This is a genomic window from Ensifer sp. ENS07 (assembly GCF_014852185.1).
Classification (GTDB): domain Bacteria; phylum Pseudomonadota; class Alphaproteobacteria; order Rhizobiales; family Rhizobiaceae; genus Ensifer; species Ensifer adhaerens.
In genome coordinates, this window is the sequence record NZ_JACVBE010000015.1 from 56,096 (window position 1) to 111,766 (window position 55,671).

Genomic DNA, 55,671 nt, shown 5'->3' on the forward strand with positions numbered 1-55,671 from the left:
GGTGCGATGTCGAACAGGCCGGGCACGCATTGCAGCGCGGTCGAGCGCGCAGCGTCCCATGTCTCGAAGATTTCGTCGCCCCAAGCCTTCTTGCCGCCCTTGCCGTTCGAAACTGCAATGATGAAGCCGTGGCGGACACCTCGTCCCAAGTGGTCGACGTCGGTGAATTCGAAATGTCTCATACGGTTTCCTTTCCGAGAGGCTGATAGCTGTCGGGGATTTCTTCGAAGCGCCGATCGGCGCCGACAAACTGGAATTTTACGGAGCCGACCATCCCGCACATGGGCTGGCGGCGAATCTTCTTGGCGATGACGAACGTCGCCTCGCGGGCATAGTCGCGGTAGACGACGAGGCCGGCGTCGGCTTTGTTGCGCCAGTGCGCACTGCCGGCGAGGTCGTAAAGGTTCGGCACCGGGTCTTTGCCGTCTTCCGTGGCCTTGAGCTTCGTAGGGTGGATCACCATCCAGACCGTGCAATCGTGCAGCTTGCCGAAGCGCTTGCACTTCGAGATGAGCTGCGACACGAACTCGGTCTCGGTCTGCTTGTCAGGCCGGGAAGCCTCGATCTCGTTGTAGGGGTCGAAGACGATGTTCCGGACGCCGTGCCGAATGACGGCGGCGCGCGCCCGCTCAAGAAGCCAGTCGATCGAGGGCGTGTGCTCGATCGTGCCGAGCAGAAACACGCGCTCCTGGAGCCAGTGCATTGCGTTCGAGAGGTCCTGAGGTGACATCCGCAATGACGGCCCGTCGTAGAACGGATTTCCCGCCCAAATCTCGCAGAGGTCCGCGATCTGGTTCGCCTGCCCGGTCTCTGGTGAGAAGATGGCCCATTTCTCGTCCCTGAGCCTCGCCGTCTGCACGATCACCTGAGACAACCAACGCGACTTGCCGTGGTTTGGCACGCCAGTGAGCGCGATGAATTGGCCCGGGATGTAGCGGAACGCTTTGTCCATCTCCGGCCAGCCCGTCGACACCGGTTGCGGGCCACGGCCATGGTAGAGATCCATGACCTCGGCGCTGAAGTCGTCGATGCCATAGAGGCCGTCGATAGGCCACGGCGTGGCTCGATCGACGCAACGGCGAAGCTCTTCCTCGCCATGAGCGACGAGGCACTCGTTCGCGTCTTTGCTGCCGGCTGGCATCTTGACGCGGTAGCATCGATCCCGCCCAACGCGACGCGCGATTTCCTGCGCAAGTGCCTCCCCGGCCTCGTCCATGTCAGACGCGATCAGAACGCGGGAAACTTTGGTGATCAGGTCCCAATGCGTACCGAAGGGCTCATAGCGTTTGTCGCTCGTCTCCGGTCCCGACGGCGCACCGTTCGGCAGCGAGACGACATGAGGGAAACCGGCCTGGGCGAAGGACATGACGTCGATCTCACCTTCGCAGATGATCAACTCCTCGCCGGCACCGATACTGTCGGCGTTGAAGAACACCGGCTCCGGGTCCTTCTCCTGCCTGAAGTGCTTGTTCGCCGTGCGGTACTTGACGTTGCGAAGTTCGCCGTCCCACTCGTACGGGAAAGCGATGCAGTCCTCCTCCTGCTGGGTCTGGGGGAACCATGCGCGCGTCTTGTGCACGCCGAAGGCTTGCACTGTCTCCTGAGTGAGGCCGCGCTTGTTGAACCATGCGAGCATCGTGTCGGGCTGCTCTTTCCGAGTCGGCCTGACGGGCTTGCGATAGACCCGCCGCTCGATTGCAGGGCGGAAGCCTTCGCCGCCCGCACCGCCAGAAAACTGGCAGTGATGGCATTTCCAAACCGCCCGCTCGTCCTGATCGATCGTAACCGAGAGGCAGGGATCGTTTTTCTTCCGGCGTGCGCTCGAGCAATTCGGGCAGGTCGTCTTGTGGCTGCCGACGCGATAGTCGCGCAAGCGGATGCCGTGCTCGGCGAGTGCTGATCTGACGTCTGCCATCAGCGCCCTCCAAACAAGAAATCATTGGTGAGGTCGCCGTTCTTGTCGCGATGCGCGGTGGCCGCTGTCCCCTTCCTGCCGAAGCCGGTCGCGGCATTGATCACCCAGTTTCGCCACGTCGCGAGCCAGTCGGCTTTCACGCCTCGCTGGCCAGACTGCTGAAGCCAATGGTTTTTGAACTTCTCGGCCTCAAGGTCGATGCGCCCGTTGGCTAGCCCCTTTTTGGCCGCATAGGCTCGCCACTCGTCCGGCAAAGACCATTCAGGCGGCAGCCTGGTCCCACGCTTTTTCGAAGAACCGGAAGGTTCTTCTTTTTCTTTTAGGTTGGTGGTTGGTGGTTGGTGGTTGGTGGTTAGTTTTTCTGTAGAAAAACCGCCCGCTTCGGCGGTGTGTTGATTTCGTTCGATTTTACGGCTTGGTCTCCCACCGTTTGCACCATTTTCGGACGCAGTTTGAATGCGGTTTAGGGATTTTTCGACTTCACTTTGAGCACGTTTCTGGGACAGTTTGCCGTCACTTTGACGCACAATCTTGCCCTTCTCGACGAGCCCATCCACCAGCTTTCGGACGTCAGCCGGCCGGATCTGGCAGAGAGCGGCAAGCCGCCTGTCGTTCTGCTCGATCGCGCCGCCCTCTGACATGATCAGTGCGCAAATCATCCAATAGATGCCCTGTTCATCGGCGCGAAGGACACCGCCAACACCCGCGATGTATTCGTCGGGGAAGAAATCGACGCGCCTCGCCTTCGGTTTGCTCATTTGCGTTTCCTGGCCGCGCGCGACCAGCGCCAATAGAGCGCGGTAGCGGCGGCGATGTTTGTGGGAGTGCAGGATCTGCGAAGCTCGCCGAGCGCATCGACGAAGTCATCCCACAGATCGGAGATGCGGTTCGGTTCGTCGGCGTGGCTCGGCTCTGGCTTCGTCATGGCGCGACGTCTTCCGGAGCGCAGAACAGTTTCATGAACTGCTGGAAGGCTATGGCAGCCGCTCTGCCGTGTTCGAACTTCAATGTCCGATTAGCAAGCGTCAGGGCGGCCACGTAGGCGTTCCAGAGCGCCAGCTCCCGCTCGGTGCGAGCATCGAACGGGATGGGCGCCGGTTTGCCCCCGCGCGCGTCACGCGCAGGCGCATGTGCGCGAGGGAAATGGACAATCTTCGTCACATGATCCCCTTTCACAGCACATGCTCGAAGCAGAACCCGAAGAAGGGCGCCTGTTCAGCCAAGCCGCCGAGGTCGGCTATGCCGATCTCCGCCGGGTCATCTTCCCGCTCGTCGTCGCCCTCACGGTCATCCATGCAGCGCTCGTCGAAGCCGGCGAGCTCCGGTTCGAGGTTCTCGTCGCCATCGACCATGTCGAGTAGCTCGATCAACCGCTCGATCTCGTTCTCGATGGCTTCACGCGTGATGGCACTCAGGCGGGCGCGACGCGTCGGAAAATTGATGATGTTCATCACGCCACCTCCGGCTTCGGAGTGAGCGGCCCGCGGTGGTGACGGCGGGCGACTATGGCGACTTCATCCTCGTGATCGATCTGGATACGCCAGCTTCCGCCATGGGCGCGTTCCATTGCTCGGGCCAGAAGTTCGGCCGCAGCGCTGCACTCAGCGATAGCGGCGCTGGCGGCGACGGTTGCTTGAAGGAGATGAACGCTCGTCATGACAGCGCCTCCAGATAGCCGAGCGCCGCCTTGACCATCCGGTCGGCGCCTTCGCAACCATAAAGGCCGTCATCGTCGCCGAGGGCAGCCCTAAGCGCCTCGATAGCGCCTTCTCTGGTCCTGGCCGGTTCATTCCAATTGTCCAGGATCTCTTGCCAAGGCTCGTATGTCTCGACCTTTCCGAAATCGCTGTCGGGGAGCTCACCAAATGCGATGAGGCCGGCACGATAAGCCCGGATGGCCGCCACTAGCGGTTCTTCGGTACCAACTTCAGCGGTGGAGACGGCGGTGTGACTGGTGACGGCCAGGACGATGCCGCCTTTGAGTACCGTGCGCCGGTTCATGACCGCACCTCCCCACAGAAGGCGGTCATGTAATTCGTGGCGAGCGCATCGGCCCGATTGCTCACGTTCGCGACGGCAAAGCAGAGCCGATCGCGAAAATCTTCGGAAATGCGGAAGACGACATACTTCCCTTCTCGCGCCTCCGGTTGGCTGAAAAAGTCGAGGACGATGTCGCTGGTGATGGCGCTCATGTTCATGAGGTCGAGCACCTCTGTTTCGAGTTCCATGAAGGCGTCGAGACGATGGTCGTTCGGGCAGGCAGCCTTGGGGGCTTTCGCTGCCTGCTGCGACGTGGTAGCGTTAAAGCTGTTCATTTCCTTATCCTTCTGCGGATTGGTGGAACCACGGCTCGGAGAGGTTGCCGCCTCTGCCGGGCCATTTGCTTTCTTAGGGGTCACGCCGCGTCCTCCATGAAGAACGCAATGAGCTTGCTACGCTCGATCACCCAACGATTCCCGATCTGTTTAGCTGGGAGCTTCCCAGTCGAAAGCATGTGATGCGTCTGCCGGACAGTCCGCCCGATCGCCTTTGCGATTCCGTCGAGCCCCCAAATGAGATCGAGAGAGGCTGCGACTTCGTCGTTCTGATTTTCCATTTGCTGGTAATCTCCTGTTAATGAAATCACGGTAATGTAAATTACGGTGATTTCATTGCGCGTCAAGCGAAAAGAAATTACGGTGATATTGTTCACAGGGGAAAGTAAGCCTGCATGGCCGCCACGAGAGTTGGACGAGGGTCCGATCAATTTCCGCTACGTCTGCCTGACGGGTTGCGCGAAAGGATCAAAAGACATGCCGATCACAACGGCCGCTCGATGAATTCCGAAATCGTGCAGCTGATCGAGAGCGGACTTTTCGAGGCCGACATGGCATTGATGGAACAAGGGCTCGAGCCCTTGAGGGACGTCATTACCGACACGGATCGGAAACTCATCGCCTATGGCAAGGAGCTCGTCGAGCGGATCGAGGCTGACAAGAGATCGGCAGCGTCCGGCACCAATCCTCTGGAATACGTTCCGTTCTTTGACGATGATGAGGCTGCGCGGGCGTTTGGCGAGAGCGTCGAAAAACAGCAGAACCCACAGTCCACGATCATCGAAGAACGCATCAACGCACTCAAAGCGCAGACTGAGTACCTGGAAAAGCTGAAGGCAGAGCTGCTCCAACTCTCTAAGGACCGCGATGAGATCAAGACCGAGGCCGAAGACCTAGTGAAGCATCAAGGCGAGGCCATCGAGATGCTAGTTGAGAGCCAGCGCGCCACGGCCGCCGTATTGAAGGATCTTGCCAATAGGCCAGATCCGAAGATGACGGGCACTCCCCTTACGCCTGACCTTTTTGACAAGCTCTTCAATCAATTGGCTCGTCTTGAGCAGAAGATCGACGAGGGATCGAAAAAATGAGCGTCCGCAAGCGCACATGGACCACCCCCAAGGGCGTCGAGAAATCCGCTTGGGTCGTCGACTATGCCGACAATGGCGGCAAGCGCAGACTGAAGACCTTCACCAAAAAGAAGGATGCTGACGCCTTCGCAGCGACGGCCACCGTTCAGGTTAGAGAAGGCACACACGTCGCCGACAGCGCGAGCGTCACCATTGAAGCTGCGGGGAAACTGTGGCTTGCCAGCGCGAAGGCTGCCGGACTGGAGCGCGCCACACTCGAAGACTACGAACGCCACGTGCGCTTACACATCAACCCCCGTCTGGGCGCAGTAAAGCTGCCAGCGTTGACGATCGCGAAGGTCAGAGTGTTTGAGGATGATCTGCGGGAAGCTGATCGCTCGCCTGCGATGATCAAGAAGGTGCTTGTCAGCCTCGGTACAATGATCGCCGATGCGCAGGAGCGTGGCCTGGTTGCGCGCAATGTTGTCCGGGACATCAAGGGGCGCCGCGGCGCCGGCGAGAAACGACAGGAGAAGCGTCAGAAGGGACGCCTCAAGATCGGGGTGGACATCCCAACCAGAGACGAGGTGAAGGCGCTGGTGGCGCATCTCGCCGGGCGCTGGCGGCCATTGATCCTTACGGCGACTTTCTGCGGCTTGCGAGCCTCCGAGCTTCGGGGCTTGCGCTGGCAGGATGTCGACCTGGAGAAGCGCGAAATTCGGGTCCATCAGAGAGCCGACCGCTTCAACGACATCGGCAGACCCAAATCTATTTCGGGCGAACGCGCCTTGCCGGCGCCGCCGATGGTTATAAACGCGCTTCGGGAGTGGAAACTCGCCTGCCCTAAGAAGGATACGGGCAAGGTCGACGAGGCCGGCGAGAAGATCATGGTTCTGGATCTCGTCTTCCCGAACGGGACCGGCAAGGTCGAGCAGCTGAACAACATCCTTCGCCGCGGCCTCCATCCATTTTGGCTGAAAGCCGGCGTGTCAGTTGATAGCGGAGAGGTCGACGAGGATGGGAAGCCTATCCTCGATCCGAAGTACACCGGGATGCACGCGCTGCGCCATTTTTACGCCTCCTGGTGCATCAACCGGCGGACGGACGGCGGCCTAGAACTGCCTGCCAAGGTGGTCCAGGAGCGGTTGGGGCACAGCTCAATCATGATGACCATGGACGTCTATGGCCACCTCTTCCCGAGGGGTGATGACGGCGCCGAATTGGCGGAGGCCGAAAAAGCCTTTCTGGCGTGAATGCAACACGGATGCGACATGCGGCGTGAAAGTGCTGGAACACAAGGATTAATACCAGATTCCTAATCTGGGGGTCCCGCGTTCGAATCGCGGCGGGATCACCATTCTCCAAGCCCCCCCTTAATCGAATTGGACGCGGCGCACGCCGTGCTGACGCCGTGGATGACAGCAAAGCAACCCCCTCCGGAGAAAACACGGTTCATCTGCTCGTGACCTATATGGAAATGCTCGAACGTCCGGCGGGCGACGCGTTTCCGGCACCGATCGCGCAAGCGGTCGTCGCGTCCGAACGTCCGGATGCCGCTGCGTTTCTTTCGCTCTATCGCGCCGTCGGCGAACCGTTGCGCTGGGATCAGCGGCTGCGCATGCCGACGGCCGATCTCGACGACTTTCTCAGAAGCGCCTCCACGATCCTCTACATCGTCCGGCTGGATGGCCGCGCAGTCGGGCTCTGTGAATTCGACCGCGCCGATACCGGGGATGTCGAGCTCACCCATTTCGGCCTGATCCCGGATGTTTACGGCCAAAGGCTGGGGCCATTTCTGCTCGATAGCGCGCTGCGCGCCGTCTGGGACCGAGGTGCAAACCGGATCTGGCTACATACGGACGAATGGGATCACCCGAAGGCGCAGGCTACCTATCGCCGCGCCGGCTTCAGCGCCTTTGCGCAGAAGCTCGAGGAGATCGTGCCCTAACGCACGCTCACCGAAGCGGCTGCCACGCCGGGCCGCCCCAGGCTTTGAGTTCCTGCAGAAACACCTGCAGCCGCGATGGCAGGAAGCGCCGCGTCGGATAGACCGCATGCACAAAGACATCCGGCGCGGACCATCCCGGAAGCACGCGCAGAAGCTTACCGCTCGCAAGCAGGCTGTCACAGAAGATCGGCGGGAGCCGGCCGATGCCGTGGCCGCGCTCGGTCATGGCACTCGCCGACTGGATATCGTGGACCGACACCGCCCCGGTCACACGCAGGCTGGCCGCTTCGCCACCCTTGACCAGATGCCATTCGGCCTCGTTGCCCCGGGCATTGACCAGGACACAGCGGTGGCCACTCAGGTCTTCGGGTCGCGATGGGGTGCCATGTTTGTCGAGATAGCCGGGTGCGGCCACCAGGAAATGGGTGCTTCGACCCAAACGCTGCGCGACAAGCGACGAATCGCGCAAGTCTCCGAACCGCACTGCGACGTCGATGTTTTCGGCAACGAGGTCCATGGACATGTTGGTGACGAGCAGATCGACCTCGATCTCGGGATACGTCTTCAGAAATGCGGACAGGAAATCAAAGAAGGGCGGCTGCCCGAGGGTCATGGGAACGGTGACCCGCAGCAACCCCTCCGGTCTTCTCTGTGCCTCGCTCAGCACCCGCTCCGCGTCGCGAAGCTGCTTCAGCGGTTCGCCGCATTCCGCATAATAGGCGCGCCCCTGCGCCGTGAGACTGAGCTTGCGCGTCGTGCGCTGGATGAGCGTGACGCCCAGTTGCTCCTCGAGCGCCGTGACCTTGCGGCTGACGGTGGAGACCGGCATGCCGAGCGAACGTGCCGCCCGGCTGAAACTCTCGAATTGGGCAACGGCCGCAAAGACCGCGATATCATTCAGATCGACCATGGGAAGATTTTTGCATCGTTGGAAAAGTAATTCCAGATATTTCCGCCTAATCGCACAATCTGGCAGCAGCCATATTGATCTCACCGAAACCGTCCATCCACGGAGAGATCAGATGACAAACAAAGTCGCCATCATCACCGGTGCATCCCAGGGCATCGGCGCGGGCCTCACAAACGCTTTTCTGGCAGAGGGCTACAGCGTCGTCGCAACCTCGCGCAATGTCAGCCAATCGCGCGAAATCACCGAATCGGACCGACTGGCCCGGGTCGACGGCGATATCGCCGATCCGGAGACGGCGAAACGCGTGGTCGAAACCGCGATCGCCCGGTTCGGCTCGATCGACGCGCTCGTCAACAATGCCGGCATCTTCTTCACCAAGCCCTTCGTCGACTACACCGCCGAAGACTACCGGCAGCTGAGCGCCACCAACATCGAGGGATTCCTCCACACGACCCAGCTTGTGATCAAGCAGATGCTTTCGCAGAAAAGAGGCGGCAGCATCGTCAGCATCACGACACCCCTTGCCGACCGACCGATTGCAGGCATGAACGCTTCGGTCGCCATGCTGACCAAGGGCGGCATCAACGCGATCTCGAAGAACATCGCCATGGAATACGCAAGGGACGGAATCCGCGTCAACGTCGTGGCCCCCGGTGTCGTCGACACGCCGCTCCACAAGGACAACCCGCGGGATTTCCTGAACACGCTCTCGCCGATGCACAGCATTTCCAGCGTGGCCGAGATCGCGGATGCCGTCCTGTTCCTGACCAGGGCGCCGCGCATAACCGGGGAGGTGCTGAACGTGGACGGCGGCGCGCATCTGGGCAAATGGTAGAGTGGGAGCGCCCGTTGCTGGCGCAGGGCGGCGCAGGGGAAAAGAAACGCGCTGACGTCATGCGCCTGTCACGAACGACAGCTAAACAACACTCACATCTTCCTGATGACCACGGATGAACTGGCATCGACGGAAGGTGATGAGGAAGGTCGGGTTTGCCCCGGCCTTTTTTTGTTGGGCCGGTCCCGTTCCTTCGATCACGATCGCAAGGTTGCCGCGCTGGGCGGCTGGCTTGACAGGAGATGCAGTCTGCCTGACGGTGCGCGCATGACGGGAGGACACCATGGGTAAGCTTCTGCAAATCATCGCCATCGTCATCATCCTGGCCGCTCTGGCCGCCGCGATCGCGCTGCTCGCTGCCGATCCGGCAACGGCGCAGCTTCGGGCGCTCGTCATACTGCCTTGGGCCTTGAGCGCGATCCTGAGCGGCATACTTCTCGCGGCTTTCGGCTCGATGCTGCGGCAGCTCAGCGCGATCCGCGCCGCGACCGAGCGTCAGGCCGCCCTGTTCCAGGCCATCCTTGACCGCAGAGCGCCGACGGCCGCGCAATAAGCGTTGCTATCCGCGTTCGGTCCACCAAAACCTGATGATTTCAATCATCGGGCCGGCACACGCGCAGCCGATGTCCATCCGGGTCCAGCGCGACGAAGGTGCGGCCGAAGACCGCCGTCTTCAGCTCCTGCTCGATCGTGATCCCTTTGCTGCGCCATTCCGCATAAAGGCGCTCGACCTCGGCATCGTCCTTGACCATGAAGGCGACTTCAGAGCGGTGACCGCTTCCCGACGAAACGAAATCCCGTGCACCGGTGGACCAGAGACTGAACGTCAGCCCGTTTTCGAGTTGGAAGGCGACATAGGTCGGGAAGGATGCAACGGGTTCGCGTCCAAGCAGGCCGGTATAGAAGGCAGCGCTTCCGGTTGGGTCTTCGACATAGAGCAGGATAAGGTTCGGTGACAGCATCGTCGGGTCTCCTTTTCGATGCCCGGACCCTAGGCACTGCCGCTGTCAGATCCTGTCAGCATCAACCGGACAGTCAAAGGCCGCCGGGCCTTGCGATCCGGCGGCCTTTGGCTGGAAGCCGACACATCAGAAGACGGCGAGATATTTCAACAGAGAGATGATGCCGATGATGATGACGATGATCTGGACGATCTGCTTGGCGCGCGCGTCGAGCGGCAGACGCTGGACGAGATAGAGCACCAGCACGATGACGAGGAAGGTAATCAGAATTCCGATAAGCAGCCCCATGGAACACTCCCATTTTCACACAACAGCGCCGCGATGGCGTCGGGATTGTAACTAGGACGCGAAGGAAAAAGTTCCAATCGAGGCGACAACTTATGCCACTGGTTCACCCAGGCGCAGGCCGCGCCTGGTGTTTCCGCTCAGGCGAGAAGCCGGCTCAGGATGCCGGCTTGCAGGCGGTTCCCCGATCCTCGTCGCCTTTGGTGGCATCATACAGCGTTGCTTCCTCGCCCTTCGTCCACCAGACATATTGCCCGCCGGCATATTTGGCTCCGGACGCAGCTATCACGTTTGAGGCGACGACGAATGTGCCGTCGATGGTGAAGGTCACCAGCGAAACCGGGCCGGCATTGATGTATTCCGCCTCGATCGCCTTGCCGCCGCAGTCGTAGCGGACCGATTGCCGGTCCACCGCATCGGCGCCGGGAACGCGGATCGTCACGTCGGCGCCTTCAGACGCTGCCGTCATAGACGCCAGTTTCAGGGCGATGCCGCCGCCGGCCTTGCCAAGCACGAGCTTCGATCCTTCCACCGACCAGGAAAGCTCGTTGCTGAGCGCCTTGAGGAACTTCTGCTCCTGGTTCATCACCGCGGGCACGCACATCTTGCGTGTCGATGCCGCCGGGCCGAAGGTGATCTTCGAGCCGGAGAGACTGAAAGTACCGGTGAAATGGTTGCAGCCGGCCATGCCGCCATAGGTCCCGTCCTCGCGGATCTCCAGGGTCGACTGGAGATTGTCGATGACCCCACCCCCACCGATATCTTCGGCAAGCCAGGTGGCGACGAGCTGCGGCGGCACGTTTTCTGCCGCAACCGGCTGCATCGATGCCATTTCGATCGCGACGCAGGCGCAGGAAACGGCGGTTATGATTTTCAGCATCGCGAACTCCTCCGGACCCCGACTCAAGGCACCCAATTCTTAGCCTGCGGACGAGACGGAATGAAGACCGCGCCCTTGTTGCCGGCGGATTTCGCCTGTAGAGCCTAGCAAACAACATAAAAACTCGGATCGATCTCGTGAAGATCATGCGCCCGCGGCGAAGGCTCAGCCGGGCATCCCGTCCGAAAAGAAGAACATGGGTATTGGCATGGCATCCCACGACAGTGCGAAGCGCCGACTGACGATCCTCGGCTCGACCGGTTCGATCGGCACCAACACGCTCGACGTTATCGAGCGCCTTGGCGGCCGTGAGCGCTTCGACGTCGTCGCCGTCACCGGCAACGGCAACATTCCCCTGCTCGCCGAGCAGGCCGTGAAAGTTGGCGCCGAACTCGCCGTCACCGCCAACGATAGCCAGTACGAAAACCTGAAGGCCGCGCTCGCCGGCACCGGCATTCAGGTTGCCGCCGGCAAGAGCGGCCTGATCGAGGCGGCCGAGCGCAGCGCGGACTGGGTGATGGCGGCGATCGTCGGCAATGCCGGCCTGGCGCCGACGCTTGCCGCCGCCCGCCGCGGCGCCGACATCGCGCTTGCCAACAAGGAGTGCCTGGTTTCCGCCGGCAGTCTGTTCATCGACGCGGTGAAGAAAGGCGGCGGTCGGCTGCTTCCGGTCGACAGCGAACACAATGCCATCTTCCAGGTTCTGGAAGAACACCAGCGCCATGCGGTCGAGCGCATCATCCTGACCGCTTCCGGCGGCCCGTTCCGCACCAAGTCGCTGGAAGAAATGCGTCACGTGACGGCGGACGTGGCGCGCGCCCATCCGAACTGGTCGATGGGGCTGAAAATCTCGATCGACAGCGCCTCTATGTTCAACAAGGCGTTGGAGATGATCGAGGCAAAGCACCTCTTCGCGCTCGAACCCGCGCAGGTCGAGGTGATCGTGCATCCGCAGTCGGTGATCCACTCGATGGTCGGCTATACCGACGGATCGGTGCTCGCCCAGCTCGGCTGCCCGGACATGCGCACCGCCATCGGCTATGCGCTCTCCTATCCGAGCCGCTGCAGCCTGCCGATCGAGCGGCTCGATTTCGCCAAGCTGTCCCGCCTCGATTTCGAGGCTCCGGACGAAGTGCGCTTCCCGGCCATCCGCCTGGCGCGACGCGCCATGGTCGAAGGCGGGGTGCAGGGTGCGGTCCTCAACGGCGCCAAGGAAACCGCGCTCGACGCGTTCATCGCCGGCCGCACCGGCTTTCTCGCCATGGCAGAGATCGTCGAAAAGGTCATGGACAAGCTCGCCGACCTGCCGGCGGCAGCAACGATGGACGACGTCTTTGCCGCCGACGAAAAAGCCCGGCACTTGGCGGCCGGGCTGCTTCGGTAATTCAGAGCTTTCTGACCGGCGCGCATGGCGCCGGCAAGATTGGCCTTACGCGACAGCGCGGGCCAGCGCACAGCGCGACCACAGCGAATGCAGCGCGCCGACGAGATGGTCGATATCGGCATCCGAATGGAGCGGCGTCGGGGTGATGCGCAGGCGCTCGGTCTTCTTCGGCACCGTCGGATAGTTGATCGGCTGCACGTAGACGCCGAAATTATCGAGCAGGAGATCCGAGATCCACTTGCACTTGGCAGCGTCGCCAACCATGACCGGCACGATATGGCTCGGGTTCGGCATGTGCGGAATGCCGCGCTGGTCGAGCAGCGAGCGCAGGCGACGCACACGTTCCTGGTGCGCGAAACGTTCGACCTGGCTTTCCTTCAGGTGGCGGATCGAGGCGAGCGCGCCGGCGGCAAGCGTCGGCGGCAGCGCCGTCGTGAAGATGAAGCCGGAGGCAAACGAGCGGATGAAGTCGCAGAGTGCGGCGGAGCCGGTGATGTAGCCGCCCATGACGCCGAAAGCCTTGCCGAGCGTGCCTTCGATCACCGTCAGGCGGTGCATCAGGCCTTCGCGCTCGGCAATGCCGCCACCGCGCGGGCCGTACATGCCGACCGCATGCACTTCGTCGAGATAGGTCATGGCGCCGTACTTGTCGGCGAGGTCGCAGAATTCCTTGATCGGCGCGATGTCGCCATCCATCGAATAGACGGACTCGAAAGCGATGAGCTTCGGCGCACGCGGATCGGCGGCAGCGAGCTTGGCCTCGAGGTCAGCGACCGAATTATGCTTGAAGATGACGCGTTCGCACTTGGAGTGACGGATCCCCTCGATCATCGAAGCGTGATTCCCGGCGTCCGAGAAGACGATAACACCGGGAATCTTGGAACAGAGCGTTCCGAGCGCGGCCCAGTTGGACACGTAGCCCGAAGTAAAGAGCAGTGCCGATTCCTTGCCATGCAGGTCCGCGAGCTCGCGCTCAAGCAGGACGTGGTAGTGGTTGGTACCGGAAATGTTGCGGGTGCCGCCGGCGCCGGCGCCGCATTCGTCGATGGCGCGCTTCATCGCCTCGGTGACGACAGAATGCTGGCCCATGCCGAGATAGTCGTTCGAACACCAGACGGTGACTTCCTGAACGCCTTCAGCCGTATGGCGCACGGCCTTCGGGAATTGGCCGCGATGACGGGCGAGGTCTGCGAAAACCCGGTAGCGGCCTTCCTGATGCAGCCCGTCCAGCTCGTTCTTAAAGAAATTCTCGAAATCCATCATTTTCTCCAGTGCCCGGCCGCTTTTCTTCAATCAAAGCGACCTGGGGTCAACCTCGGAATGCCCAGCATCTGCCAACTGCGGCAAAAGGCCCTTGACGCGCTGCCTTCCCAGCGAGTGCATCCGAGATGATCTAGCATTTTTGAGCCTGAGCATCTTCGCTGCTTTCACTGAAACCGTTTCAACGGGAACAGCCCTAGTTTTGAAACATTCCAAAGAAAGCCTTAGTGCATGTTCATCACGTCAAGCTTGATCGAAGTCAAGCAAGGATGAAAAAAGGACGGCCGAAGCCGTCCTTTTTCAATGTTGGTGTGACGGCGAAGGCTGGTCATGCCGCCGCAACGGCGCGTTTGGCCATGACCTTCACCAGATTGGCGCGATAGGCCGCATCCGCGTGAATGTCGGAGAGCAGCTCCGAGGCATCGACGCTAATATTGCCGAGCGCATCCGGCGTCCAGTTGGCAGCAAGGGCTGCCTCCATCTCCGCCTGACGGAAAACGCCATTTGCGCCCGCACCCGTGACCGCGACCCGGATCTCGCCATTGTCGCGCTTGGCGACGAAGACACCGGTCATCGCGTAGCGCGAGGCCGGGTTGGCGAATTTCTGGTAGGCGGCCTTTGCCGGGGCGTCGAAGCTGACCGCGACGACGATCTCGCTGTCTTCCAGCGCCGTTTCGAACAGACCGGTGAAGAAATCGTCGGCCGCGATCTCCCGCCGGTTGGTCACGATCGTCGCGCCGAGCCCGAGCATCGCTGCCGGATAATCCGCCGCCGGATCGTTGTTGGCGATGGAGCCGCCGATCGTGCCCATGTGTCGCACATGCGGATCGCCGATATGGCTGGCAAGGCTGCAGATCGCCGGACACACAGCTTTGAGCGCCGCCGACGAGGCGACCTCATAATGTGTCGTGGCCGCGCCGATCCGCACGGATCGGCCGTTGACTGAGATGCCCTGCATGTCGGCGATGTGCCGAAGGTCGATCAGATCGCTCGGCGACGCCAGCCGCTGCTTCATCGTCGGAATGAGGGTCATGCCACCGGAGACGTACTTGCCTTCGCCGGCCGCATCCATTCGGCTGACGGCGTCCTGAACCGAGGACGCCCGGTGATATTGGGTCTCGTACATGAGGTGTCCTCCCGTTCACTTGGCCGCGTGCGCCGCCGCCCACACCTTCTGCGGTGTCGCCGGCATGGTAAGCGCGTTGTTGCCGATGGCATCTGTGATGGCGTTGATCAGCGCCGGTGGCGAGCCGATGGCGCCGGCCTCGCCGCAGCCCTTGATGCCCAGCGGATTGTTCGGGCAGGGCGTGTTCGAGGTCGAGACCTGGAACGACGGCAGGTCGTCGGCGCGCGGCATGGCGTAGTCCATGTAGCTCGCCGTCAAAAGCTGGCCGGAGGCATCGTAATGCACGCCTTCGAGCAGCGCCTGGCCGATGCCCTGGGCAATACCGCCATGCACCTGTCCCTCGACGATCATCGGGTTGATGATGTTGCCGAAGTCGTCGGCCGCGACAAACTGGATGATCTTGGTTCGGCCCGTTTCCGGATCGACCTCCACCTCGCAGATGTAGCAGCCGGCCGGAAAGGTGAAGTTGGCAGGGTCGTAGAAGGCCCCCTCCTTCAACCCCGGCTCCATGCCGGCCGGCAGATTGTGGGCGGTGTAGGCGGCAAGCGCCATCTGGAACCACGGCACGGTCTTGTCGGTGCCGGCGACCTTCAGTTCGCCGTTTTCGATGACGATGTCGCTTTCGTCCGCTTCCATCAGGTGAGCGGCAATCTTCTTCGCCTTGGCTTCGACCTTGTCGAGCGCCTTGACGACGGCCGACATGCCGACAGCACCGGAGCGCGAGCCGTAGGTGCCCATGCCCATCTGCACCTTGTCGGTATCGCCATGCACGATGTTGACGCTGTCGATCGGCACACCGAAGCGGTCGGCGACAAGCTGGGCAAAGGTCGTCTCGTGGCCCTGGCCATGGCTGTGCGAGCCGGTCAGGACCTCGATCGTACCGACGGCGTTGACCCGCACTTCGGCCGATTCCCAAAGACCGACGCCAGCACCGAGCGAACCCACCGCCGCCGACGGTGCGATGCCGCAGGCCTCGATGTAACAGCTCATGCCGATGCCGCGCTTCATGCCGCGCTTTTCCGCTTCCGCCTTGCGGCCGGCAAAGCCATTCCAGTCGGCCGCCTGCATGGCCGCTTCGAGCGAAGCGTCGTAGTCGCCGGCGTCATAGTTCATGATGACAGGCGTCTGATGCGGGAAGGAGCGGATGAAATTGACCCGACGCAATTCGGCAGGCGAGACGCCGAGTTCGCGGGCCGCCGTCTCCATCGTGCGTTCCAAGAGATAGGTCGCCTCCGGCCGCCCGGCGCCGCGATAGGCGTCGACGGGCGCAGTGTTGGTATAGACCGTGCGCACATTCGCATGGATCGCCGCGATGTCGTACTGCCCGGAGAGCAGCGTCGCATAGAGATAAGTCGGCACCGCCGAGGAGAACAGCGACATGTAAGCGCCGAGATTGGCGATCGTATCGACCTTGAGCCCGATGATGCGGTTGCTCGCATCGAACGCCATCTTCACCTTCGACACGTGGTCGCGACCATGCGCATCGGTGAGGAACGCTTCGGTGCGGTCCGACGTCCATTTGACCGGCACGCCGGTGCGCTTCGACGCCCAGAGACAGACGATCTCCTCCGGATAGATGTAGATCTTCGAGCCGAAGCCGCCGCCGACATCGGGCGCGATCACCCGCAGCTTGTTTTCCGGCGCGACATTATAGAAGGCGCTCATCACCAGCCGGGCCACATGCGGGTTCTGGCTGGTGGTGTAGCAGGTATAGTGGTCGTCGCCGGCGTCGTAGATGCCGATCGCCGCACGCGGCTCCATCGGGTTGGGCGAAAGCCGGTTGTTGTGGATGGTGATTTCGGTGACATGCGCCGCAGCGCCGATCGCCTTGTCGGTCGCCGCTTCGTCGCCGATCTGCCAGTCGAAGATCAGGTTACCGGGCGCTTCCGGGTGAAGCTGCGGCTGTCCCGCCTCAAGCGCCTTTGAGGCGTCGATCACGACGGGAAGCTCCTGGTATTCGACGACCACGGCTTCGGCAGCATCACGCGCCTCGGCGACGCTGTCGGCAACGACGATCGCCACCGCATCGCCGACGTATCGCACGGTCTCGTGCGCGAGCGGCCGCCAGGCGCCCATCTTCATCGGCGATCCGTCCTTGGAATGGATCATCCAACCGCAGATCAGGTTGCCGATACCATCGGCGAGCAACTGCTTGCCGTCGAGCACGCCGATCACGCCTGGCATGCCGATCGCCGCCGACCCGTCGACTTTGAGGATCTTCGCATGCGCATGCGGGCTGCGCACGAACACCGCATATTTCATCCCCGGCACGGACATGTCGTCCGTATAGCGGCCCTTGCCGGTCAGGAACCGCTTGTCCTCCTTGCGCGCCACGCGCGCGCCAATGCCTTCAACGCCCATTGCCTATCTCCTCCCGAGATATCCAGCGACAGTCCCGACGGCCATGCATCGGTCCTGAGTGACATGCGTCAGGGGCGAGATTCCGCCCCCGTTCTGCCGCTATTCTGCGGCCACACGGGCGCCGCTCATCTCGGCGGCGGCGGCAAGGATCGCTTTCACGATGTTGTGGTAACCGGTGCAACGACAGATGTTGCCTTCGAGCTCGGCGCGCACCGTCGCCTCGTCCAGCTGACCCTGATGCCTGCGGATCATGTCGACGGCCGTCATCACCATGCCGGGCGTGCAGAAGCCGCATTGCAGGCCGTGATTGGCCTTGAAGGCCGCCTGCACCGGATGCAGTTCGCCATCGGCCGCCAGCCCTTCGATGGTGGTGATCGTAGAGCCTGCGGCTTGCGCGGCGAGGATGGAACAGCTCTTGACCGACTTTCCGTCCATATGGATGACGCAGGCGCCGCACTGCGAGGTATCGCAGCCGACATGGGTGCCGGTCAGTCCGAGATTTTCGCGTATGAATTGCACCAGCAATGTGCGGTCGTCGCAATGACCGCTCACCTGACGGCCGTTGACCGTCATTGTTACTTTCGCCATTTCGCTCCTCCGGGGTCGGTCAATGCCAACACGAGCGCGGCCGGAAAGTCGGGTGAGATGGTTCACGCGACTAGGGTACGCGCCAACTGATATCGATGCCCGTCGCCCACGGATCCGCTCCTCCGGATTTTCGCAGGCTTGTTTGTATCATTTGTCTTTTTTTGGAATGCCGCAACCGCCCCTGCCCGCCGAACGACAAAATTTTTCCACGCCGGTTGTGCCGAAGGGAACTGCCTTCATGTCCCGTTCAGGAACGATATCATTATCTTGCCGGCAGGAAGAAACCGCAGCGCTCCCGTAGACTTTCGATGGGGACCGCGTATTTTCCGAACCGCAAGTTCCGGTGGAGCGGGATGTTCCCGGCTTCGCCATCATCCACGGGACGGACTGAGCGATAGGCTTGAGATCCGTAGACATCGGAGAGAACAACATGAAGAAAGCCATCGCACTTGTGCTGGTCGCCCTGGCGGTCGCAAGCTGCACCCAGACGGAAAAGGGCGCCGGCATCGGTGCCGTTTCCGGCGCGATCATCGGCGGCGCTGTTACCGGCGACGTCCGTGGCGCTGCAGTCGGCGCGGCAATCGGCGGTGTTTCCGGCGCAGTCATCGGCAACGTCACCGAGCAGCCCGGCCAGTGCTACTATCGCGACCGCTACGGCCGCCGCTACATCGACTCGTGCCCGCGCTAAGGCGACAGGCAGCCTGCCGTCGGCTGCAGCTTGAGCCGCCCGACGGTCTGGTTTGATGTTTCCCCCTCACGGCTGACCGCCCTGAGGGGGTTTTTCGTTGCGGCAACCGCATCCTCTGCCGCACACAACGCGCAGCGGCCAACGAAGGCGCCGAAATCGGGTGGCAACCGCCGAAGCAATCCCGTCTGCTGACCTCGACGTTTCATGATCGAGGTTCTTCCATGCCAAACCCACCACGCGACACCCTGCCACCGGCCTTCAAGCGCATCGGCTGGTCTAACCTGTTCGCACAGTTTTCCGAGCAGATGGCGCTGGCCGCCGCTCCGCTCGCCGCCGTGCTTCTGCTCGCCGCAGGCCCTGCGGAAACCGGATGGCTGCAGATGGCGCAGACGCTGCCATTCCTTCTGCTCTCCATTCCCGCCGGTCTCGTTGCCGACCGCGCATCGCGGCGCAGGCTGATGGTCTCCTCGGAAATGCTGCGCGCGCTGTCGCTGGTTGCCACGCTGTTGCTGATGCTCGGCGGCCTGCTGTCGCTGCCGCTGCTCGCCGTCATGGGCTTCGTCGGCGCCATTGGCACGGTCTGCTACAATGTCGCCGCCCCAGCCCTGGTGCCGGCGATCGTGCCCCGTCACCAACTCGCCGACGCCAATCGCTGGCTGGAGCTCGCCCGCAGTCTCGCCTATTCCGGCGGACCGGCGATCGGCGGCGCGATCGTCGCATGGACCGGCGCATCGCTCGCCTATGTCGCCGCCACATCCCTGTCCCTTCTCTCTGTCGTCCTGCTCGCCGGCCTTGGCGACCAGCAGCAACCGACCGCTCCCAGGCGCAACCTCCTTCAGGATCTCGCCGAAGGCGCCCGGTTCCTGGGCGGCCACGCGCTGCTCAGGCCCATTCTGGTGACCGCCATCGTCTTCAACACGGCCTGGTTCGTGCTGCAGGCGGTCTATGTCGCCTATGCCATTCAGACCCTCGGGCTGACGGCGACCGGCGTCGGCATCACGCTTGGCATCTATGGCGCCGGCATGATGATCGGCGCCTTCGCAGCCCCCGCCATTGCGCGCCGGATCCCCTTCGGCCTGATGATCGCCCTCGGCCCGCTCGGCGGGTTGACGGCTGCGGCCGTGATGCTCTCGACCATCTGGGTTCCCTCAGGCGCCCTTGCCGGTTTGAGCTTCTTCCTGTTCGGCGCCGGCCCGGTGCTCTGGTCGATCGCCACGCTCACTTTGCGGCAGGCCGTCACCCCCAATGCGATGCTCGGGCGCGTATCGGCCTTCATCACCACCGCCACCTTCGGCGCCCGGCCGATCGGTGCAGCGCTCGGCGCCATCGTCGCCACACGCTTCGGCGTCGAGGCGTGCCTTGCCGTCGCAGCGGTCGGTTTCCTCATCCAGTTCCTCGTCATCATCGCTTCCGGCGTACCGCAATTGCGGGCGCTGCCCGAGGCGGCGTAGCGGCTCGATACAGCGGACAAGGCGGCATTTAAGCCTCCAAAAAGGCGCAGCGCCTTACTGGTTGTCGGCGGTGGTTGTGCTGCGCCGACAACATTTCCGCGCTTTTTCGACGGAATCGGCACCGAAATTCGGCATCAGGGGTGGATGCAGCGGATCGTCATCGTTAACAGATGGAAAACCTTAGGCATGCGATAGTGACCCAGCCGCATAAGCAGGCAGTTTGTATTGGGTCGCCTGAAGACGGGATGCGGAAGCGAATGTCCCCACCACGGTCGAGTATTGCGTACTGGAAGGCAGCGACTTCGCTTGCTGTTGCCTTTTCGTGCGCGCTCGGCCCGCTTTCCGCCGAGAAGGCCTATGCCTTCAAGCTCTTCGGCATGAAGTTTTTCGAGAGCGACGAGGAAGAGGCGCCGGTGATCGACCCGGTCAACTATACCCTCACCTTCGACGCCGGCACCGAAGACAAGGAACTGAAGGAAGCGCTGGAAAACAGCTCGCAGCTCGTGCAGGGCCAGGAAAAGCCTGTCTCCGGCGATCTTGGCCTGGCAATTCGGGCGCGTGACGACCGCGACCGGCTGCTTGCCGCACTCTACGAAAAGGCCCGCTACGGCGGCACCATCGCGATCCGCATCAACGGCCAGGATATCGACAGTCTGCCGCCGGATCCGTCTTTCCCGGATGGCAAGCCGATTCCGGTCACCGTCACCGTGACGCCGGGTCCGGTCTTCAACGTCGGTTCCGTCAAGTTCGAAGGCGATGCGGCCGGTTTCAGTCCCGCTGATTACGGCCTGCCCGCCGGCGCGCGTGCCGATTCCACCTTGATCATCAAGGCCGGCGAAAAGGTCGTGAACGATCTGCGCGAGCAGGGTCGCCCCCTGGCCAAGCTCACCGAACGCAGCGCTGTCGCCAACCACGCCAACTCGACCGTCGACATCGTCATCGGCGCCAGCGGCGGCCCGGTTGCCCCAGTCGGCGAAGTCAGCGTCGACGGAACGAAGACCGTCGACCCGGGTTTCGTGCGCGACTACTCACGCCTCAACGAAGGCCGTCCCTATTCGCCCGCGGACATCCGCAAAGCCTCCGAGCGCCTGCGCCAGCTCGGCGTCTTTTCGAGCGTCACCATCAAGGAAGCCAATGCGCTTTCGCCCGATGGATCTCTCCCGATGAAGATCGAGGTGTCCGAAGGCAAGCACAAGTATTTCGGCTTCGGCGCCCAGGTCTCGACCACCGACGGCCTCGGGCTTTCGGGCTACTGGGGACACCGCAACCTTTTCGGCCGCGCCGAATCGCTGCGCATCGAAGGATCGGTCGACCGCATCGGCGAGACCAAGGAACTGGACAAGCTCGACTATTCGGTTGGCATCCTGTTTGCCAAACCCGGTGCCTTCGGCCCGGCTTCCACCTTTACCGCGAGCGTCAAGGCCAACATCCAGGACCCAGACGCCTACCGCGCCAAGATCCTGACGGCAGCGGCCGGCGCCACCTTCGAGCTCTCGGACACCGACACCGTCTCAGGCGGCGGCGAGCTCAGCTGGGCCAATATCGACGACGCCTTCGGCTCGAACTCCTATCTGACGGCCGCGATCCCGCTCGAATATGTGCGCGATACCCGTAACGACAAGCTGAACGCGACCGAAGGCTACCGGGCGATGATAAACGCCAAGCCGAGCTACGAAATCAAGGGGCAGACCTTCTTCTCGTCCTTCGAAGCCTCGGCATCCGGTTACCATGCGCTCGGCGACGAGAAGCGCTTCGTGCTTGCCGGCAAGATCGGCGCCGGCATGCTCGTCGGCGGCAGCGGGCTCGAAGACATTCCTGCCAACCGCCGCTTCTATCTCGGCGGTGGCGGCTCGGTACGCGGCTATTCCTACCAGGAGATCGGCCCGCGCAATTCCGACAACGAGGAGACCGGCGGACGCTCCTATGTCAATGCCTCGCTCGAAGCCCGCATCGCCATCACCGACACCATCGGCGTCGTGCCTTTCATCGACGCCGGTACGGTGTCTGCGAAGACGACGCCGGATTTCTCCGACATCCGCGCCGGCGCCGGCATCGGCCTGCGTTACGCCACGCCCTTCGGCCCGATCCGCCTCGACTTTGCCGTTCCGCTTAACAAATATCCCGGCGGCACCAAGTACGGCATCTATGCCGGTATCGGCCAATCCTTCTGATCCGGGCCGTTTCTTCCACCAGAACCTGCAAATCGCCGCCATTGCCGGATAGTTTCTGCCGGCGGCGATTCCGCTTGGGAGCAACTTGCGTTATGGGTAGATCATGAATCAGGTCGTCCGCTTCCTTCGCGCGACGCTGCGCTATGGCCTTCGTGTGCTTGGCGTGATTGCGGTCGTTGCCCTTCTTCTCGTCGCCTTCGTGGGCTTTACCACACCCGGCGCAAGGCTCGTCGCCTGGGCAATCGAGAAGTATGCGGCAACCCCCGACCAGATCGTGCGGATCGCCGATCCGAGCGCGCTGTTGACCGGCAAGTTCACGGCCGGAAGCATCACGCTGTTCGATGGCGAGGGCGTCTATGCCGAAGTGCGCGACCTCGATCTCACCTGGTCGCCCGCCGCCCTTCTCTCCTTCCGCTTCGAAGCCGCAGCACTCTCGGCCGGCTCGGTGCGCGTCGAGCGCCTGCCGATCCCCTCCTCCGAGACCAAGGAAGTCCGCTCGACCTTTGCGCTTCCCGTGGACGTCAAGATCGACGCGATCGATCTCAAGGAGGTCATCATCGGCAAGGCGATCGCCGGCGAGGACCAGTTCCTGACCGCCAGCGGCAAGGTGAACGCGACCAACGAGAGCATCGCCCTTCAGCTTGCGGCCGCCCAGCGCGACCGGCCGGAGGCGCGCGCGGTCGCCGATATCGTCTTCAATCCGGCGGGCAACGAACTGAAGCTCGAGGCGACCGTGGACGAGCCCAACAACGGCGTGCTGGCAAAGCTGCTTCGCCTGCCCAACGAGCCCGCAGTCAACATCAAGCTGACCGGCGAAGGCCCGCTTTCCGACTGGGCCGGCAGCGCCACGGCCGCACTCGACGGCAGCGAAATTCTCAAGCTCGACGGTCGCCACGTCCAGACGCCCGACGGAATGCACCGGCTGACCGTTAACGGCGGCGGCGGTTTCGGCTCGCTGATGCCGCCGGCGCTGCGCCCGATGTTCGAGGGTGACACCAGTCTCGACATCGCCGCCGCGTTCAACGACCAGGGGCTGGTTCAGGTCGACAAGGCTCATGTGACGACGGGCGCGCTCTCCTTTGCCGCTTTCGGTACTTACGACAGCAAGGGCGAGAACAACCTCAAGGCCAGGCTTGCCGGCACCAACGGCCCTGTCGACTTCCGCTGGCCGCTGCAGAAGGGTGAAGCGCAGGCCAAGATCAATGCCGTCGATTTCTCGCTGATCGGCGACGCGCAAGCCGCGATCCTCGATCTCACCGCAGACGTCACCTCCCTGGCGGTGCCCGACGTGGCGCTTGGCGCAGTCAAGCTTTCGGCACGCAGCGACGGCTTCAATCTCCAGGCGCAATCCGGTCCGGTGAAGGCGGCAATCGAGGTGGGCGAAGCCGGCTTCAACGACCCCAACCTCGCCCGCCTGGTCCAGGTGCCGCTGAAGGTGGACGCAATCCTCTCCGTGACGAAGGAAAACATCGCCTTCAACCCGGTGACGATCGAAAGCCCCGGTATCGGCGGTTCGCTCACCGGCGCCTTTTATCGCGACGAGAACACGGTTTCCGCGGCCTTCAAGCTCTTCGCCGTTCCGGACGCGTTGCCGCCGGCGGCCGCCGCGAAATTCGATGGCACGATCGCACTCTCGGGCGAAGTGAAGACGGCAACCGACGGCGGCGTCACCGTGGAGGGCCTCGAGCTCAAGTCGGGCACGATCGAGGCCGCCGGCACCGTTGCGCTCGCGCAGAGCAACCTGACGGCCGACCTTAGGGGTACCCTGCCTGATCTCGGCAAGCTGCTTGCCGATGCCAAGGGCCAGGCCGACTTTACCGCCGCCGTGACCGGCCCGCTTTCGGAACTCGGCATCAAGGCCGAGTTGACGTCGAGCGGCGCGACACTGGCCGGACGCACGCTCAGCGACCTCAACGTCAAGGCCGACGCCAAGGCCAACCCTTCGAGCCCGCAGGCAAGCCTGACGGCGACCGGTGCACTCGACGGCCAGGCCATCGACGTCAAGGCCGACGTCGTCTCGAAGGATGGCCAGACCGCAATCCCGGTGCTCGAAGCCAGGATCGGCGAGAACAAGCTGACCGGGGCGATCAGCTTCACCCCCGATTTCAAGCCGGACGGCACGGTCAGCTTCGACCTGCCCGATATCGGCCTCTTGGCCGCCATGGCCGGGCAGAAAGCATCCGGCGACCTCAACGGCTCGGCGGCCATCAAGACTCAAAACGGCATCACCTCCGTCGTCGTCAAGGCCGGCGGCAGCGGCATCAAACGTGACGCACTGACGATCTCCAGGCCGACCGCCGACATCACCATCGCCGACCTCGCGGCCCTGGCGATCAAGGGCAGCATCCGCGCCGAAACGGTGGCGCAGGGCGAAAACCGTGTTTCCGGACTTGCCGTCGATTTCGAGCAACAGGCCGGCCGCACCGGTTTTGCCATCGACGGCAAATATGACGGCGGACCGCTGACGGTGAAGGGCGACCTCGCGGGCGCCAAGGGCCGCACGGAAATCCGCCTCGCATCCTTTGGCGCAACGCCGAAGGGCATTGCCCTGAAACTGGCGCAGCCGACGGTGATCGCCATCGAAAACGGCACCGTCCGTCTCAACGCGCTGACGATCCAGGCATCGAAAGGCACGATCGCAGTCAACGGCACGGCTGGCGAAAAGCTCGACATCACTGCGAAGCTCAACGCCCTGCCCGCAGCACTGGTCAACGCCTTCGCACCGGACCTCGGCGCCGAGGGCACGATCGCCGGCACCGTCGATGTCGAGGGCGCAGCGTCTGCCCCGGTCGTCGCCTACGACCTCAAATGGTCGGGCGCCTCGCTCGCGGCAGCCCGCACCGCGGGCGTTGCGGCCTTCGATGTGACGGCGGACGGCAAGTTTGCCAACAACAAAGTGACGCTCGATACGACGCTTTCGGGCGCCGGCGGACTTTCCTTCAAGGGCGGCGGCAATGTCGACATCGGCGGCAACATGCCGATCGCGATGAAGTTCAGTGGCAACGTCCCCTTCGCCCTCATCGCCAACCTGATGGCGGAGAAAGGCTTCACGCTGACGGGCCAGGCAAATGTCGATGTGGCAATCTCCGGTTCCGCCAAGGCGCCGCAGATCGCCGGCACGATCACCACGTCAGGCGGGCGCCTCGTCGACGTGCGTCGCAACCTGGCGCTCAACGACCTGACCGCCAATGTCGCGCTCGATGGCAAGCAGGCGACGATCTCCAGGCTCTCGGCCAATCTCGCGACCGGCGGCTCGGTCGAAGCCAGCGGTACCGTCGGCACCGTACCCGGTTCCGGCTTCCCGGCCAACCTGACGATCAAGCTGAACAACGCGACCTACGTCGATGGCACCCTGTTCAACGCCAACGTTGCCGGCGAGATGACCTTGACCGGTCCCCTGGTCGCGACCCCGACGCTCGGCGGCAAGGTGACGATCCGCAAGGCATCGATCACCATTCCGGAGAAGTTGCCGACGTCGCTTTCGGCCATCGACATCAAGCACAAGAATGCGCCGCCCAAGGTGCGGAAGATGGTCAAGGACCTGCGCAAGGACGAAGTGCCGGCCGCAGGCGCCAATGCCAGCGGCGTGATTGCCTTCGATCTCGGCGTCAACGCCCACCAGATCTTCGTGCGCGGCCGCGGCATCGACGCGGAGCTTGGCGGCGACCTGACGATCCGTGGCACCGCCGTGCAGCCAATTGTTTCCGGCGGCTTTGAGATGCGCCGCGGACGGCTCGAAATCCTCGGCAAGCGCCTGACCTTCACCGACGGCAATATCGGCTTTGGCGGTGACCTGATCCCGACGCTCGACCTCAAGGCGACCTCCAGCGTCGGCGCGACCACCATCACCGTCGCGGTCGCGGGCCTCGCCAACAATCCGCAGATCGCCTTCTCTTCCTCCCCGGCGCTGCCGCAGGACGAAATCCTGGCGCAGCTCATCTTCAACCGATCGCTGTCAAACCTCTCGGCCTTCCAGATCGCCCAGCTCGCCTCGGCCGTCAGCCAGCTTGCCGGTGGCGGATCGACCTCGCTGCTCGACGGCCTGCGCAACAAGCTCGGCGTCGACGATCTCGACGTCACCACCGACGAGAATGGCGGCGCCTCCGTGCGCGCCGGCAAGTATCTCAACGACCGCACCTATATCGAGCTGCAGCAGGGCTCCGATTCCGCCTCCAGCAAGGCGGTCATCAATCTCGATGTCGGCAAGGGCGTGAAGCTCAAGGGCTCGGCCGCCGGCGACGGTTCGGCCTCGGGCGGCGTCTTCTTCGAAAAGGAATATTGAGCGGCGGCGGGCGTAAACACGCCTGTCCCGCCCGCATCACAAGGAAGCCGGTGGGACGATCGCGATCCACCGGCTCCAGAGCCCCTGTGTTGCCCGCTCGACAGCAAACTCACTATGGTCCTTTGGAGGCACCGGCGGCGCCTGAAGCCGTGATCGGTCGCATGTCATCGGCGCGGAGCGCGCTGCCCTTCTTGCGCCTGTTTCAGGCCCAGCCATTCTCGGGGACGAAGGAGACCTCGCGGCGTGGGCGCGTCAGCTCGTAGCGGTTCCATGCGACGGCGTCAGGCGACAGGCCGGTCATCTCGGTTTTTCGGGCGAGCATGAGGAGTTCGTCGATCGACAGGGCATCGCCGCGCTCGATCTTCTGGAGCGCCGCATCGATCAAGGACAGGCTGTGTTCGACACGGTCGCGCAGGTCCAAGAACGCCGATTGCTGGACGGCTAGCGTTTGTCCGAGGGCCGGCGCAGTACCGGCGAGCATTTCGGTAATCCGGGTGAGGCTAAGGCCAAGCCGCCTCAAAGCCATGATTTCGGTCAGCCGCGCGATTTCGACCGCACCATAGAGCCGCCACTTCTTCTCCGTCCGCCGCGGCGTGATCAGGCCGCGGTCCTCATAGACCTTGAGAGCGCGGATGGTAAGGCCAAGACGGTCGGCGCATTCGGCCGCCGACAGCAGTTCATTGTGGTTCACGCCCATGAGCACCTCTTCGAAACACTTCTAAAAAGGTGACTTTGCGGTCGAGCCGAGCGGGCTTTGCGAAGCTTTGATGGAGATTTGGCGAAGACGCACCGTGAAAGGCGATTTACCGGCACGCGCCGTCAAAACTTGCGGGACCGCTCCGTGGAAATGCCACTTTGCCAAACCTACATCGGCATCCAGGCGCGACCGCGCGCCCCGTTGTTTCATTCCTTTTTTCAGGTGATTGCCTTGCCCTCTTCTTTTCCGCGTCCCGAACTGCCCGAACCATTCCGCCCTCTTGTCGCTGGCTATCAGTGGAACCGTGATCTGCTCGGGCAATCCGACTCGAGCATCTTTCTTCTGAAGGCGCCCGATCGACCCATGCTGGTGCTGAAGCTCGAGGAAGCCGGCCCGTTCAGCGAGTTCGTCGACGAGGCGGCGCGGCTTGATTGGCTGGCATCAAAGGACTTGCCCTGCCCGCGGGTGATCGCTCGTGCCTTCGGCGCGGAGACGAACTGGCTGCTGCTGCAAGCAGTGCAAGGGACGGACCTCGCCTCCACGACGCTCTCGCCCAAGGACCAGATCGTCATCCTCGCGGACGCGCTGAAGCAACTGCATGCGCTGGATATCGCCAACTGCCCCTTCGATCACCGGATCGAAGAGCGCATCGCCATCGCGAAGGCGCGCACCCAGGCAGGCGTGATCGATGAAAGCGACTTTGACGAGACGCGGCTCGGCCGAACGGCGGCGGATCTCTTTGCCGAACTGCAGGCGCACGTGCCCCAACCCGGTGAACTCGTCGTCACCCATGGCGACGCCTGCCTGCCGAACATCATCGAGAAGAACGGCCGGTTTTCCGGCTTCATCGATTGCAGCCGGCTGGGCGTCGCCGACCCCTACCAGGACATCGCTCTTGCCTGCCGCAGCATCGTCCACAATCTCGGCGAGGAGTGGGTTCAGCCGTTTCTGACCCGCTATGGCCTCGACAAGGACGATTCGGAGAAACGTGACTTCTACTGCCTGCTCGACGAGTTCTTCTGATCGTCAGGCAGCAGGCATAAAATCCACCCAGAGCACATGCCCGGGTAGCGAAAGGCCCGCAACGTCTCAGGCGGCGTTGCGGCCCTCGATGCTCAGATCGACGACGTCGGCATCTTCCATAGCGTTGAACAACGCCCAGATGTGGCCGAAGGGGTCGATGAAGGCGCCGACGCGATCGCCCGTCGACAAGGTTTCGGCCGCATTGCGAAGGCTTGCGCCTGCGCCGATCGCTCGGCCGATGACGCGATCGACGTCGCGCACATGCAGCTCCAGGATCACCGCCGTGGTGCCGAGCGCATGCGGCGAGCGCGGCCCGCCAAGCTTGGGTTCCGCATCGCGGCGCGGATTGGCCCCGGCAATACGGAACACCGATTCCCCGATCCTCAGATCCGCACTCGTCAGAATGCCGCTCGGCCATTCATGCCTTTGCAGCAGTTCGGCGCCGAGTGCTTCGCGATAGAAGGCGATGGCGCGATCCTCGTCGCCATGCCTGACGAACAGCTTCACACAGATCTGCCGATCGGCAAGCCTGCCGCCATTGGCAACCATGACATCCTCCATCTTGGGTGAGGCGGCCATCATAGCGAAATACGAGAACAAATCAAGAACAATTCGACTCTGAGAGGCATTTTCCTCACCGCTTCGGGCGGCCAGAAATGCTCAGAACGCGCCGGTCATCTTGCTGGTTTTCAACAGGATATTCGTCTCCGTAACGGTGATGCCGTCGATCAGGCGGATGCGCCGCAGCGTTTCGTCGAAAGAGACGAGATCGCGGTCCTGAAGCTCGGCGATGAAGTCCCAGCGGCCATTGGTGCTGTGCAGCGCCCGCACCTGCGGCAGTCCGCGCAATTGCTCGGCGACACGATCGGCCATCTTGCCGTGCACCTCGATCATGACCACGGCGCGCACCCCGGAGGTCGGGATTTCGGCACCGGTGCGGATGGTGAAGGCAGCGATCGTACCATTGGCGACCAGCCTGTCGATACGGGCCGCCACCGTCGCCCGCGACACGCCCGTCATTTCCGATAGCGTCGAAACGGGAATGCGCGCATTCTGGCGCAGAGCGCTTATCAGCGCCTGGTCGAGATCATCCATAGTCTGCCACTTTGTAAAATCGGACTTAGCAATCTGTCGAAACTAGCTCACTAATCGGCAGTTTTCCATCTTTTTGCTGACGCCCATTTTGGCCATAATCCACACATCCCGGACGGGATCACATGGGAATTATCTTGAAAAGGAATCGGGCGGACATGACGACCATCACGCTGATCGGCGCACCCATCGAGGAAGGTTCTGGACGACGCGGCGCGGCCATGGGCCCGACGGCTCTGCGCATCGCCGGCATCGATACGGTGCTGCGCGATCTCGGCCATACGGTTCACGACGAAGGCGACGTCAAGCCGCTGCCGGCGCGCGATCTCGCCAACCATCCCGGCGCCAACAACCTGCAGATCGTCGCAGCCTTCGCCCGCGCCCTGCATGATTCCGTGCACGACACCGTGCGCAAGGGCCATTTCCCGATCATTCTGGGTGGCGACCATGCGCTTTCGATGGGCAGCGTCTCCGGCATGGCGCGCTATGCCGCAGACGTCGGCCGGCCGCTGTTCGTGCTCTGGCTCGACGCCCATGCCGACTTCAACTCGCCGTCGACCTCGCCCTCCGGCAACATGCACGGCATGCCGGTCGCCTTCTTCTGCGGCCAGGCCGAATTCGCCCCGATCCTGCCGTCGGACCGTCCGCTCGTCGATCCGAAGAAGGTCTTCCAGGTCGGTATCCGCTCGGTCGACGACCGCGAGCGCGAAGAGATCACAGAACATGGCGTGCGCGTCTTCGACATGCGCGCCGTCGACGAACTCGGCATGGCTCACATCATGCGCCAGATCCTCGAAGAGGTCCGCGCCGCCAATGGCCTGCTGCATGTCAGCCTCGATGTCGATTTCATGGATCCGGAACTGGCGCCGGGCGTCGGCACCACCGTTCCGGGCGGCGCCACCTTCCGCGAGGCGCACCTGATCATGGAAGTGCTCTGGGAAAGCGGGCTCGTTTCCTCGCTCGACGTCGTCGAGCTCAACCCCTTCCTCGACGATCGCGGCAAGAGCGCGCGCATCCTGGTCGAACTGACGGCGAGCCTCTTCGGCCGCCGTGTTCTCGACCGGCCGACCCGCAGCGCCTAGATCACGGAGATCTTGGGTCGACTGGATCCAAGATCATAAGCGTGAACGGCTCTCATAAGTCTAAGCGGGATGCGGGCGGAAAACCGCGCACACTTTTCCTCTTCCCGCTCAGACAAAGAAACACCGGAGGACGATATATGAACACGACGGCTGCCCTGATCGAAACCGAATACCGGCTCGGCGCCCATAACTACAAGCCGCTCGACGTGGTGCTTTCGCGCGGCGAAGGTGTCTATGTCTGGGATATGGAAGGCAACCGCTACCTCGACTGTCTCTCGGCCTATTCTGCCGTGAACCAGGGCCATTGCCACCCGAAGATCCTGAAGGCGATGATGGAGCAGGCGCAGAAGCTGACGCTGACCTCCCGCGCCTTCCGCAACGATCAGCTGGCGCATTTCTACGAAGAGATCGCTGCGCTGACCGGCTCGCACAAGGTGCTGCCGATGAACTCCGGCGCCGAAGCCGTCGAGACCGCCGTCAAGGCCGTGCGCAAGTGGGGCTACGAGGTCAAGGGCGTGGCCGAGAACAAGGCCGAGATCATCGTCTGCTCCAACAACTTCCACGGCCGCACCATGGGTATCGTCGGTTTCTCGACCGATCCGGACGCCCGCACCGGCTTTGGCCCGTTTGCGCCGGGCTTCAAGGTCGTACCCTTCGGTGACATCGACGCCTTCCGTGCGGCGATCAACGAAAACACCGTCGCCTTCCTGGTCGAGCCGATCCAGGGCGAAGCCGGCGTCATCGTCCCGCCGGTCGGCTACTTCACGACGGTGCGCGAGCTCTGCACCAAGCACGGCATCACGCTGATCCTCGACGAGATCCAGACCGGGCTTGGCCGCACCGGCAAGCTGCTTGCCGAAGAGCATGAGGCGATCGAAGCCGACGTGACGCTGATCGGCAAGGCTCTGTCCGGCGGCTTTTATCCGGTCTCGGCGGTGCTTTCGAATTCCGAAGTGCTCGGCGTCTTGAAGCCCGGCCAGCACGGCTCGACCTTCGGCGGCAACCCGCTTGCCTGCGCCATTGCCCGCGCGGCGCTGAAGGCGCTGACCGAGGAAGGCATGATCGAGAACTCGGCAAAGATGGGCGAGCGCTTCCAGAAGGGCCTCACCGACATCCGTTCCAACATCATCAAGGACGTGCGCGGTCGCGGCCTGATGCTGGCGGTGGAACTGGTGCCGGAAGCCGGCGGCGCGCGCAAGTATTGCGAAGCGCTGAAGCAGCTCGGCATCCTTGCCAAGGACACCCACGGCGACACGATCCGCATCGCGCCGCCGCTCGTCATCACCGCCGAGCAGGTGGATTGGGCGGTCGAACAATTTGCCAAGGTTCTCGCCTCCGCTTGATCGCAAATCGCTTCCGCCCCGGGGTCCCGCCCGGGGCGAGATCTTCGTAAGCACTTGCAAAAGCAAGTCTTAACGAATCCCGGCCTATAGTCCTTTCCCAAAGCGCAAAGCGGTTCCTCCGCGCATGATGCAGCTGCGCCCTGCCGGATGTGATCGGCGGACTGGAAGGATCTCTCCTTTACGGATCATTGACCGCGCCTGATGCGCCGTCAGCCATGCGGAGAGATCTGGAGTTTGGCGGTGTCGCGCCCAGAGGCGTCGACCGGAAAGCTGGAAGGACCTTCGATGACAAGCACACTCAGGACGGCCGGGTTCGACGGCGAGACGCTGGAAATCATTGCGTTCCGCCTCCACGATCAGGAATTCTGCGTCAAGACGACGACGATCCGTGAAATCCGCGGCTGGGCGCCCTCGACGCCTATCCCGCATTCGCCGCCGGAAGTGATCGGCGTCATGAACCTGCGCGGCACGGTGATCCCGATCATCGACCTCGCCCACAAGCTCGGCATGAAATCGACCACCGCCAACGAGCGCAGCGCCATCGTCGTCGCCGAAGTGCACAACATGGTCATCGGCCTCGTCGTCGACCGCGTGTCGGATATCCTCACGGTCCAGGGCAGCCAGGTGCAGCCGGTGCCGGAAGTGACGGCCTCCTTCGACAAGAGCTTCGCCGAAGGCATCATCGCCAACGAAACCGGCATGATCTGCTTCCTGAACCTTGCCCGCATGTTCAAGGAACGCGAGGTCGAGGAACTGGCCGCCTAAAGCAACAGCTCAGCGATATTCAAGGCCGTCCGACGTCTCGTCGGGCGGCTTTTTTGTTGGTTATTTGCTCAGCCGGAGGGCAATACTTTAGAAAAACAGGGGAAACTAATTCAACTAAAATTGGGATCTACGAGTTCTTACAACTGAAATTTGATAGTTGCTATTTTAACACCTGCTTAATAATCCTATCACTAACCTAGATTGCATAAACACGGCGCCTGGGCATGAAGCCCGCCAGTTCGAACTCCCCTCACGAAGCACTAAATCGCTGACCCGGTGGGCCAGCGCGGGACGACCAGACATGTTTCGGCAGGCCGGCATTTGTCTTAGTCCGGGAGTTTGCGCCGCTTCGGCTCCGCAAACCCTGTCAAAGAAGGCACGAAGCCCCCGGCTTGAGCCAACAAACGAGAAGAGGGTTACAATGTTCGCTCTCGGAAAAATTGCAGACGCGAACCAGATCATCGCCGCGCTATCGAAGTCGCAGGCTATCATCCAGTTCGACCTGACCGGCAAGATCCTGACCGCCAATGAGAATTTCTGCCAGGCACTCGGTTACAACCTCAGCGAAATCGTCGGGCAGCACCACCGCATGTTCTGCCCCGCCGACTACGCCCAGACGCAGGAATACCGCGACTTCTGGGCCCGGCTCGGCCGCGGCGAATTCGACGCCAATGCCTACAAGCGTGTCGCCAAGGGCGGCCGCGAAATCTGGATCCAGGCGACCTACAACCCGGTGCTTCGGGGCGGCAAACCCTACAAGGTGGTCAAGTTCGCAAGCGACATCACTGCCGCCAAGGCAAGGGCCACGGAAGATGCCGGCAAGCTCGACGCGATCTCCCGCTCCCAGGCCGTGATCGAGTTCACGCCATCGGGCGAGATCCTGACCGCCAACGAAAACTTCTGCGCCGCGCTCGGCTACAGCCTCCAGGAAATCCAGGGCAAGCACCACAGCATGTTCTGCGAGCCCAACTATGCTCGCACCGCCGAATATGCCGACTTCTGGAAGCGGCTCGCCGCCGGCGAGTTCTTTTCCAACGAGTTCGTGCGCTACGGCAAGGGCGGCAAGGAGATCTGGATCCAGGCGGCCTATAACCCGATCCGCGACTTCAGCGGCAAGGTCTACAAGGTCGTCAAGTTCGCGACCGATGTCAGCGAGCGCATGAGCGCCATCAACAGCCTCGGCGCGGGCCTGCGGGCGCTCGCCGAAGGCGATCTGACGCGCAACCTCGACACGCCCTTCGTACCAAGCATGGAAGCGGTGCGGATCGACTTCAACGATGCCACCGCAAAGCTGCGCGGGGCGATGCGAACCGTCGGCGACAATGCCAGCGCGATCGCCTCCGGCGCCCGCGAGATCCGGGCCGCCGCCGACGACCTGTCGAAGCGCACCGAGCAACAGGCCGCTTCCGTGGAAGAGACCGCCGCAGCGCTCGACGAGATCACCACGACCGTCTCCGACTCCAGCCGCCGCGCCGAGGAGGCCGGAGGCCTGGTCGCCAAGACCAAGGCCGGTGCCGAACGCTCCGGCAATGTGGTCAAGAGCGCGATCGGCGCCATGGACCAGATCGAACAGTCGTCACGCGAAATCTCCAACATCATCGGCGTGATCGACGACATCGCCTTCCAGACGAACCTTTTGGCGCTGAACGCCGGCGTCGAGGCGGCGCGCGCCGGTGAAGCCGGCAAGGGCTTCGCCGTCGTCGCCCAGGAAGTGCGTGAACTGGCCCAACGCTCCGCCAGTGCCGCCAAGGACATCAAGTCGCTGATCGGCACCTCGACCGAACACGTCAAGAACGGCGTGTCGCTGGTCGGCCAGACCGGGGCGGCGCTTGAGGAAATCCTCGTCCAGGTCCAGGAGATCAACGCCAACGTCTCGGCGATCGTGGAAGCGGCACGGGAACAGTCGACCGGCCTCAAGGAGATCAACCAGGCGGTCAACTCGATGGACCAGGCGACCCAGCAGAACGCCGCGATGGTCGAGGAAAGCACGGCCGCAAGCCACGCCATGGCCCGCGAGGCCGAAGCCCTGCACGAACTGCTCCGGCAGTTCCGCTACGGCGAGCAGGCCCAGGTCGTCGACGCGAACCGCCACCTCGAAGATCGCGCGCAGCCATCACGCCTACAGGCCACCGCCCGCGCCATGCGCGGCGGACAACGAACAAGCCTGGCCGCGGCACCGGCCGCGGATGGCTGGCAGAATTTCTGAGCGCACATCCCTGCACCCCGCGCTCGGGAATGGGGAAGGCGGCGACCGGTAGCCGCCTTCCCTTAAATCTTTTCAGGAGAGTGCCCGCTTAGGAAAACGCGCTCTCGATGAGCGCGCAGAAAGCGCTGGCAGGTAAGGAAAGCAGGCTAGGCCGCTTCCGGACGTTTGATCTTTGCGGCCGCCTCCAGCACCAGCGGCGTCAGCCCCTCGCCGCCATTGTCGATATGCTCGAACAATTTGCGCCGCATGCGCGGCTCCCAGTACTTGTTGATATGGGTGGCAACGCCCTGCGCCGCCTCGCTCTCAGGCTGGCTCTTGAAGAAGGTGGCGATCTGGTTCGCCATATAGATCAGCTTGGCGTTGGTATTGTCATGCGACATCGACGGCAGCTCCGGACTTGATGCGTTCGGCATGGGTGAAAATCTCGAATTCGTCGCCGCGTACGAGCGCAATCAGCGTCATGCCCGCAGCTTCCGCCGTGCGGATGGCAAGCGCCGTCGGCGCCGAAATGGCGATGATCACAGGGCTGCCGACGACTGCCGTTTTCTGCACCATCTCGACGGACACCCGGCTGGTGACGACCACCGCGCCCTCGCTGCCCTTGAAGCCGGCGCGTGCGGCGGCACCGACCAGCTTGTCGAGCGCATTGTGGCGGCCGACATCCTCACGCACCGCGATCAGCCCTCGGCCCGGCACATAGAAGGCGGCACCGTGCACGGCGCGCGTTTCGAAATGCAGCGGCTGCTGGCCATTGAGCAGCGCTACGGCCGAAACCACGTCCTCCTGCGACAACGTCAGTCTCGAACGGGAAACGTCCGGCGTCGGCCGTACCGCCTGCTCGATCGATTCGATGCCGCAAAGACCGCAACCGACCGGCCCCGCCATGTGCCGTCGGCGTTGACGCAGCATGTCGTTCTCTTCGTCCTGAAGCACGATCTGCAAGTCGATGCCGAGATTGCCGGCGACCGTCTCGGAGACGAACTCGACCGTTTCGATCTGGCCGGGATCGGTAATGATGCCTTCGGTCAGGCTGAAGCCGACGGCGAAATCCTCGAGATCGCCGGGCGTCGCCATCATCACCGCATGGGTCGAACCACCATAGCTGAAAGCGACCGGCGTCTCCTCCGGCACGGCGCGCGCACCGTCCCGAAGCGCGCCGTTGCGGCGGGCGGCCTCGGGAACGGTCTTGGATGTCCTAAACGTCGCCATGATCGGTCGCAGCGAAAGGCATTATTCCGCCGCCTCCAGCTTACCGGAAATCCGGCGCGACTGGCGGGCCTGCTCGTCATAGTCGACCTGCCAGTCCGACGGGCCGTTCGACGGCATCACCTGCACCGCCGTCACCTTGTATTCCGGGCAGTTGGTGGCCCAGTCGGAGAAGTCGGTGGTGATGACGTTTGCCTGCGTCGTCGGGTGGTGGAAGGTGGTGTAGACGACGCCGGGCGCGACGCGATCGGTGATCAGCGAACGCAGGGTCGTCTCGCCGGCGCGGCTTGCGAGCCGGATCCAGTCGCCATCACGGATGCCGCGCTGCTCGGCGTCGTGCGGGTGGATCTCCAGCCGGTCTTCCGCATGCCAGACGACGTTGTCGGTGCGTCGCGTCTGGGCGCCGACATTGTACTGGCTAAGGATGCGGCCGGTCGTCAAAAGCAGCGGGAAGCGCGGGCCCGTGCGTTCATCCGTCGCCACATATTCGGTGCGGATGAACTTGCCTTTGCCACGCACGAAACCGTCGATATGCATGATCGGCGAACCCTCGGGATGCGCCTCGTTGCAGGGCCACTGCACCGAGCCCATCTTTTCGAGATAATCGTAGGAAACCAGCGCGAAGCTCGGCGTCGTCGCGGCGATCTCGTCCATGATCTCGGACGGATGGCGGTAGTTCCAGTTGAGGCCCATGGCCTGGGCGAGCTTCTGCGTGACCTCCCAGTCGGCATAACCGTTCTTCGGCGTCATCACCTTGCGCACGCGGTTAATGCGGCGCTCGGCATTGGTGAAGGTGCCGTCTTTTTCGAGGAAGGTCGAACCGGGCAGGAAGACGTGCGCGTAGTTGGCCGTTTCGTTCAGGAACAGGTCGTGCACGACGACGCATTCCATCGCGGCGAGGCCGGCTGCCACATGCTTGGTGTCCGGGTCGGACTGCAGGATGTCCTCGCCCTGGATGTAGAGCGCCTTGAAGGTGCCGTCGACCGCGGCATCGAGCATGTTGGGGATGCGCAGACCCGGCTCGTTGGAGATCTCGACGCCCCAGAGCTTCTCGAAGGTCTCGCGGGTGGCATCGTCGGAGATGTGACGGTAGCCCGGCAGCTCGTGCGGGAACGAACCCATGTCGCAGGAACCCTGCACGTTGTTCTGGCCGCGCAGCGGGTTCACGCCGACGCCCGGCCGACCGATATTGCCGGTGACCATGGCGAGGTTGGCGATCGCCATGACCGTCGTCGATCCCTGGCTGTGCTCGGTGACGCCGAGACCGTAATAGATCGCGCCGTTGCCGCCGGTGGCATAGAGCCTGGCCGCGCCCCGCACGAGATCGGCCGGCACGCCGGTATAGGCTTCGGTCGCCTCCGGGCTATGGTAGGGCTCGGCGACGAAGGCGGCCCAATCCTCGTACTCCGACCAGTCGCAGCGCTCGCGGATGAACTGTTCGTTGGCGAGGCCTTCGGTGACGATCACATGGGCGATCGACGTCAAGATCGCGACGTTGGTGCCGGGCTGGAGCGGCAGGTGATAGGCGGCCTCCACATGCGGCGAGCGCACGATGTCGGTGCGGCGCGGATCGATGACGATCAGCTTGGCGCCTTCGCGCAGCCGCTTCTTCAGTCGCGAGCCGAAGACCGGATGGCCGTCGGTCGGGTTGGCGCCGATGATGACGGCGACGTCGGTGAACTCGACACTGTCGAAGTTCTGCGTACCGGCCGAGGTCCCGAAGGCCTGGCCGAGGCCGTAGCCGGTCGGCGAATGGCAGACGCGGGCGCAGGTATCGACATTGTTGTTGCCGAAGCCGGCGCGCACCAGCTTCTGCACCAGATAGGTCTCTTCATTGGTGCAGCGCGACGAGGTGATGCCGCCGACGGAATCGCGGCCGTACTGATACTGGATCCGCCGGAACTCGGAGGCCACATGCGCGTAAGCCTCCTCCCAGGTGACCTCGCGCCAGGGATCGGAGATCTTCTCGCGGATCATCGGGTTGAGGATGCGGTCCTTGTGGTTGGAATAGCCGTAAGCGAAGCGGCCCTTGACGCAGGAATGGCCGCGATTGGCCTGGCCATCCTTCCACGGCACCATACGCACCAGTTCCTCGCCGCGCATTTCCGCCTTGAACGAGCAGCCGACGCCGCAATAGGCGCAGGTCGTCACTTCGGAATGTTCGGGCTGGCCGATCTCGATCACCGACTTTTCGATGAGCGTCGCCGTCGGGCAGGCCTGGACGCAGGCGCCGCAGGAGACGCATTCCGACGACATGAAGTCTTCCGCCATCCCGGCCGAAACGCGGCTGTCGAAACCGCGGCCGCCGATCGTCAGCGCGAAGGTGCCCTGCACTTCCTCGCAGGCGCGCACACAGCGCGAGCAGACGATGCATTTGGCCGGATCGTAGGTGAAATAGGGATTGGACTCGTCCTTCGGCATCCACTTGGCGTTGATCTCGCCATTGTTGCGCGCCGTGACGTGGTTCTCGCCCTCATAGCCGTAGCGCACGTCGCGCAGGCCGACTGCGCCGGCCATGTCCTGCAGCTCGCAATCGCCATTGGCAGCACAGGTCAGACAGTCGAGAGGGTGGTCGGAAATGTAGAGCTCCATCACCCCGCGGCGCACGTCCTTCAGCCGCGGCGTCTGGGTGGAGACCTCGATACCGGCTGCAACCGGCGTAGTGCAGGAGGCCGGCATGCCGGCGCGTCCCTTGATCTCGACGAGACAGAGCCGGCAGGAGCCGAAGGCATCCATCATGTCGGAAGCGCAGAGCTTCGGCACTTCTATGCCGGCATCCATCGCCGCGCGCATGATCGAAGTGCCCTCGGGCACGGTGACCTCGCGTCCGTCGATCGTCAGCGTCACCAGTTTTTCGGACTTGGAGGCCGGAGTGCCGTAGTCGATTTCATGAATGAGAGACATGGTCTTTTCCTCACTCCGCCGCTTGAACGCGCGGTGCCGGCTGAAAATCATCCGGGAAATGGGTCATGGCGCTCATGACCGGATAGGGCGTGAAGCCGCCAAGGGCGCAGAGCGAACCGAACTTCATCGTGTTGCAAAGATCGGCGAGCAGTTCGCGGTTCTTCTCCGGCTCGATGCCAGCGGCGATCCTGTCGGTCACCTCGACACCGCGCGTCGAACCGATGCGGCAGGGCGTGCACTTGCCGCAGCTTTCTACCGCGCAGAATTCCATCGCAAAGCGCGCCTGGTGCAGCATGTCGACGGTGTCGTCGAAGACGACGATGCCGGCATGGCCGATCAGACCGTCACGCGCGGCAAAGGCTTCGTAGTCGAACGGCGTATCGAACAGGGCACGGGGAAAATAGGCGCCGAGCGGACCGCCGACCTGCACGGCCTTGACCGGCCGGCCACTCGCCGTGCCGCCGCCGATGTGATCGATGATCTCGCCGAGCGCCAGGCCGAAGGCGGTTTCGTAGAGACCGGCATGCTTGACGTTGCCGGCGATCTGGATCGGGATCGTGCCGCGCGACCGGCCCATGCCGAAGTCGCGGTAATAGGCGGCGCCCTTGTCCATGATGATGGGGACGGAGGCGAGCGAGATCACGTTGTTGATCACGGTCGGACAGTCGAAGAGGCCCTTGTGCGCGGGAAGCGGCGGCTTGGCCCGCACGATGCCGCGTTTGCCTTCGAGGCTATTGAGCAGCGCCGTTTCCTCGCCGCAGACATAGGCACCTGCGCCCTCGCGCACTTCCATATCGAAGGCCCGACCGGAACCGAGCACCGAGGTGCCGAGCACGCCGGCCTTGCGGGCGATCTCGATCGCCTCAGCCATCGCCGCGATCGCATGCGGGTATTCGGAGCGGGTGTAAATGAAGCCCTTGGTCGCGCCGGTCGCGATGCCGGCGATCGCCATGCCCTCGATCAGCACGAAGGGATCGCCTTCCATGATCATCCGGTCGGCAAAGGTGCCGCTATCGCCCTCGTCGGCGTTGCAGACGATGTACTTCCGATCACCCGCCGCATCGAGAACGGTCTTCCACTTGATGCCGGTCGGAAAGCCTGCGCCGCCACGGCCGCGAAGGCCGCTTTCGGTCACCTGCGCGACAATGTCCTGCGGCGCCATGGCAATGGCATTGCGCAGACCGGCGAGTCCGCCATGGGCCTGGTAATCGTCGAGCGAAAGCGGATCGATGATACCGCAGCGGGCAAAGGTCAGCCGCGTCTGCTGCTTCAGGAAGGGGATCTCCTCGGTCTTCCCGAGACAGAGTGCATGATCGCCGCCGTCGAGCAGGGCGGCATCGAGCAGCGAGGAAACGTCACGTGCCTTGACCGGGCCATAGGCAACACGGCCGTCAGCCGTTTCCACCTCGATCAGCGGCTCCAGCCAATGCATGCCGCGCGAACCGTTGCGCACAATCGTGGCGTCGAGGCCGCGTGCGCCGATCGCCTCGGCCATTGCCTTGGCTACCTTGTCGGCGCCGAGCGCCACGGCCGCGGCGTCCCGCGGAATGTAGATCTTTGCGGTCATCGACGCGCCTCCTGAACGAGCGCTTCGAGATCGGCGGCATCGACCCGGGCATGCACTTCTCCGTCCAGCATGGCGGAGGGTGCGCAGGAACAGAGCCCGAGACAGTAGACCGGCTCCAGCGTCACCGCGCCATCCGGGGTCGTCTGGTGAAAATCGATGCCGAGCAGCCGCTTCGCGCGCTCGGCCAGCTGGTCGCCGCCCATCGACTGACAGGCTTCGGCGCGACAGAGCTTCAGCACGTGGCGCCCGGCGGGGTGCTCGCGGAAATCATGGTAGAAGCTCATCACCCCATAGACTTCGGCGCGCGAGAGGTTGAGTTCGCGGGCAATCACCGGAAGACATTCCTGCGGCACATAGCCGAACTCTTCCTGCAGCTCGTGCAGGATCGGCAGCAAGGGGCCTTCCAGCCGCTTCAGCTCCTCGACGATGGCGAGCGTGGTTTCCGCGATATCGGCGCGCGGCTGATGGATGTTCAACGGGAGCCCTCCCGGCTCGTGGGCGAGGCGGCAGCACCCGAAACGGACGACCGGCCCAGCCGACATTTCACTTCTGGCGAAGGCCGTTCCTCGGCGGTCTCCGGCCATGATCAAAAAGCTTCGCGCTTATGGCCGCATGGGTCAATAAGGCTGTTCCGTCGATCGATAGAAAAAATCTATTGAGCCTGATTCCGCTCGCCGAGAATGCGTGCTTCGTGAAGCAAGGCCGACACCAGCGGCGTAAACGGCTCACGATGCGTCGCAACCAGGCCGACCGTGTGACGGGCGTCCGGATCGACGATCGGGATCATCCGGATATCTTCGTGAAAACCGAATGATTTCGCGACGTTGAATGGCATGATGCTGGCCCAGCGGCCGGTGCGCACATGCGAAAAAAGCACGATCATCGAGTTCGATTCGAGCGTCGGTTTGGCGACGGCACCGGCCTCCGAAAAATGCTGGTTGATGATGCGGCGGTTCTGCATATCGGCCGTCAATAGACAAAGCCGAACGTCGCTAACCTCTTTCCACGTCACGCTTTCCCGCTCCGAAAGCGGTGTTCCGGCGGCGGTGACGAGGTGATAGCGCTCGACCTGGAGCGGAACGCTCGTCACCCGGCCGAGCGGCTCGTTCTCCAGATAGGTGAGCCCCGCATCGATCTCGAGATTTTCGAGCAGCGCCAGGATCTGCACCGATGTCGTCGAGAGCACGGAAAAGGTGACATCAGGGTGCTTTTCCTGGAACGGCGCGGTGATCATCGGCACCATGGCAAGTGTCGTCGGCACCGCGGCCAGCCGGATATGGCCGGAAAGACCCTTGCGCGCCGCCCGCATCTCCTCACGCATGGTGCGGGTATCGCCGACGATGCGCCGCGCCCATTCGAGTACGCGCTGGCCCTCGGGCGTCAGGCCCTGAAAGCGCGACCCGCGGCTGACGAGCATGACGCCGAGCTGATCCTCAAGCTGGCGGATGGCCGCCGACAGCGTCGGTTGCGTCACCCCACACTCCTCCGCCGCGCGACCAAAATGCCTTTCGCGGGCGAGAACGAGGAACATTTCCAGCTTGTCGATCATGTCCGGCCTTCAGTTGTTGTGGCTCTGCCCCTCACCCTAACCCTCTCCCGCTTGCGGGACGTGGCGCTTCGCGAGGTCGCCCCTTCATGATGCAGGCCCCGAATGGAATGGGGACGCGAGCGGGCGCCGCAGCCTTCCTTCTCCCCGCAAGCGAGGAGAAGGTGCCGGTAGGCGGATGAGGGGCAGCCGACTTCATCTACCGCTCAAACGATCAGCTGCCCGCCATTCACCTCCAGCACCTGCCCGGTGATGTAACCCGACAGCACATGCGAGGCGAGGAAGAGATAGGCGGGCGCGCAGTCTTCCGCCGTCCCGAGCCGACCAAGCGGAATGGTCTTGCGGGTCGCCTCCAGCTTCTCCGGCGATGAGTAGCGCTCGTGGAATTCGGTGGTGATCGTCCCCGGCGAAACGCAGTTGACCCGGATGCCCTCGGGCGCGAGTTCCCGCGCCAAGGCCTTGGAATAGGTGGAAACGAACGCCTTCGTCGCCGAATAGATCGACGACCCGGCGCTGCCGCCGGTAACCGCAGAGATCGAGACGGTGTTGACGATCGCCGGATGCGTACCCTTGCGCAACAGCGGCAGCATCGCCCGCGTCATCTCGACGACCGCGGTCTGGTTGAGCTGGACGACGGTCTGATACTGCTCGTCGGACAGCTCCGCCGCCGGGAAGCGGCCGACCATCGTGCCGGCATTGTTGATGAGGATATCGATGCTCTGGAAGCGGCTGCGCACCACGTCGGCCAGCCCCTCGACACCATCCGGCGCGAGAAAGTCCGCCGTCGCCACATAGGCCCGGCCTTCCGTCGCCGCAGATTCGAGAAAATCGGGCAGGTCGCCGATCGACCGGCCGGCATGGACGAGTACATGCGCGCCACAATCCAGGAACTGCCGGGCAACCTCGAGCCCGATGCCGCGCCCGGCACCGGTGATCACGACGGTCATGCCCTTGAACAAGGCCGGATGAAACATGTCTTTCCCCTCTTCACTCCTAAGGCAGGGTCGCCTATCGCCGTAGCGAATGCAACGCGCGCCGACACCCTGGACCCGCTGCGAAAGCAATTTCGCCGCAAACGCCGATTCTGAAATTGCGCGGCTTTCGTTTTTGCATATTATGAAACAAAACGAAAATGGGGAGGATGGAATGTATTTGACCGGTCGGCAGGAGGAGATCCTGGAACTGGCAAAAAGCGAGGGCCGGGTACTGGTCGAGGAGCTGGCGCAGCGCTTTTCCGTCACGCCGCAAACCATCCGAAAGGACCTGAACGACCTCTGCGACGCCAAGATCCTGAACCGCATTCATGGCGGCGCGATCTTCCCGAGCGGCAAGGAAAACGTCAAATACGACGCCCGCCGCCAGATCGCGGCACTTGAGAAACAGGCGATCGGCAAGGCCGCCGCCGAACTCATCCCCGACAACGCGTCGCTGTTCATCAATATCGGCACCACCACCGAAGCTGTGGGCGAGGCCCTGCTCGACCACAAGGAACTGATGGTCATCACCAACAACATCAATGTCGCCAATCGCTTACGCGTTTTCCCCTCGATCGAGGTGGTGATCACCGGCGGCGTCGTGCGCGGCTCGGACGGCGGCATCGTCGGCGAGGCCGCCGTCGATTTCATCAAGCAGTTCAAGGTCGACTTCGCCGTCATCGGCGCCTCGGCGATCGACCATGACGGCGCGCTGCTGGATTTCGATTTTCGCGAAGTGAAAGTCGCCCAGGCGATCATCGCCAATGCGCGCCATGTCATTCTGGTTTCCGACTCGACCAAATTCGAAAGAACCGCGCCTGTTCGCATCGGCCATATATCGCAGGTCCAGACCTTCATCACCGACCGCTGCACGCTCGAAAACGTCAGGAAAATCTGTGTTGAACAGGACGTTCGCCTGATCGAAACCGACGCCTGAAACGGGAGATTTAGCCACCCCTAAAGATTCGGGGAGCATTCGTTTGACATTCGATATGTTTTCGTTTTAACTGATTTCACTTTCGCTGATGCATCAATTTGTGCATCGCGAAATGTGGAGGGGAAACAGCAGTGTCAGAGCAGGCAATCTACGACGTCTTCGTCATCGGCGGCGGCATCAACGGATGCGGCATCGCGCGCGACGCGGTCGGCCGTGGGTACTCGGTCGCCTTGGCCGAAATGAACGATTTCGCTTCCGGCACGTCCTCCGGCTCCACCAAGCTCATTCACGGCGGCCTGCGCTACCTCGAACATTACGAATTCCGCCTCGTGCGCGAAGCGCTGATGGAGCGCGAAGTGCTGTGGGCGATGGCGCCGCACGTCATCTGGCCGATGCGCTTCGTGCTGCCCTATCACAAGGGCGGCCTGCGCCCGGCCTGGCTCATCCGCCTCGGCCTCTTCCTTTACGACCATATCGGCGGCCGCAAGCTGCTGCCGGCAACGGCGACGCTGGACATGAACCGCGATCCCGCCGGCAAACCGCTGAAGCGCCTGTTCAACAAGGCCTTCGAATATTCCGACGGCTGGGTCAACGACGCCCGCCTCGTGGTCTTGAATGCCCGCGACGCTGCCGACCGCGGCGCCGTCATCATGGCCCGTACCCGCGTCGTCGCTGGACGTCGCGACGGTGGGCTCTGGGCCATCGAAACCGAGAACCAGGCAACCGGCGAACGCAAGACGCTCAAGGCCCGCATGCTCATCAATGCCGCCGGCCCCTGGGTCGACGCGGTTCTCTCGGGCGCGCTCGGCAAGAACGACGTGCACAATGTCCGCCTCGTTCAGGGCAGCCACATCGTCGTGAAGAAGAAGTTCGACGATCCGCGCGCCTATTTCTTCCAGAACCCGGATGGCCGCATCATGTTCGCCATCCCTTACGAAGAAGACTTCACGCTGATCGGTACCACCGACCGCGACTACACCGGTAATCCGGGCGAGGTGCGCATCAGCGACGCGGAGGTCGACTATCTCTGCCGGGCAGCAAGCGAGTATTTCCTTGAGCCGGTGGAAAAGGACGACATCGTCTGGACCTATTCGGCCGTTCGCCCGCTTTACGACGACGGCGCCAGCAAGGCGCAGGAAGCGACGCGCGACTACGTGCTGCGGGTCGAGGGTGACAAGGGTGCGGCACCGCTGCTCAACGTCTTCGGCGGCAAGCTCACGACCTATCGCCGCCTCGGCGAATCCGCGCTGGAAAAGATCGGCGAGGCGATCGGCGTCAAGGGTTCGAAATGGACCGCCGGCTCCAGGCTTCCGGGCGGCGATTTTCCCGCCCAGGGTTATGCCGACGAAGTCGCAAGACTGCGGAAGCAATATCCCTTCCTTGCGCCCCAGCATGCGCGTCGCCTCGTGCGCCTCTATGGCACGCGCGCCGCAGCACTTCTGGGTTCGGCGTCGAACGAGGCCGGTCTCGGCCACCATTTCGGCGCCGATCTCTACGAGGCCGAGGTCAAGTGGCTGATGACGCAGGAATGGGCGCGGCACGCCGAGGACGTGCTGTGGCGGCGCACGAAACTGGGATTGAAGCTGACGCCGGGCGAGGCGGCAGCGCTGGAGGAATACATGCGAGGCGCGGCCAACGCAGCCGCCTGACAACGCTCGCATTCAATGCATTTCCAACACGGGCGCGCGCGCCCGGAAATGCAGAAAACCGATGAGATAGAGCGTTTCCGCGCTGGGGTGGAAAACGCTCGGACTGCCGACAGGCTGGGTGGAGAATTCAATGCTTGAAATGAAGAAGATATCCAAGGTCGTAGGCGGGGAGACGCATATCTACCCGACCGACCTGGTGCTGGAGAGGGGGTCGCTGAACGTTCTGCTCGGCCCGACCCTTTCCGGCAAGACGTCGCTGATGCGGCTGATGGCCGGTCTCGACAAGCCCGCCTCCGGTTCGCTCCTTTTCGACGGCGCCGACGTCACCGGCCTGCCGGTGCAGAAGCGTTCGGTCGCCATGGTCTACCAGCAGTTCATCAACTATCCGGCGATGACCGTTTACGAAAATATCGCCTCACCGATGCGCATCAGCGGCGCCGACACCGCCACCATCGACCGCGAGGTGCGCAAGGCGGCCGATCTGCTGAAGCTGACGCCTTATCTCGACCGCACGCCCTTGAACCTCTCGGGTGGCCAGCAGCAGCGCACGGCACTTGCCCGCGCCATCGTCAAGAACGCCGATCTGGTGCTGCTCGACGAACCGCTCGCCAACCTCGACTACAAGCTGCGCGAGGAACTGCGCGAGGAACTGCCGAAGATCTTCGCCGCCTCCGGCGCCATCTTCGTCTATGCGACGACCGAGCCTTCAGAAGCGCTGCTGCTCGGCGGCAACACCGCAGCCCTCAGCCAGGGCCGCATCACCCAGTTCGACAAGACAATCGACGTCTATCGCCGCCCGGTCGACCTGATCACCGCCCGCACCTTCGCCGATCCGCCGCTGAACTGCATCGAGCTGGTCAAAGCGGGTTCGGCCTTCACGCTCGACGGCAAGTCTGTGCTCACCGTCCCGGCACATCTGGCTGGCATTGGCGAAGGTCCCTGCACCGTCGCCTTCCAGCCGCATCACCTGTCGTTTGACCGCCCGCAGGGCGGCGGCGATGCGCTGACGGTGAAGACGGCGATCTCCGAAATTGCCGGCTCCGAAAGCTTCATTCACGTCGGTTTTGCCAATGCGCGCTGGGTGATGCTGGCGCCGGGCATTCACGACATCGAACCCGACGCGACCCTCGAGGTCTTCGTCGATACCCGCCATCTCATGGCCTTCGGGCCGGACGGACGCGCCATCGGCGGCACGGCCTAAAGGAGGCGCTGGGAGGAAAACATGGCACGCATCAATCTCAACCATATCCGCCACGCCTATGGCGCCAAGCCGAAGTCGGAAAACGACTACGCGCTGAAGGAAGTGCACCACGAGTGGAACGACGGCGGCGCCTATGCGCTGCTCGGGCCCTCCGGCTGCGGCAAGACCACGCTGCTCAACATTATCTCTGGCCTGATCAACCCGTCCGAAGGCGAGATCCTCTTCGACGGCAAGGACGTGACGCATCTGTCGACCCAGGAACGCAACATCGCCCAGGTGTTCCAGTTCCCGGTCATCTACGACACGATGACGGTTTACGATAATCTGGCCTTCCCCTTGCGCAACCGGCATGTGCCGGAGGCCGAGGTCGACCGCCGCGTCAAGGAAACGATCGAGATGATCGGCCTTGGCGGCTGGGCGAAGAAGACGGCTCGGGGCCTCACCGCCGACCAGAAGCAGAAGATCTCGCTCGGCCGCGGCCTCGTGCGCAACGACGTCAGCGCGATCCTCTTCGACGAACCGCTGACGGTCATCGATCCGGAAATGAAGTGGGTGCTGCGCTCACAGATCAAGCGCCTGCACAAGCAGTTCGGCTTCACCATGGTCTACGTCACCCACGACCAGACCGAGGCGCTGACCTTCGCCGACAAGGTCGTCGTCATGTATGACGGCCAGATCGTGCAGATCGGCACGCCGGCGGAACTCTTCGAGCGCCCGCGCCACACCTTTGTCGGCTACTTCATCGGCTCGCCGGGCATGAACGTGCTGCCGGTCAAGCTCGACGGCGGCACCGCGACGATCGGCGGCGAGCAGTTGGGCCTCACCTTCCAGCCCAAGGTCAAGGCCGGCGCCAAGACCGAGCTCGGCATCCGCCCGGAATTCGTCTCGCTCGGTCGCGAAGGCATGCCGGTCGCGATCACCAAGGTCGAGGATATCGGCCGCCACAAGATCGTGCGCGCCCGTTTTGCCGACCAGCCGATCTCGATCATCGTCGACGAGGACGGCGAGATCCCCGCCGAGCCGCGCGTCACCTTCGACCCGAAAGCCATCAATATCTACGCCGATTCCTGGCGCGTCGGCGAGGAGGCCTGACCATGGAGAAAACCTGGAACAACAAGGCCTGGTTCATGGTGCTGCCGGTCCTCGTGCTGGTCGCCTTCTCGGCCGTCATCCCGCTGATGACCGTCGTCAACTATTCGGTCCAGGACACCTTCGGCAACAACCAGTTCTTCTGGGCCGGCACCGACTGGTACGTGCAGGTGCTGACGTCGGACCGCTTCTGGGACGCGCTCAGCCGCAACCTGATCTTCTCGGCGATCATCCTGGCAATCGAAATCCCGCTCGGCATCATCATCGCGCTCAACATGCCGAAGAAGGGTCTCGGCGTACCGGTCTGCCTGGTCCTGATGGCGCTGCCGCTCTTGATCCCGTGGAACGTCGTCGGCACCATCTGGCAGGTCTTCGGCCGCGTCGACATCGGCCTGCTCGGCCGCACGCTCGAAGCGATCGGCATCAACTACAATTACGTGCAGAACCCCGTTGCCGCCTGGGTCACGCTGATCGTCATGGACGTCTGGCACTGGACGAGCCTCGTCGTCCTGCTCTGCTATGCCGGTCTCGTCTCGATCCCCGACGCCTATTACCAGGCGGCCAAGATCGACGGCGCCTCGCGCTGGTCGGTGTTCCGCTACATCCAGCTGCCGAAGATGAAGCGCGTGCTTTTGATCGCCTTCCTGCTGCGGTTCATGGATAGTTTCATGATCTACACCGAGCCCTTCGTCGTCACCGGCGGCGGTCCCGGCAACTCGACAACCTTCCTGTCCATCGACCTCGTCAAGACGGCCATCGGCCAGTTCGACCTCGGTCCTGCGGCAGCGCTATCGATCATCTACTTCCTCATCATCCTGCTGCTCTCGTGGATCTTCTACACCGTGATGACCACGAGCGACGCGCAGGGCTGACAAAGGCGGGAGGAGAAACAAAATGCAAAAACAACTACTTACCGAACGCCTCTCCTGGCTGGTGCCGACGGTCTACATCGTCTTCCTGCTCCTGCCGATCTATTGGCTCGTCAACATGAGCTTCAAGGAAACGAGCGAGATCCTGAGCACCTTCTCGCTCTGGCCGGTCAATCCGACGCTCCGGAACTACCAGGTGATCTTCACCGATCCCTCCTGGTACAACGGCTACATCAACTCGATCATCTACGTCGTCATGAACACGGTGATCTCGGTGACGGCAGCGCTGCCGGCGGCCTACGCCTTCTCGCGCTACCGCTTCCTCGGCGACAAGCACCTGTTCTTCTGGCTCTTGACCAACCGCATGGCGCCGCCGGCCGTCTTCGCGCTGCCCTTCTTCCAGCTCTATTCGGCCTTCGGCCTGATCGACACGCACATCGCGGTTGCCCTTGCGCACTGCCTGTTCAACGTGCCGCTCGCGGTCTGGATCCTGGAAGGCTTCATGTCGGGCGTGCCGAAGGAGATCGACGAGACCGCCTATATCGACGGTTACTCGTTCCCGCGCTTCTTCGTGAAGATCTTCATGCCGCTGATCGCCTCGGGCATCGGTGTCGCTGCGTTCTTCTGCTTCATGTTCTCCTGGGTCGAACTGCTGCTTGCCCGCACGCTGACGACCACGGACGCCAAGCCGATCGCCGCCACCATGACCCGCACGGTCTCCGCCTCCGGTCTCGACTGGGGCGTGCTGGCGGCCGCCGGCGTGCTCACCATCATTCCGGGCGCACTCGTGATCTATTTCGTTCGCAACTACATCGCCAAGGGCTTTGCCCTGGGGAGGGTATGATGACCGCTCAACCCGTTCGCAACGCTCGCTGGCAACTGCCGTTTGCCGCCGTTCTCGTCGTCTACGCCGCCGTTGCCGGGCTGCTCTTCAGCATGCTGCCCATCAAGGACGGCGCGCGCGACTGGTTCGCGCCGCTTATCCCCGGTGGCTGGATGGCCTGGTCGTTTCCGTCGGCCATGTTCTTCCTGACGATCTTCGCACTGCTGTCGATGATGGCGGTCTGGGAATATGCCTCGCCCGGTGGCAACCCGCGCGTCGGCATCCTGCGCTTCGAGACGACACGGGGCGATCGCCTCTTCGTGTCACTGCTCGGCAGCGCCTTCATTCACCTCGCATGGCTCGGCTTCGTCGGCGGGCAGAACCTGTGGTGGGCGCTCGCGCTCTCCCTGGTCTATGCCGTCGGCGTCTTCCGCTACGTCTGAGGCGAACCGATTTGAGGGGCCGCCAGACGGGCGGCCCCTCGAAAGATAAAGAACCGCATTCGCAAACCTAAGGGAGGGAATTATGCGACGGCATCTTTTGACTACGACGGCAGCTATGCTGCTGGCTTTCACCGGCAGCGCTTTTGCCGGCATGGACGAAGCCAAGAAATTCCTCGACAGCGAGATCGGCGACATGTCCTCGCTCGACCGCGCCGGCCAGGAAGCCGAAATGCAATGGTTCGTCGATGCGGCGAAGCCCTTTGCCGGCATGGAAATCAAGGTCGTTTCCGAAACGATCACCACCCATGAATACGAATCGAAGACCCTGGCCAAGGCCTTCTCCGACATCACCGGCATCAAGATCACCCACGACCTGATCGGCGAAGGCGACGTCGTCGAAAAGCTGCAGACGCAGATGCAGTCGGGCGAAAACGTCTATGACGCCTACATCAACGACTCGGATCTGATCGGTACCCATTGGCGCTACCAGCAGGCCCGCAGCCTGACCGACTTCATGGCCAATGAAGGCAAGGACGTCACCAACCCGAACCTCGACATCGACGACTTCATCGGCAAATCGTTCACGACAGCACCGGATGGCAAGCTCTACCAGCTTCCCGACCAGCAGTTCGCGAACCTCTACTGGTTCCGCTACGACTGGTTCAACGACGAGAAGAACAAGGCGGACTTCAAGGCGAAGTACGGCTACGACCTCGGCGTTCCGGTCAACTGGTCGGCCTATGAGGATATCGCCGAGTTCTTCACCGGTCGCGAAGTCGACGGCAAGAAAGTCTATGGCCACATGGACTACGGCAAGAAGGACCCGTCGCTCGGCTGGCGCTTCACCGACGCCTGGCTGTCGATGGCCGGCAACGGCGACAAGGGCATCCCGAACGGCAAGCCGGTCGACGAGTGGGGCATCAAGGTCGACGAAAACTCGCGCCCGGTCGGCTCCTGCGTTGCCCGCGGTGGCGACACCAACGGCCCGGCCGCTGTCTACTCCATCCAGAAGTATCTCGACTGGATGAAGGCCTACGCACCGGCAGCTGCGCAGGGCATGACCTTCTCGGAATCCGGCCCGGTTCCGTCGCAGGGCGAAGTCGCCCAGCAGATGTTCACCTACACGGCGTTCACCGCCGACTTCGTCAAGCCGGGCCTGCCCGTCGTCAACGAGGACGGCACGCCGAAGTGGCGTTTTGCTCCGAGCCCGCATGGCGTCTACTGGAAGGACGGCATGAAGCTCGGTTACCAGGACGCCGGTTCCTGGACGCTGCTGAAGTCCACGCCTGACGACCGCGCCAAGGCCGCCTGGCTCTATGCGCAGTTCGTGACCTCGAAGACCGTCGACGTGAAGAAGAGCCATGTCGGCCTCACCTTCATCCGCCAGTCGACGCTGGACCACAAGAGCTTCACGGACCGCGCTCCGAAGCTCGGCGGTCTGATCGAGTTCTACCGTTCGCCGGCCCGCCTGCAGTGGTCGCCGACCGGCACGAACGTTCCTGACTATCCGAAGCTGGCTCAGCTTTGGTGGCAGGCGATCGGCGATGCATCCTCGGGTGCCAAGACCGCTCAGGAAGCCATGGACTCGCTGTGCGCCGAGCAGGAGAAGGTTCTCTCCCGTCTCGAACGCTCGGGCGTTCAGGGCGACATCGGTCCGAAGCTCGCCGAAGAGCACGATCTCGAGTACTGGAACAAGGATGCCGTTTCCAAGGGCAACCTCGCTCCGCAGCTGAAGATCGAGAACGAGAAGGAAAAGCCGCAGACCGTCAACTACGACGATCTGGTCAAGAGCTGGCAGAAGTAAGAAACCAACGGCCGCCTGCAAAACGGGCGGCCCTCATCTCCTCGGGAGATGCGGCACCGGGGTCGGCAACGGCCCCGGTATTTCTTTGCCCATAGGCGTGAAAGGACCTGTCGCGCCTACATGTGGGCAAGCCGCAGGCGTCCGGATTTCTCGGATCGTCGCTTGTCGAAGATGGCCCTGACCGCCTGCGTCGAGCCATCATCCATCCGCACGCTCATATCCATGTGGAGATGCTCATCGACGATCGTGATGCGGATGTCGAACGGCTTGCCGCGATAGCGGCCGGCGCCGTCCTCGTTCCAGCGCCCGATGCCCGCAGCGCTCGAACCGCCGCCGACGCGCCCGAGATGGGTCACCGCGAACCATCCATCCCTCCCCGTCACCTTCAGCACGGGGCCGTTCCGCCGGATCTCGACCGAGCAGCTCTCGAAGTCACCGGCGCCGGACGTGACCTGCTGCCATTGCCCCTGGAAGCTGACGCCGCTCGCCCCGGCGATCGCCGGCCAGAGAACGATCAGCAACACGAAAAGCGCACGGCAGGGAGACGAAAAGGCCAATCTGCAAGATTTCATCGACATGATCCCCAACGAACCGCGGCGGAGCCTTCGCACCCGGCGCGACGAACCATCGTCGCTTCGCATTGCAGCAACGTTGCATCGTTGCTCGGATCAAGCTGTTCGTTGGCGCGCCTTGAGGCCTTCTTCGGCAATACCTGCCCGGTCGGCGCCGTTCGACGGTCAAATCCGAACCTTTCCCGCCCGGATCACCCCTCGACAACTTCCCCCGAAATCCGGAAAGTGTTTTCGTTCCGGCGATACTTGCGACATTCTGTCTCGACAACCGAAGATAGCGTTCCCCTGTTGGAGGACGGGGGCCGGACTGGTCGATGTAATGGGAGGAGGAACCATGAGCGACGTTTCCAGCATACACCCGGTGGACGAGAGGCTGCCCGTGGGCAGACTTGCGACCCTCGGGTTGCAGCATGTCCTTGTCATGTATGGCGGCGCCGTCGCGGTGCCCCTGATCGTCGGCCGCGCCTTGCAGCTCAGCCCCCAGGACGTCGCTTTCCTGATTTCCGCCGATCTTTTCGTTTGCGGCCTCGTCACCATCATCCAGTCGCTTGGCCTCGGCCGCAGCATCGGCATCCGGCTTCCGGTCATGATGGGCGTTACTTTCGCCTCGGTCGGCCCGATGGTCTCGATGGCGGCGATGACACCCGGGCAAGAGGGTGCCCGGATGATTTTCGGCGCCATCATCGGCGCCGGCCTCGTCGCGCTCCTGCTCGCGCCGGTCATGGGCCGGCTTCTGAGGTTCTTCCCCCCCGTCGTCACCGGCACGATCATTCTCGTCATCGGCGTTTCGCTGATGCGCGTCGGCGTGAACTGGATCTTCGGCAATCCCTTCGGTCCGACCGCACCCAAGCTCGTCGATCCGAGCCATGCGGAATGGCTGGCGGAGCTCAAGAAGGCCGCGGCCACCGGAGGCCCGGCGGTACCGGACGGCCTGGTGCTTGGCGCCAGCGTCCCGAACCCGCTCTACGCCGAGCCGAGCCACATTGCGCTGGCCGGCTTCGTGCTCCTCTCCATTCTCGTGATCGCCCGCTTCGGCCGCGGACTGATCAGCAACATCGCGGTGCTGACCGGCGTGGTCGTCGGCTGCGTCGTCGCCGCAGCACTCGGCATGATGCATTTCGACCGGGTGGCCGATGCCGGCTGGTTCGCGGTGGTCACGCCGCTGCGCTTCGGCATGCCGATCTTCGATCCGGTGCTGATCGCCACCATGTCGCTGGTGATGATCGTCGTGATGATCGAATCGACCGGCATGTTCCTGGCACTCGGCGAAATCACCAATCGCGAAGTCTCGCGGCAGCAGTTGACGGCGGGGCTCAGGGTCGATGGCCTCGGCACCATGATCGGCGGCCTGTTCAACACCTTCCCCTACACGAGCTTCTCGCAGAATGTCGGGCTTGTCGGCGTCACCGGCGTCAAGAGCCGCTACGTCTGCGTGATGGGGGGCGTCATCATGATCGCGCTCGGCCTCATCCCGAAGATGGGCGCACTGGTCGAAGCGGTTCCGACCTTCGTGCTCGGCGGCGCCGGCCTGGTGATGTTCGGCATGGTCGCTGCGACCGGCGTGCGCATCCTGTCGACCGTCGATTTCAAGTCGTCGCGCAACAACCTGTTCGTGGTTGCCGTCTCGGTCGGCTTCGGCCTGATCCCGCTGATCGCGCCGAACTTCCTGATCTGGCTGCCGCATGCGATCCACCCGATCATCGAGTCCGGCATCGTGCTTGCCTCGATCTCGGCCGTCGTGCTCAACGCCTTCTTCAATGGCCTCAGCTTCGAAAGCACAGCCAGCGTCAACGCGGCCAAGCTCGCCGACAGCCATTGAGCCACCCGCAATCACGGAACCCCGGCTTTCCCACGAAAGCCGGGGTTTCGCTTTTTCACATCTCGGAGGATCCCGATACTTCGATCGCCAACGAAGCATCCGCCGTAAGCGTCGCGCTAGAACGATGGCAACAATGACGACAAGGATGCGATCCCGATGGCCAAGACCAACCTTTCTTTCGAACTCCTGCTGCTTCTTGCGCTCGCAACGCTCTGGGGCGCCTCCTACACCTTCATCAAGATCGGCATCGAGACCATTCCGCCGGTTACACTGATTGCCGCCCGCACCCTGATTGCCGGCGCGCTTCTTCTTGCCGTTCTGCGCTGGCGTGGTCTCAGCCTGCCGCGTGACGCGGCGACCTGGCGGCGCTTCCTGTTCCAGGCCTGCCTCAACAGCGTTGTGCCCTTCACGCTGATCGCCTGGGCCGAGCAGACGATCGATGCCGGCATCGCCTCGATCCTCAATGCGACGACGCCGATCTTCGCCTTCCTGATGACGGCGCTGATCACCCGCCACGAAGCGGTCACGGCCCGCAAGCTCGTTGGCATCGTCGCCGGCATGACCGGCATCAGCCTGATCATCGGCATGGAGGCCCTCGGCGGCCTCGGGGAACAGTTGCTGCCACAGTTGGCCGTGGTGCTCGCCACCGTCTGCTACGCGGGCGCCGCCATCTTCGGTCGCAGCTTCAAGGGACTCGACCCGATGATGCCCGCCGCCGGCTCGTTGATCGCAGGTGCTGCCCTGCTGATCCCGGTAAGCCTCGTCGTCGACAGGCCCTGGACGCTTGCGCCGTCGACGGAGTCGCTGCTGGCACTGCTCGGCCTCGCCGTCTTCTCGACCGCCCTTGCCTTTGCCATCTACTTCCGGCTGATCCAGACACTGGGCTCGGTCGGCGCCACGGCACAGGCCTATCTGCGCGTGCCGATCGGCGTTGCCATCGGCGCGCTCTTCCTCGGCGAACGGCTGTCGGACACCGCCTGGATCGGCCTTGGCTGCGTCATCGTCGGGGTCGCGGCCATGACCATTCCGGCGCGGCGACGCGTCGCCGCGATCGCCGACCGCGGCTGAGGCCACTTACGGATAAAGAGAAGAGATTGCGCGCGCCGTCTGGCGCGCCATTGCCGACGCCTCAGTCCTTGCGCTTGCGGCAGTAGAGTTCCAGCCGGTGACGTACGAGGTCATAGCCGAGTTCGGCGGCGATTTCCGCCTGAAGCTGCTCGATCTTGTCGGAGCGGAACTCGATCACCGCACCGGTGTCGATGTCGATCAGATGATCGTGGTGCGGCGCGTCGGCGGTCTCGAAGCGAGCGGTCGCACTCTCAAAGGCATGGCGCTGCACCACGCCCTGTTGCTCAAGCGCAGACAACGTCCGGTAGACCGTCGATAGCGAGACGGTGGCGTCGATTTCCTTCGCCCGGCGATGCAGTTCGTTTGCATCCGGATGGTCTTCGGCGGTGGCGAGGATCTTCAGAATAGCGGCACGCTGGCGCGTCACGCGCACGCCGCCATCCCTCAACACGCCTTCCAGTTCTTCGACACGATTCTTGTTCTGTTTCATGGTCGTACACTAGCCAAGGGCACGGCCTTTGAAAATAGCTAGTTGCGAATGCTTCTCATTTGCATTGACTTATG

56 protein-coding genes (1 of these 56 running past the window's edge) are annotated in these 55,671 nt (G+C 63.0%); 25 read left to right on the forward strand and 31 right to left on the reverse strand.

The window, feature by feature from the left end; translation table 11 throughout:
- The 10 genes from IB277_RS31140 to IB277_RS31185 form a co-directional block, all read right to left on the reverse strand.
- A protein-coding gene (locus IB277_RS31140; RefSeq protein ID WP_192372556.1) for a transcription termination/antitermination NusG family protein crosses the window boundary here: on the reverse strand, positions 1 to 182 show its 5' portion. Its footprint begins 703 nt before the window's first position; 182 of the gene's 885 nt are visible here — the first part of the coding sequence; its start codon is at positions 180 to 182; its stop codon lies beyond the left edge, outside the window.
- The gene (locus IB277_RS31145; RefSeq protein ID WP_192372558.1) at positions 179 to 1,915 is read right to left on the reverse strand and encodes a toprim domain-containing protein; all 1,737 of its coding nucleotides are present in this window, start codon (positions 1,913 to 1,915) and stop codon (positions 179 to 181) included. Before IB277_RS31145 ends, IB277_RS31140 begins: the two co-directional genes overlap by 4 nt.
- On the reverse strand, positions 1,915 to 2,673 hold the full coding sequence (locus IB277_RS31150) for a DUF1376 domain-containing protein (RefSeq protein WP_192372560.1): 759 nt from the start codon (positions 2,671 to 2,673) through the stop codon (positions 1,915 to 1,917). Before IB277_RS31150 ends, IB277_RS31145 begins: the two co-directional genes overlap by 1 nt.
- Positions 2,670 to 2,840 carry a hypothetical protein gene (locus IB277_RS31155; RefSeq protein WP_192372562.1) on the reverse strand — a complete coding sequence of 57 codons (171 nt, stop codon included), beginning with the start codon at positions 2,838 to 2,840 and terminating at the stop codon, positions 2,670 to 2,672. Before IB277_RS31155 ends, IB277_RS31150 begins: the two co-directional genes overlap by 4 nt.
- Positions 2,837 to 3,076 (reverse strand): hypothetical protein, encoded by a 240-nt coding sequence (locus IB277_RS31160; RefSeq protein ID WP_192372564.1) that lies wholly within the window; start codon positions 3,074 to 3,076, stop codon positions 2,837 to 2,839. The genes IB277_RS31155 and IB277_RS31160 overlap by 4 nt, the downstream gene beginning before the upstream one ends.
- Positions 3,077 to 3,087: 11 nt before the next feature.
- Positions 3,088 to 3,366 carry a hypothetical protein gene (locus IB277_RS31165; protein WP_192372566.1) on the reverse strand — a complete coding sequence of 93 codons (279 nt, stop codon included), beginning with the start codon at positions 3,364 to 3,366 and terminating at the stop codon, positions 3,088 to 3,090.
- Positions 3,366 to 3,572, reverse strand: coding sequence for a hypothetical protein (locus IB277_RS31170; RefSeq protein ID WP_192372568.1), 207 nt, complete (start codon positions 3,570 to 3,572; stop codon positions 3,366 to 3,368). Before IB277_RS31170 ends, IB277_RS31165 begins: the two co-directional genes overlap by 1 nt.
- Complete coding sequence (locus IB277_RS31175; RefSeq protein WP_192372570.1) at positions 3,569 to 3,916, reverse strand: hypothetical protein; 348 nt, start codon at positions 3,914 to 3,916, stop codon at positions 3,569 to 3,571. Before IB277_RS31175 ends, IB277_RS31170 begins: the two co-directional genes overlap by 4 nt.
- Positions 3,913 to 4,230, reverse strand: coding sequence for a hypothetical protein (locus tag IB277_RS31180; RefSeq protein WP_192372572.1), 318 nt, complete (start codon positions 4,228 to 4,230; stop codon positions 3,913 to 3,915). Before IB277_RS31180 ends, IB277_RS31175 begins: the two co-directional genes overlap by 4 nt.
- 80 nt (positions 4,231 to 4,310) lie before the next feature.
- Positions 4,311 to 4,607, reverse strand: coding sequence for a hypothetical protein (locus IB277_RS31185; protein WP_371813724.1), 297 nt, complete (start codon positions 4,605 to 4,607; stop codon positions 4,311 to 4,313).
- An 18-nt stretch (positions 4,608 to 4,625) separates the two neighbouring features.
- Between IB277_RS31185 and IB277_RS31190 the strand changes: the two genes are divergently transcribed.
- The 3 genes from IB277_RS31190 to IB277_RS31200 all read left to right on the forward strand — a co-directional run bounded on the left by IB277_RS31190 (position 4,626) and on the right by IB277_RS31200 (position 7,245).
- Entirely contained in the window at positions 4,626 to 5,318 is a 693-nt protein-coding gene (locus tag IB277_RS31190; RefSeq protein WP_192372574.1) for an Arc family DNA-binding protein, read from the forward strand.
- The gene (locus tag IB277_RS31195) at positions 5,315 to 6,550 is read left to right on the forward strand and encodes a site-specific integrase (protein ID WP_192372576.1); all 1,236 of its coding nucleotides are present in this window, start codon (positions 5,315 to 5,317) and stop codon (positions 6,548 to 6,550) included. Before IB277_RS31190 ends, IB277_RS31195 begins: the two co-directional genes overlap by 4 nt.
- A gap of 158 nt (positions 6,551 to 6,708) precedes the next feature.
- A complete protein-coding gene (locus IB277_RS31200) occupies positions 6,709 to 7,245 on the forward strand; it encodes a GNAT family N-acetyltransferase (protein WP_244546730.1) in 537 nt (178 codons plus the stop codon).
- A 7-nt stretch (positions 7,246 to 7,252) separates the two neighbouring features.
- On the opposite strand, the gene IB277_RS31205 is transcribed toward IB277_RS31200, so the two are convergent.
- Positions 7,253 to 8,155: a LysR family transcriptional regulator gene (locus tag IB277_RS31205; RefSeq protein WP_192372578.1), complete on the reverse strand. Its 903-nt coding sequence runs from the start codon at positions 8,153 to 8,155 to the stop codon at positions 7,253 to 7,255.
- 112 nt (positions 8,156 to 8,267) lie between these two features.
- Between IB277_RS31205 and IB277_RS31210 the strand changes: the two genes are divergently transcribed.
- A complete protein-coding gene (locus tag IB277_RS31210; RefSeq protein WP_089044371.1) occupies positions 8,268 to 8,990 on the forward strand; it encodes an SDR family NAD(P)-dependent oxidoreductase in 723 nt (240 codons plus the stop codon).
- 81 nt (positions 8,991 to 9,071) lie between these two features.
- Here IB277_RS31210 and IB277_RS31215 read toward each other — a convergent pair whose 3' ends face one another.
- Positions 9,072 to 9,275, reverse strand: a complete 204-nt coding sequence (locus tag IB277_RS31215; RefSeq protein ID WP_110818912.1) for a hypothetical protein — start codon at positions 9,273 to 9,275, stop codon at positions 9,072 to 9,074.
- Here IB277_RS31215 and IB277_RS31220 point away from each other — a divergent pair.
- Entirely contained in the window at positions 9,274 to 9,543 is a 270-nt protein-coding gene (locus IB277_RS31220; RefSeq protein ID WP_090295394.1) for a hypothetical protein, read from the forward strand. The two genes, IB277_RS31215 and IB277_RS31220, sit on opposite strands and share 2 nt — an antisense overlap.
- A 40-nt stretch (positions 9,544 to 9,583) precedes the next feature.
- Here IB277_RS31220 and IB277_RS31225 read toward each other — a convergent pair whose 3' ends face one another.
- From IB277_RS31225 to IB277_RS31235, 3 genes are all read right to left on the reverse strand, one after another.
- Entirely contained in the window at positions 9,584 to 9,952 is a 369-nt protein-coding gene (locus IB277_RS31225) for a VOC family protein (RefSeq protein WP_060582868.1), read from the reverse strand.
- 126 nt (positions 9,953 to 10,078) lie between these two features.
- Positions 10,079 to 10,240, reverse strand: a complete 162-nt coding sequence (locus IB277_RS31230; protein WP_089044368.1) for a Thivi_2564 family membrane protein — start codon at positions 10,238 to 10,240, stop codon at positions 10,079 to 10,081.
- A 154-nt stretch (positions 10,241 to 10,394) separates the two neighbouring features.
- Entirely contained in the window at positions 10,395 to 11,117 is a 723-nt protein-coding gene (locus IB277_RS31235) for an META domain-containing protein (protein ID WP_110818911.1), read from the reverse strand.
- Positions 11,118 to 11,325: 208 nt separating this feature from the next.
- Here IB277_RS31235 and dxr point away from each other — a divergent pair, with 208 nt between their 5' ends.
- The gene (dxr, locus tag IB277_RS31240) at positions 11,326 to 12,501 is read left to right on the forward strand and encodes a 1-deoxy-D-xylulose-5-phosphate reductoisomerase (protein ID WP_090295472.1); all 1,176 of its coding nucleotides are present in this window, start codon (positions 11,326 to 11,328) and stop codon (positions 12,499 to 12,501) included.
- 45 nt (positions 12,502 to 12,546) lie between these two features.
- Here the strand turns inward: dxr and hemA are convergent, their stop codons facing one another.
- From hemA to IB277_RS31260, 4 genes are all read right to left on the reverse strand, one after another.
- The gene (hemA, locus tag IB277_RS31245) at positions 12,547 to 13,761 is read right to left on the reverse strand and encodes a 5-aminolevulinate synthase (protein WP_090295389.1); all 1,215 of its coding nucleotides are present in this window, start codon (positions 13,759 to 13,761) and stop codon (positions 12,547 to 12,549) included.
- A 328-nt stretch (positions 13,762 to 14,089) separates the two neighbouring features.
- Positions 14,090 to 14,887: a xanthine dehydrogenase family protein subunit M gene (locus IB277_RS31250; protein WP_090295386.1), complete on the reverse strand. Its 798-nt coding sequence runs from the start codon at positions 14,885 to 14,887 to the stop codon at positions 14,090 to 14,092.
- 15 nt (positions 14,888 to 14,902) lie between these two features.
- Entirely contained in the window at positions 14,903 to 17,248 is a 2,346-nt protein-coding gene (locus IB277_RS31255; protein ID WP_192372580.1) for a xanthine dehydrogenase family protein molybdopterin-binding subunit, read from the reverse strand.
- 99 nt (positions 17,249 to 17,347) lie between these two features.
- Entirely contained in the window at positions 17,348 to 17,836 is a 489-nt protein-coding gene (locus tag IB277_RS31260) for a (2Fe-2S)-binding protein (protein ID WP_034802397.1), read from the reverse strand.
- A 430-nt stretch (positions 17,837 to 18,266) separates the two neighbouring features.
- Here IB277_RS31260 and IB277_RS31265 point away from each other — a divergent pair, with 430 nt between their 5' ends.
- From IB277_RS31265 to IB277_RS31280, 4 genes are all read left to right on the forward strand, one after another.
- A complete protein-coding gene (locus IB277_RS31265; RefSeq protein WP_034802400.1) occupies positions 18,267 to 18,524 on the forward strand; it encodes a glycine zipper domain-containing protein in 258 nt (85 codons plus the stop codon).
- Positions 18,525 to 18,745: 221 nt separating this feature from the next.
- The gene (locus tag IB277_RS31270) at positions 18,746 to 19,975 is read left to right on the forward strand and encodes an MFS transporter (RefSeq protein WP_060521366.1); all 1,230 of its coding nucleotides are present in this window, start codon (positions 18,746 to 18,748) and stop codon (positions 19,973 to 19,975) included.
- 257 nt (positions 19,976 to 20,232) lie between these two features.
- Positions 20,233 to 22,146 (forward strand): autotransporter assembly complex family protein, encoded by a 1,914-nt coding sequence (locus tag IB277_RS31275; protein ID WP_082566522.1) that lies wholly within the window; start codon positions 20,233 to 20,235, stop codon positions 22,144 to 22,146.
- A 103-nt stretch (positions 22,147 to 22,249) separates the two neighbouring features.
- A complete protein-coding gene (locus IB277_RS31280; RefSeq protein ID WP_090295379.1) occupies positions 22,250 to 26,428 on the forward strand; it encodes a translocation/assembly module TamB domain-containing protein in 4,179 nt (1,392 codons plus the stop codon).
- A gap of 202 nt (positions 26,429 to 26,630) precedes the next feature.
- On the opposite strand, the gene IB277_RS31285 is transcribed toward IB277_RS31280, so the two are convergent.
- Positions 26,631 to 27,125 carry a MerR family transcriptional regulator gene (locus IB277_RS31285; protein WP_051659627.1) on the reverse strand — a complete coding sequence of 165 codons (495 nt, stop codon included), beginning with the start codon at positions 27,123 to 27,125 and terminating at the stop codon, positions 26,631 to 26,633.
- Between the two features lie 231 nt (positions 27,126 to 27,356).
- On the opposite strand from IB277_RS31285, the gene IB277_RS31290 reads away from it, so the two are divergent.
- On the forward strand, positions 27,357 to 28,148 hold the full coding sequence (locus IB277_RS31290) for an APH(3') family aminoglycoside O-phosphotransferase (RefSeq protein WP_244546729.1): 792 nt from the start codon (positions 27,357 to 27,359) through the stop codon (positions 28,146 to 28,148).
- A 66-nt stretch (positions 28,149 to 28,214) separates the two neighbouring features.
- Here IB277_RS31290 and IB277_RS31295 read toward each other — a convergent pair whose 3' ends face one another.
- Together IB277_RS31295 and IB277_RS31300 are read right to left on the reverse strand one after the other, a co-directional pair.
- Entirely contained in the window at positions 28,215 to 28,697 is a 483-nt protein-coding gene (locus IB277_RS31295; protein ID WP_192372582.1) for a VOC family protein, read from the reverse strand.
- Positions 28,698 to 28,808: 111 nt separating this feature from the next.
- The gene (locus tag IB277_RS31300; RefSeq protein WP_034802411.1) at positions 28,809 to 29,243 is read right to left on the reverse strand and encodes an Lrp/AsnC family transcriptional regulator; all 435 of its coding nucleotides are present in this window, start codon (positions 29,241 to 29,243) and stop codon (positions 28,809 to 28,811) included.
- Between the two features lie 155 nt (positions 29,244 to 29,398).
- Here IB277_RS31300 and rocF point away from each other — a divergent pair, with 155 nt between their 5' ends.
- From rocF to IB277_RS31320, 4 genes are all read left to right on the forward strand, one after another.
- Positions 29,399 to 30,322, forward strand: coding sequence for an arginase (gene rocF, locus IB277_RS31305; protein ID WP_060582860.1), 924 nt, complete (start codon positions 29,399 to 29,401; stop codon positions 30,320 to 30,322).
- Between the two features lie 137 nt (positions 30,323 to 30,459).
- Entirely contained in the window at positions 30,460 to 31,665 is a 1,206-nt protein-coding gene (gene rocD, locus IB277_RS31310; protein ID WP_060582859.1) for an ornithine--oxo-acid transaminase, read from the forward strand.
- 285 nt (positions 31,666 to 31,950) lie between these two features.
- Positions 31,951 to 32,430, forward strand: a complete 480-nt coding sequence (locus tag IB277_RS31315; RefSeq protein ID WP_034803080.1) for a chemotaxis protein CheW — start codon at positions 31,951 to 31,953, stop codon at positions 32,428 to 32,430.
- Between the two features lie 421 nt (positions 32,431 to 32,851).
- Positions 32,852 to 34,636, forward strand: a complete 1,785-nt coding sequence (locus IB277_RS31320; RefSeq protein WP_060521371.1) for a PAS domain-containing methyl-accepting chemotaxis protein — start codon at positions 32,852 to 32,854, stop codon at positions 34,634 to 34,636.
- A gap of 146 nt (positions 34,637 to 34,782) precedes the next feature.
- Here IB277_RS31320 and IB277_RS31325 read toward each other — a convergent pair whose 3' ends face one another.
- The 7 genes from IB277_RS31325 to IB277_RS31355 form a co-directional block, all read right to left on the reverse strand.
- Positions 34,783 to 35,016 carry a formate dehydrogenase subunit delta gene (locus IB277_RS31325; RefSeq protein WP_034802422.1) on the reverse strand — a complete coding sequence of 78 codons (234 nt, stop codon included), beginning with the start codon at positions 35,014 to 35,016 and terminating at the stop codon, positions 34,783 to 34,785.
- The gene (gene fdhD / locus IB277_RS31330) at positions 35,006 to 35,845 is read right to left on the reverse strand and encodes a formate dehydrogenase accessory sulfurtransferase FdhD (RefSeq protein WP_110818910.1); all 840 of its coding nucleotides are present in this window, start codon (positions 35,843 to 35,845) and stop codon (positions 35,006 to 35,008) included. The genes IB277_RS31325 and fdhD overlap by 11 nt, the downstream gene beginning before the upstream one ends.
- Positions 35,846 to 35,866: 21 nt before the next feature.
- Positions 35,867 to 38,746 (reverse strand): formate dehydrogenase subunit alpha, encoded by a 2,880-nt coding sequence (gene fdhF / locus IB277_RS31335; protein ID WP_034802427.1) that lies wholly within the window; start codon positions 38,744 to 38,746, stop codon positions 35,867 to 35,869.
- Between the two features lie 10 nt (positions 38,747 to 38,756).
- Positions 38,757 to 40,313: an NADH-quinone oxidoreductase subunit NuoF gene (locus IB277_RS31340; RefSeq protein ID WP_060521372.1), complete on the reverse strand. Its 1,557-nt coding sequence runs from the start codon at positions 40,311 to 40,313 to the stop codon at positions 38,757 to 38,759.
- Positions 40,310 to 40,789, reverse strand: a complete 480-nt coding sequence (locus IB277_RS31345; protein WP_060586415.1) for a formate dehydrogenase subunit gamma — start codon at positions 40,787 to 40,789, stop codon at positions 40,310 to 40,312. Before IB277_RS31345 ends, IB277_RS31340 begins: the two co-directional genes overlap by 4 nt.
- A 176-nt stretch (positions 40,790 to 40,965) precedes the next feature.
- Complete coding sequence (locus IB277_RS31350; RefSeq protein WP_060521374.1) at positions 40,966 to 41,862, reverse strand: LysR family transcriptional regulator; 897 nt, start codon at positions 41,860 to 41,862, stop codon at positions 40,966 to 40,968.
- Between the two features lie 203 nt (positions 41,863 to 42,065).
- On the reverse strand, positions 42,066 to 42,833 hold the full coding sequence (locus tag IB277_RS31355) for an SDR family NAD(P)-dependent oxidoreductase (protein ID WP_090295366.1): 768 nt from the start codon (positions 42,831 to 42,833) through the stop codon (positions 42,066 to 42,068).
- 172 nt (positions 42,834 to 43,005) lie between these two features.
- Here IB277_RS31355 and IB277_RS31360 point away from each other — a divergent pair, with 172 nt between their 5' ends.
- From IB277_RS31360 to IB277_RS31395, 8 genes are all read left to right on the forward strand, one after another.
- The gene (locus IB277_RS31360) at positions 43,006 to 43,770 is read left to right on the forward strand and encodes a DeoR/GlpR family DNA-binding transcription regulator (protein ID WP_043619091.1); all 765 of its coding nucleotides are present in this window, start codon (positions 43,006 to 43,008) and stop codon (positions 43,768 to 43,770) included.
- Between the two features lie 131 nt (positions 43,771 to 43,901).
- Positions 43,902 to 45,419: a glycerol-3-phosphate dehydrogenase gene (gene glpD / locus IB277_RS31365; RefSeq protein WP_090295363.1), complete on the forward strand. Its 1,518-nt coding sequence runs from the start codon at positions 43,902 to 43,904 to the stop codon at positions 45,417 to 45,419.
- 130 nt (positions 45,420 to 45,549) lie between these two features.
- Positions 45,550 to 46,620: an ABC transporter ATP-binding protein gene (locus tag IB277_RS31370; RefSeq protein WP_090295360.1), complete on the forward strand. Its 1,071-nt coding sequence runs from the start codon at positions 45,550 to 45,552 to the stop codon at positions 46,618 to 46,620.
- A 21-nt stretch (positions 46,621 to 46,641) separates the two neighbouring features.
- Positions 46,642 to 47,712: an ABC transporter ATP-binding protein gene (locus IB277_RS31375; RefSeq protein WP_034802449.1), complete on the forward strand. Its 1,071-nt coding sequence runs from the start codon at positions 46,642 to 46,644 to the stop codon at positions 47,710 to 47,712.
- A 2-nt stretch (positions 47,713 to 47,714) separates the two neighbouring features.
- The gene (locus IB277_RS31380; RefSeq protein ID WP_034802451.1) at positions 47,715 to 48,581 is read left to right on the forward strand and encodes a carbohydrate ABC transporter permease; all 867 of its coding nucleotides are present in this window, start codon (positions 47,715 to 47,717) and stop codon (positions 48,579 to 48,581) included.
- A 22-nt stretch (positions 48,582 to 48,603) separates the two neighbouring features.
- The gene (locus IB277_RS31385; protein ID WP_090295357.1) at positions 48,604 to 49,422 is read left to right on the forward strand and encodes a carbohydrate ABC transporter permease; all 819 of its coding nucleotides are present in this window, start codon (positions 48,604 to 48,606) and stop codon (positions 49,420 to 49,422) included.
- Complete coding sequence (locus tag IB277_RS31390; RefSeq protein ID WP_034802456.1) at positions 49,422 to 49,844, forward strand: DUF2160 domain-containing protein; 423 nt, start codon at positions 49,422 to 49,424, stop codon at positions 49,842 to 49,844. Before IB277_RS31385 ends, IB277_RS31390 begins: the two co-directional genes overlap by 1 nt.
- Before the next feature lie 82 nt (positions 49,845 to 49,926).
- The gene (locus IB277_RS31395; protein WP_034802459.1) at positions 49,927 to 51,648 is read left to right on the forward strand and encodes an ABC transporter substrate-binding protein; all 1,722 of its coding nucleotides are present in this window, start codon (positions 49,927 to 49,929) and stop codon (positions 51,646 to 51,648) included.
- Positions 51,649 to 51,764: 116 nt separating this feature from the next.
- Here the strand turns inward: IB277_RS31395 and IB277_RS31400 are convergent, their stop codons facing one another.
- Positions 51,765 to 52,220, reverse strand: a complete 456-nt coding sequence (locus tag IB277_RS31400; protein WP_143034210.1) for a hypothetical protein — start codon at positions 52,218 to 52,220, stop codon at positions 51,765 to 51,767.
- A gap of 334 nt (positions 52,221 to 52,554) precedes the next feature.
- Between IB277_RS31400 and IB277_RS31405 the strand changes: the two genes are divergently transcribed.
- Complete coding sequence (locus IB277_RS31405) at positions 52,555 to 54,039, forward strand: nucleobase:cation symporter-2 family protein (protein WP_089044354.1); 1,485 nt, start codon at positions 52,555 to 52,557, stop codon at positions 54,037 to 54,039.
- A gap of 156 nt (positions 54,040 to 54,195) precedes the next feature.
- Positions 54,196 to 55,107, forward strand: coding sequence for a DMT family transporter (locus IB277_RS31410; protein WP_090295349.1), 912 nt, complete (start codon positions 54,196 to 54,198; stop codon positions 55,105 to 55,107).
- A gap of 61 nt (positions 55,108 to 55,168) precedes the next feature.
- Here the strand turns inward: IB277_RS31410 and IB277_RS31415 are convergent, their stop codons facing one another.
- Entirely contained in the window at positions 55,169 to 55,597 is a 429-nt protein-coding gene (locus IB277_RS31415; RefSeq protein ID WP_034802472.1) for a Fur family transcriptional regulator, read from the reverse strand.
- Between the last annotated feature and the right edge of the window lie 74 nt (positions 55,598 to 55,671).

What these genes read in the sequence shown, in the direction of transcription:
- IB277_RS31145 (WP_192372558.1), bottom strand. Translation starts at nt 1,915, where the DNA reads ATGGCAGACGTCAGATCAGCACTCGCCGAGCACGGCATCCGCTTGCGC.
- IB277_RS31150 (WP_192372560.1), bottom strand. Translation starts at nt 2,673, where the DNA reads ATGAGCAAACCGAAGGCGAGGCGCGTCGATTTCTTCCCCGACGAATAC.
- IB277_RS31155 (WP_192372562.1), bottom strand. Translation starts at nt 2,840, where the DNA reads ATGACGAAGCCAGAGCCGAGCCACGCCGACGAACCGAACCGCATCTCC.
- IB277_RS31165 (WP_192372566.1), bottom strand. Translation starts at nt 3,366, where the DNA reads ATGAACATCATCAATTTTCCGACGCGTCGCGCCCGCCTGAGTGCCATC.
- IB277_RS31170 (WP_192372568.1), bottom strand. Translation starts at nt 3,572, where the DNA reads ATGACGAGCGTTCATCTCCTTCAAGCAACCGTCGCCGCCAGCGCCGCT.
- IB277_RS31175 (WP_192372570.1), bottom strand. Translation starts at nt 3,916, where the DNA reads ATGAACCGGCGCACGGTACTCAAAGGCGGCATCGTCCTGGCCGTCACC.
- IB277_RS31180 (WP_192372572.1), bottom strand. Translation starts at nt 4,230, where the DNA reads ATGAACAGCTTTAACGCTACCACGTCGCAGCAGGCAGCGAAAGCCCCC.
- IB277_RS31190 (WP_192372574.1), top strand. Translation starts at nt 4,626, where the DNA reads ATGGCCGCCACGAGAGTTGGACGAGGGTCCGATCAATTTCCGCTACGT.
- IB277_RS31195 (WP_192372576.1), top strand. Translation starts at nt 5,315, where the DNA reads ATGAGCGTCCGCAAGCGCACATGGACCACCCCCAAGGGCGTCGAGAAA.
- IB277_RS31205 (WP_192372578.1), bottom strand. Translation starts at nt 8,155, where the DNA reads ATGGTCGATCTGAATGATATCGCGGTCTTTGCGGCCGTTGCCCAATTC.
- IB277_RS31210 (WP_089044371.1), top strand. Translation starts at nt 8,268, where the DNA reads ATGACAAACAAAGTCGCCATCATCACCGGTGCATCCCAGGGCATCGGC.
- IB277_RS31220 (WP_090295394.1), top strand. Translation starts at nt 9,274, where the DNA reads ATGGGTAAGCTTCTGCAAATCATCGCCATCGTCATCATCCTGGCCGCT.
- IB277_RS31215 (WP_110818912.1), bottom strand. Translation starts at nt 9,275, where the DNA reads ATGGTGTCCTCCCGTCATGCGCGCACCGTCAGGCAGACTGCATCTCCT.
- IB277_RS31225 (WP_060582868.1), bottom strand. Translation starts at nt 9,952, where the DNA reads ATGCTGTCACCGAACCTTATCCTGCTCTATGTCGAAGACCCAACCGGA.
- IB277_RS31230 (WP_089044368.1), bottom strand. Translation starts at nt 10,240, where the DNA reads ATGGGGCTGCTTATCGGAATTCTGATTACCTTCCTCGTCATCGTGCTG.
- IB277_RS31235 (WP_110818911.1), bottom strand. Translation starts at nt 11,117, where the DNA reads ATGCTGAAAATCATAACCGCCGTTTCCTGCGCCTGCGTCGCGATCGAA.
- dxr (WP_090295472.1), top strand. Translation starts at nt 11,326, where the DNA reads ATGGCATCCCACGACAGTGCGAAGCGCCGACTGACGATCCTCGGCTCG.
- hemA (WP_090295389.1), bottom strand. Translation starts at nt 13,761, where the DNA reads ATGGATTTCGAGAATTTCTTTAAGAACGAGCTGGACGGGCTGCATCAG.
- IB277_RS31250 (WP_090295386.1), bottom strand. Translation starts at nt 14,887, where the DNA reads ATGTACGAGACCCAATATCACCGGGCGTCCTCGGTTCAGGACGCCGTC.
- IB277_RS31255 (WP_192372580.1), bottom strand. Translation starts at nt 17,248, where the DNA reads ATGGGCGTTGAAGGCATTGGCGCGCGCGTGGCGCGCAAGGAGGACAAG.
- IB277_RS31260 (WP_034802397.1), bottom strand. Translation starts at nt 17,836, where the DNA reads ATGGCGAAAGTAACAATGACGGTCAACGGCCGTCAGGTGAGCGGTCAT.
- IB277_RS31265 (WP_034802400.1), top strand. Translation starts at nt 18,267, where the DNA reads ATGAAGAAAGCCATCGCACTTGTGCTGGTCGCCCTGGCGGTCGCAAGC.
- IB277_RS31270 (WP_060521366.1), top strand. Translation starts at nt 18,746, where the DNA reads ATGCCAAACCCACCACGCGACACCCTGCCACCGGCCTTCAAGCGCATC.
- IB277_RS31275 (WP_082566522.1), top strand. Translation starts at nt 20,233, where the DNA reads ATGTCCCCACCACGGTCGAGTATTGCGTACTGGAAGGCAGCGACTTCG.
- IB277_RS31280 (WP_090295379.1), top strand. Translation starts at nt 22,250, where the DNA reads ATGAATCAGGTCGTCCGCTTCCTTCGCGCGACGCTGCGCTATGGCCTT.
- IB277_RS31285 (WP_051659627.1), bottom strand. Translation starts at nt 27,125, where the DNA reads ATGGGCGTGAACCACAATGAACTGCTGTCGGCGGCCGAATGCGCCGAC.
- IB277_RS31295 (WP_192372582.1), bottom strand. Translation starts at nt 28,697, where the DNA reads ATGGTTGCCAATGGCGGCAGGCTTGCCGATCGGCAGATCTGTGTGAAG.
- IB277_RS31300 (WP_034802411.1), bottom strand. Translation starts at nt 29,243, where the DNA reads ATGGATGATCTCGACCAGGCGCTGATAAGCGCTCTGCGCCAGAATGCG.
- rocF (WP_060582860.1), top strand. Translation starts at nt 29,399, where the DNA reads ATGACGACCATCACGCTGATCGGCGCACCCATCGAGGAAGGTTCTGGA.
- rocD (WP_060582859.1), top strand. Translation starts at nt 30,460, where the DNA reads ATGAACACGACGGCTGCCCTGATCGAAACCGAATACCGGCTCGGCGCC.
- IB277_RS31315 (WP_034803080.1), top strand. Translation starts at nt 31,951, where the DNA reads ATGACAAGCACACTCAGGACGGCCGGGTTCGACGGCGAGACGCTGGAA.
- IB277_RS31320 (WP_060521371.1), top strand. Translation starts at nt 32,852, where the DNA reads ATGTTCGCTCTCGGAAAAATTGCAGACGCGAACCAGATCATCGCCGCG.
- IB277_RS31325 (WP_034802422.1), bottom strand. Translation starts at nt 35,016, where the DNA reads ATGTCGCATGACAATACCAACGCCAAGCTGATCTATATGGCGAACCAG.
- fdhD (WP_110818910.1), bottom strand. Translation starts at nt 35,845, where the DNA reads ATGGCGACGTTTAGGACATCCAAGACCGTTCCCGAGGCCGCCCGCCGC.
- fdhF (WP_034802427.1), bottom strand. Translation starts at nt 38,746, where the DNA reads ATGTCTCTCATTCATGAAATCGACTACGGCACTCCGGCCTCCAAGTCC.
- IB277_RS31340 (WP_060521372.1), bottom strand. Translation starts at nt 40,313, where the DNA reads ATGACCGCAAAGATCTACATTCCGCGGGACGCCGCGGCCGTGGCGCTC.
- IB277_RS31350 (WP_060521374.1), bottom strand. Translation starts at nt 41,862, where the DNA reads ATGATCGACAAGCTGGAAATGTTCCTCGTTCTCGCCCGCGAAAGGCAT.
- IB277_RS31355 (WP_090295366.1), bottom strand. Translation starts at nt 42,833, where the DNA reads ATGTTTCATCCGGCCTTGTTCAAGGGCATGACCGTCGTGATCACCGGT.
- IB277_RS31360 (WP_043619091.1), top strand. Translation starts at nt 43,006, where the DNA reads ATGTATTTGACCGGTCGGCAGGAGGAGATCCTGGAACTGGCAAAAAGC.
- IB277_RS31370 (WP_090295360.1), top strand. Translation starts at nt 45,550, where the DNA reads ATGCTTGAAATGAAGAAGATATCCAAGGTCGTAGGCGGGGAGACGCAT.
- IB277_RS31375 (WP_034802449.1), top strand. Translation starts at nt 46,642, where the DNA reads ATGGCACGCATCAATCTCAACCATATCCGCCACGCCTATGGCGCCAAG.
- IB277_RS31380 (WP_034802451.1), top strand. Translation starts at nt 47,715, where the DNA reads ATGGAGAAAACCTGGAACAACAAGGCCTGGTTCATGGTGCTGCCGGTC.
- IB277_RS31385 (WP_090295357.1), top strand. Translation starts at nt 48,604, where the DNA reads ATGCAAAAACAACTACTTACCGAACGCCTCTCCTGGCTGGTGCCGACG.
- IB277_RS31390 (WP_034802456.1), top strand. Translation starts at nt 49,422, where the DNA reads ATGACCGCTCAACCCGTTCGCAACGCTCGCTGGCAACTGCCGTTTGCC.
- IB277_RS31395 (WP_034802459.1), top strand. Translation starts at nt 49,927, where the DNA reads ATGCGACGGCATCTTTTGACTACGACGGCAGCTATGCTGCTGGCTTTC.
- IB277_RS31400 (WP_143034210.1), bottom strand. Translation starts at nt 52,220, where the DNA reads ATGAAATCTTGCAGATTGGCCTTTTCGTCTCCCTGCCGTGCGCTTTTC.
- IB277_RS31405 (WP_089044354.1), top strand. Translation starts at nt 52,555, where the DNA reads ATGAGCGACGTTTCCAGCATACACCCGGTGGACGAGAGGCTGCCCGTG.
- IB277_RS31410 (WP_090295349.1), top strand. Translation starts at nt 54,196, where the DNA reads ATGGCCAAGACCAACCTTTCTTTCGAACTCCTGCTGCTTCTTGCGCTC.
- IB277_RS31415 (WP_034802472.1), bottom strand. Translation starts at nt 55,597, where the DNA reads ATGAAACAGAACAAGAATCGTGTCGAAGAACTGGAAGGCGTGTTGAGG.